Raw genomic sequence first — 57,671 nt, 5'->3', positions numbered from 1 at the left:
CCGAGCGGATTGCGGAAAGCATTGATCCCGAAGTGTACAGTGATTTTTTAAAAAACCCAAAAAAAGATCAAACGTATGAAAAGCTGCGTATTCAGCTCAATGACTATCGGGAAAAAATTGGTGCTATGTACGTATATACATTGCAGGCAGACGGGCAGGACTCACTTGGTATCATGGTAGATGGCATGGCAAAAGCGGAAGATGCCGTGGCGATCGGAGAACCGACGACCGCAACGGGCTATAAGGACGTAGCAGCTGTATTTGAAGGAGGAACAGCTGCCACAGAGATTGTGAGTGATCCAGACTACGGCGACTACATGTCTGCTTTTGCTCCTATTAAAGATGCCAGCGGCAATGTAGTCGGGGTGCTTGGTGTAGATCTAGAAGCCAATATTGTAAAAAACATTGTCCAAAACGTCATGAAGAATTCTATTCCGCTGCTTATAGCAGGACTTTTAGGAGCACTCGCTTTACTGCTGGGCATCCTGTTCTTTTTCCTGACGAAACGATTGAACCCGCTTGCAAGGCTAAATCGGGCAGCAGCGCTTGTTTCAAATGGAAACATTTATGAAGCCAAAAAGGAAACACAGGCGTTTCAGGCAGCTTCCAATGATGAGATTGGTGTTCTGAGCGGGTCGATTCAAACCATGATTAAGACGCTTGAAGGCATGCTTCAAGACATTCAGCTTCACTCTGTAGAGGTGAGGGGCCAAAGCGATTCGCTATATAAAATGTCTCACCATATGAAAGAATCGAGCAGCCAAATTGCGGTGACAATGGAGGAAATGGCAACCGCCACAGAGCAGCAGGCTGAAGCAGCAGCCGGCATCTCAGAAGGCATGAATCGCTTTTCTTCTCTTGTTTCAGAAACGGCAGAGCAGGGCAGCGCGATCTCGGGCTCATCTAATGAAGTTATGCAGAGAACGAGAGAAGGCGAGAAGCTGATGACATCAGCGATTGACCAAATGGACAAAACGCATATGACAGTACGCCAATCCGTTCAAAAAGTAACAGAGCTCGAAGCAAAAACAAATGAAGTCCAGGCACTCGTTTCTTTTATAAGCGGAGTCGCGGATCAAACAAACCTGCTGGCGCTGAATGCAGCAATCGAAGCGGCACGTGCCGGTGATGCAGGAAAAGGCTTTGCCGTAGTGGCGGAAGAGGTGCGAAAGCTTTCTGATCAAGTATCTACATCCGTTCAAGGAATTCAGCGTATCGTTCAAAGTGTAAATGAAATGACGAATGAAGTGGCTTTTTTCCTGGAGCAGGGACTTCAGCAGGTGGAAGAAAGTAAAAACGGATTGAATCAAACCGGAGCAGCATTTAAGGATATTACAGGGGAAATTCATTCTATGGATGATGCTATCAAAAAAATGCAAAGCCGTCTTCAAGAAGTGCTCACACGCCAAAGCGAGATGTCTAATGCCCTGACGGAAGTAGCCGCTATTTCCGAGCAGAATGCAGCGGGTATTGAGGAAGTAACAGCATCCGCCGAACAAATGAATCATCTGGCGGAAGTGACACAAAGCCAGGTGGATAAATTGCAGGTTATGTCGGGCGAGCTGGATGAATTAAACCGAAAATTTACTTTATAGCTATAATTAGCGAGCAGCCTTTTCAAAAGGCTGCTTTTTATTTTAAGAAAGATGAACATTTTTTTACAGTGTCTTTACAATCAGCTCCAAACCGTTGATATACAGCTTTTTTCGATTTTCCATTCGTTTACAAGAACTCAACATAACTTTTATTTTTGTTTTATTCTTCGTTCACAATGAACCGTTACAATAAATGACAAGAAAATGGAGTGAAAAGAAGCGGAGGAATTTTTATGCGTCATTATGTTTTGCCAGCTTTGGCACTAGCCGTACTTTCAGCAGGATGTTCCCAGGAGGCGCTGCAGCCAGGGGAAGCAGCGGGTGGTGAAAAAGAATCGGGTGTATCAGGCACACTCAGCTTTTATACATCACAGCCTGATGAAGATGCACAGGCACTTGTCACGGCATTTCAAGAAAAGTATCCGGAAGCGAAAGTGGAAACATTCCGGTCAGGAACAGAAGAAGTTATTTCCAAGCTGCAGGCAGAAAAGCAGGCAGGGAGTATACAGGCGGACGTGCTGCTTGTTGCCGATGCAGTCACATTTGAAAGCTTAAAAGAAGCAGACATGCTGATGAATTATGAGTCTTCAGAAGCGGAACACATCCCCGATGATTTTAAAGACCCGGATGGCACTTATACTGGAACAAAAGTTATGGCCACCGGACTTGTCGTAAACACAAACGAAGTGGCCGAAATGCCAACGGGCTGGAGCGTGCTGGACGGTAAGGAAGCAAAAGGAAAAAGTATTATGCCAAGCCCGTTTTATTCAGGCGCTGCTGCCTACAATTTAGGTGTGATCACACGGCAGGAGGAATTAGGCTGGGACTTCTATAAGGGCTTGAAAAACAATGAAATGAGCATTACGAAAGGAAACGGCGGTGTGCTTGAAGCCGTTGCATCTGGTGAGAAAACATATGGTATGGTTGTTGATTTTGTAGCGGCACGTGCAAAGCAGGATGGGTCGCCGGTTGAATTTGTTTATCCAGAAGAAGGCGTGCCGGTTATCACCGAGCCGGTCGGCATTATGAAAAACACCGATAACGAAGAAGCCGCTAAAGCCTTCGTGGACTTTGTTTTATCTGAAGAAGGGCAGAAGCTTGCAGCGGAAATTGGCTATACGCCAATCCGGGAAGGGATCGAGGCACCGGAAGGGCTGCGGACTGTAGAGGAACTCAATGTGCTTACATCAGATACGTCAGAGCTTTTAAAAGCACGTGAAGAAGACAAGGAGCTGTTCGGCGGCATGTTTGGCCAGCAGTAAAGGTAAGCAGAATGATTTCACCTCAATCAGCCGCACCGGAAAGAAGAAGGGAAGCCCCTTCTTTCTCTTCTTTCTTTGGAACGAAAAAATGGCTCATGGTACTTGGATTACTGCTTGTTGTGTGTGTATTTGTTGTTCCCGTATTTCGTCTTCTCCTTCTTAGTGTGCTTGATAAGGGTGCGTGGTCCTCGGCTCATTATGAAAGTATATGGAAAGAAACAGCTACATGGACAGCTGTTAGAAATACCCTATATACGACAGCAGGCTCCACTATACTGTCGCTTGTACTCGGTGTGTCAATGGCCTGGATTATGGCCTATGTTCATTTGCGTGGAAAACGATGGATGCAGTTATTTATTTTTCTGCCGTTTATTATTCCATCGTATATTACGACGCTTGCTTGGATTCAATTTTTAGGAAAAAGCGGCCCTGTGTTTTCACTGTTTGGCTGGGCGCCCAATTTATACAGCATGGGCGGCATCATCTTCCTGCTGGGAGTGTCTCATTACCCGCTTGTATACTTGTTTACAGTAGATGTATTCCGCAAAATTCCGCGGGAGCTGGAAGACGCAGCGAGAACGTCTGGAGCTGGCAGAAAACATGTTCTGCTGAAAGTTGTGCTGCCACTTGCCCTGCCGGGTATTGCCGGCGGCGGCCTCCTTGCATTTTTAACCAATCTAGACAACTTTGGCATTCCCGCTTTTTTAGGGATCCCCGCCAATATTCGTGTGCTCAGCACTTATATTTATGAGCAGATCGCTGGATTTGGTCCATCATCATTTGCACGCGCTGCCGTTTTATCTGTTTTGCTTGGCGCCATTGCACTTGCCGGAACCTTTCTACAATGGCTGCTGCTGAAAAAAAGCCGGGTCACCGAAACCGTAGTGCGTGATACAAATCCGCGTATTTATTTGGCTCCGCGCCCGCAGCAGCTTCTTGAAGCGGGCATATGGCTGTTTTTGGGGGTGACAAGCCTGGTGCCGTTTCTTGCCATGGGGGCACTTTCACTTATTAAAGCATATGGGCTCCCCTTCCGCCCTGAAAATTTGTCGCTCGAAAACTATTATTATGTGTTTTTAGAAGATGCCAAAACTGGCTCTGCCTTGTGGAACAGTGTATGGCTGGCAGTCTTCACGATGGGCATCTGTCTTGTAGCGGGCACTGCTTTGGCTTATCTGCGCTACCGGGGAGATAGCTTTCTTGCAAAATGGATGGAGCTGTTTGTGACAGTTCCCTATGCATTGCCAGGCACGGTGCTGGCACTTTGCATGATCTTTGCATGGATGCAGCCAATCCCAGGCTGGAATCCGGGCCTTTACGGATCCGTTTGGATTTTGCTTATTGCGTACGTTACCCGTTTTTTTGTTTTACAGGTTAGAGGCAGCTATACGGCACTTTTGCAGGTGGATCCCTCTATGGAAGAAGCGGCGAAGGTATCTGGTGCATATGGCTGGGTTAAATGGCGGCGGATTTTGCTGCCGCTTCTATTTCCGGGACTTGCCGGCGGCGCGCTCCTTGTTTTTTTAATGGTGCTGACGGAATTAACCGTCTCAAGCCTGCTTTGGTCAACTGGATCGGAAACGATTGGTGTTGTGATTTTTAATTATGAACAAGCAGGCTATACAACGTATTCCACTGCTTTTGCAAGCGTGCTTGTGCTGGCCATTTTAGCGGGCGGCCTGCTTTTTACCGCTTTGAGCAGGCAGTGGGAGCGAAAGGTGATGAAAAAGCAATGATTGAAGTCAACAATGTAACAAAACAGTATGGCTCCTTTACTGCCTTGCATGAAATGGATTTGAGCATACGAAAAGGGGAATTTACCGCTATTCTTGGACCATCCGGCTGCGGGAAAACAACATTCTTAAAGCTTTTGGCTGGTTTTATGAAGCCTTCTTCAGGAGATATCCATATAGACGGCTTTCTGGCTGCTTCGAAAAAACGGCTTGTTCCGCCCGAGAAAAGAAACATTGGTATGGTTTTTCAGTCTTTTGCGCTTTGGCCGCATATGACGGTGTATGAACATGTGGCTTTTCCGCTCCGCCATCATCACCATACACGTGATGAGTGGAAGCAGGATATAGGGGCGCGAGCGCAGCAGGTATTAAAACTGGTGGGGCTTGAGCAGCTATTCGACCGCTACCCGGCTGAGCTGTCCGGCGGTCAAAAACAGCGGGTAGCATTGGCAAGGGCAATCGCACCGCTGCCAGATGTACTGCTGATGGACGAGCCGCTCAGCGCACTGGATATCGAACTGCGCGTGGAAATGCGTAATGAAATTCAGCGTATTCACCGTGAAACCCATGCATCCGTTGTATATGTGACCCATGATCAGGGGGAAGCATTGGCAATGGCCGATAAAATTGTGGTAATGAATCATGGCAAAATTGAACAGATAGGATCACCGGAAGCTGTGTACACAAGACCGGAAACCGCATTTGTCGCTTCCTTTGTTGGCAAGTGTAATATGGTAAAAGGAAAATGGGAGCAGGATTTTTTCATTCCAAATGAATTTCCCTGGGAAAGGTGGCCGGACATCGGAGTAACGGAGTCTTTAAAAGAAGAGGGACTATGCCCGGTTCGCCCTGAACAATGGAAGCTGGCTGGAGAAAAGGAAGAAGGTTTAAAAGGAACGGTTCTGACGGTTCAATATCAAGGCAAGGAAATACACTATACGGTTGAAGTAGAAAATGAAAACTGGACTGTCCACCAGTCTGTTTTTCAACCAAAGTACGGAATAGGAGACACGGTCAGTTTAAGCGTGAAAGCAGAACCATCGCAAAAAGCAGCTTCCCTTTAAAGGAGCTGCTTTTTTGAAGCATAAAAACCCGTTCCTGAGCCGGGAACGGGTTTTTACTATTATTTTGTTGCTGCAAAGCGTTCTTGTTCTACTTTCAACAAGTTGTTTACAGCACTGAACAGGGCTTTAATAGATGAGTTCATGATATCCGGGTCGATACCGCAGCCCCAGTAAACAGCACCATTGTCGGACGTAATGCTCACGTAAGAAACGGCATTGGCCTGTGAACCGGTTTCCTGGGCATGCTCTTTATACGTTAAATCTTTATAGGAAATGCCAAGCTCTTTTTGGATCGCATTGTTCACAGCGTCCAGGCGGCCATTTCCGCTGCCGTGCCATTCATTTGACTGGCCATTCATGTTTACTTCAATTGTAATATTCACGGTATCTTTTCCTTCAAATGTATAATCGATCAGCTTAGCCGGCTCGCTTACATTTACAAATTCCTCCATAAAGATGTCGTGAATTTCGTTTGTCATCAATTCCTTTTGGCTGCGGTCAGACACGTTTTTCACTTTATAGCCAAGTGTTTCACGCATTTTTGGCGGAAGTTCAAAGCCGTATGCCTGTTCAAGAAGATAGCCGATACCGCCTTTGCCTGACTGGCTGTTAATGCGGATAACTTCGCCTTCATACTCGCGGCCGATATCTTCTGGATCCACTGGCAAATACGGAACGGTCCAATGCTCGCGTTCTTCCTGTTCACGCCATTTCATGCCTTTCGCAATCGCATCCTGGTGTGAACCTGAGAAAGCGGTGAAAACAAGCTTGCCTGCATACGGCTGGCGGTCTGGAACCGTCATGCGAGTAACACGTTCATACACTTCCTGGATCGCCGGCAGGTTATCCAAATTCAATTTCGGATCTACGCCATGTGTATACATATTAAGCGCTAACGTGACGATATCTACATTTCCAGTTCGTTCACCGTTTCCAAACAGTGTGCCCTCTACGCGATCCGCCCCTGCGAGTACGCCAAGCTCTGCATCTGCAACGCCTGTGCCGCGGTCATTGTGTGGGTGAAGAGATAAAATCACATTTTCACGGTACTTCATGTTTTCGCTCATGAATTCAATCTGGCTCGCATACACGTGCGGCATAGACATAGAAACAGTAGCTGGAAGGTTGATAATCACTTTGTTATCAGCGGTTGGCTGCCACACGTCAAGGACGCTGTTGCACACATCAAGCGCGTACTCAATTTCCGTACCCGTAAAGCTTTCCGGCGAGTACTGGAACTTAAAGTTCCCTTCTACTTCAGCTGCATATTTTTTCAGCAGCTTTGCGCCACTGACTGCAATTTCTTTAATTTCTTCTTTAGAACGCTTAAACACCTGCTCACGCTGTGCAAGGGAAGTAGAGTTGTACAAGTGAACGACCGCGCTTTTTGCACCGCGAAGCGATTCAAATGTTTTTTGAATAATATGCTCACGTGACTGCGTTAACACTTGAATCGTCACATCATCCGGAATTAAATCTTGTTCAATTAATGTACGAAGAAATGTATATTCGGTTTCGGATGCAGCCGGGAAACCAACCTCGATTTCTTTAAAACCAACATCCACAAGCACTTGGAAATATTCTAGTTTTTCCTGCAGGTTCATTGGGATGATCAGTGCCTGGTTTCCATCACGCAAATCAACACTGCACCATGTTGGAGCTTCGGTGATGTACTCTTTTTGTGTCCATTTTAAGCTTGTTGTCGGCGGCATAAAGTAATTGCGCGTGTATTTGTTTACATTTTTCATTTTGTGTCATCCTTTCCTGTATCGGGCTCAATAAAAAACGCCCGTCATCTCTAATAAAGAGACGACAGGCGTTAACCTTCCGTGGTACCACTCTTATTGGTTTATGCAGATGCATAAACCCGCTTGTAGGCTGATTACGGGGCGTCCGTCAAAGCTTACTGCCGTTTCAGCTTTGCCGCTCATGGGCGAGTTGGGGATGCGATTGACTGCCTTTCACCAAAGCGGCAGCTCTCTTGACAACCACGATTCCTTAATGCTCCCAATCAAAGCGTTTTATCGTTTCATTTTTTACAATCGTATTATCGATTGGCTGATTTGTCAATGAGAATTGAAGAAATTGTGAGAAAATTGTCTGAAGACGGACTTTTTACCGTTGCCAAATCCATCGTCCCACCCAGATAAAGAGGGCTGCCCAGATAAGCAGCACCAAAACACCTGCTGTCCAGTTTTTTGGCTTTCCGTCCTTCATCAGCTTTTGTGCTTTTTCTTCGCAGTCCGCCATCACAGGCTTTGGGATCATTTTTAATGCGAAAAAAATACCGAGCGGTACGAGAAGAATATCATCGATATAACCTAAAACAGGAATAAAATCTGGAATTAAATCAATCGGGCTGAATGCATACGCAACAACGCAGGCAGTGAAGAGTTTTGCATACCAGGGCACCCGCGGATCGCGGCATGCGAAATACAGCATAAACAACTGGCGCTTTAACTGCCGTGCCCACTTCTTTAAACGGTTCATCGTACGTCCCCTTCTTTTTTTTACATCATAACACGATGAATAGGCTTGTGGATTTTTTGGAAACACTCCCCTTTAGATGGGAATGAATACAAGAAAGCGTGGGTATATTGAAAAGATGTTCTGCTGCGCAAAAAGTAAAGAAAAAAGGAGCGGTGTACATGTATTTTGTGGATGATCACCACGCCGTCAATTTTAAATTAACACAAATTCAATGGGAATTTGCCCAGTACGATTTAGAATATGCGGCTGCCTGCTATTTGCTGGCCGTGCCGATGGTATTTGAACATATAGTATCTGAATTAGATACGCATGAAACGCCGGTTGACTGGATCATCCAATGGGAAGAGGATGATTCGGTCTACGACCTCAGCGCCGGCGCGGTCCAGCTTGGACGGCTTGCGCTTCATTTATGGAATGGATCAGGGCCTTTTCACTTGCTGCAGTGTTTAGAGAGCCTGCAGGGGCATCATTATGAAGTCGTAAAGACGGCGCTGGATGTAAGGATGGGAAGGGCCGGATAAGAACGAGTTGAGCCTGGGCAGCAGGTTCTGCCCAATACATATATAATCTTATAAAAAATAATAGAAAAAGGTTTGAAAATAGATTTGTCCGGGTAAAAAAGAAGAACACGCGACATGTGTGTTCTTAGGCGGGATAGCGTGAGTGGCTGTCAGTATATTTGGCGCAGGCGGGGCCGGTATGAAAAGGAAATGTCAGGATAATGTCGAGCTTCTTTCATTTTTTCAGTAGGTTGCCTGATAGATCAAACTGAATTAAGAGGAGGAAATGAAAAATGGCTTCGTTACACGAATTTGATCCTGGTACAGCAGATATTCAGTCAATGCATGTTTTAACAAAACTAGCCGCAGAAGACGACGGAGTTTATATCTTAGCCCGTGAACGCGATGTAACGAGAGACGCAGCCGACAAATCCGATGAAGAAAAATTAAGAGACCAATATATTTTGTTTAGTAGTTTATTTTAACTGAATTTAAATAGTGAATAAGGGAAAAAGGACCTCCAAGCAGCATGTGGGGGTCTTTTTTGATGGATTTTTTTATTCAGGATTATAATGCCTGTTCACTACAAAACTCCTCTATACATATAAACCAATGCCATTTGATAAACTCTGGAAAGAATACCATGCTTTTTTAAGCGGACCATTTGGCAGACTGTGCACACCGCTTTTTCCAGAAAATGAAAGAAAACAAATTTTCCCGGTTTTTAACCATTATGAGAAAGAACCAATTGATGACTTCGTCATGCTTTATACGCTCTGTAACGGCAACGACGCTGATCAATGGACAGAAGATATTGAACAAGAGGGCGCGTCATATGCGCATATTGGCGGAAACCCGCTGATGAACTGGGACGAAATTGTCCGTGAAGTTGACTTTGCGGTCCGCAATGTAAAAGGACGGTATCTTATTCGGTCCATCCCGGCTGGTTATGTGAAAATTAATGAAATGCTGTCTAACAAATTCCTTTTCAGCATGATGGAGGCGGCAACTTTATTACTATCGACCTTGATCCATATATGAAGGGTCAGTACGGGCAGGTCGTCGAGGTGGATCATGAATATGATGAACGGGTTTTACTTGCATCCAGCTTAAAGAAATATATCATTATTTTGTATTATTTCGTGAAAGAGCTTGGTGTGATCGATAACAGTGAAGGATATGAAGGCGATAAACCATTATCCTTTTATATTATGCGTACAGAAAAAGCAGCAGATTGGTCCGCTGCTTTTTCTGTTACGCTTTTACGTCAATTGATTTTCCGAGCGTTGGATGAGGAGCCTGCAGCATTTGCACCATTTGGCTGGCATTTTGCTGGGCCATATCCATCGTTTTTTTCGTCAGCGCAATACTGACACTTTGGTTAAGGGAAGCCTGGCTTATGCCAGTCGATAAAGCAGCGATATCCATACGTCTCACCTCCCTTTTTATTATCGGCTTAATAGTTCGAAAGTATAAGAAGATTCGAAGAATATCTTCATTTAAACAGTAAACAGGTAATTTTTTAGAAATATGGACATAATGACTATTGGATATCAAAAATAACAATTAGATTACAATTAAAGTAAAATGATAGAAAAATAGAATTTAATATGTAAAATTAACCAATAGAGAGCTGGATTCTGTAACAAAAGAGAACTGGAGGAAAAGGTTTGAAAAAACAAGCAGTAATAATTGGTTTGGTACTCGTGCTTATTCTATCAATGGCTGGTTTTGGGCTGCCTGCTCAAGCAGCCGGGTTTGTTGATGTGCCAAGCCGTGCAGCAAAAGAAGTTAATTATTTAGCCGAAGGAAAGATTGCAAACGGATCGTCCACAACAGTATTTGGCGCCGATAAAACCGTTACACGTGCAGAGGCAGCGGCCTTTATTGGACGGGCCCTGCAGCTGGATGGAACAAAGAGAGCCACTAACTTTGTGGATGTAGGTTCAGGAAATTTTGCGTCCGGGTATATACAATCGGCGGTAGATAAAAAGATTTTCTCAGGCTATGACGGCGGCCGCTTTTTGCCGGATAAACCAGTGACGCGCGGCGAAATGGCTGTCATGATGGCGAAGGCGTTTGACTATTCGTTCGGCGGTACACTGTCAGGCGCGGCCAAAGCATTAACATCAAAGGGAATTGCTCAAGGTGTAGATGATGGCACGTTTGGTGCCGGTCAGCTGCTAAAGCGCACAGACTTTTCCGTTTTTCTTGCGCGTGCCATCAATCCAGGGTTTCGCCTTGTCAAAACGAACGATTTTGATAAGACAATGTGGGCGAATGTGGGCGACTTGAATATCCGCTCAGGCCCGTCAACCGCTTATGGTTCAAAAGGAAAACTAGCTGAAAATGCACAAGTTTCGGCAGCCCATAAAGTGGGTGACTGGATTTATATTCAGTCAGGAGAAGTCGTTGGTTTCGTTAATGCTTTTTATCTGCGTGATACAGAGACGAAGAGCGCAGCAAGTGATCCACGCCTGTCAAATCAAACGATTATTTTAGATCCGGGTCATGGCGGGCGGGATCCGGGAGCAATTGGTTTTGGACTTCAGGAAAAAGACGTTGTGCTGAAAACAGGTTTGAAAGTGAACGAGCTATTGAAACAAACACCGTTTAATGTGAAGATGACTCGTTCAACAGATACATTTATCACGATCAATAACCGTGCTGCATTTGCGAGCAAAAACAACGGTAATGTGTTTGTCAGTATCCATGCCAACGCTGCAGCAAGTTCAAGTGCAAACGGCACGGAAACACTATATTATAGCGCCGCGAATACCGCTAATTCAGCGGATAGCAAGCTGCTGGCTGAAAAACTTCAGAACCGTATGCTGCAGGCTTGGAATTTAAAAGACCGTGGTTTAGTAAGAAGAACAGATTTAGGTGTATTGAAATACAATACAGTGCCATCCGCGTTAGTGGAGCTAGGGTTTATTACGAATAAAGAGGAGAATGACAAGCTAAAGTCGGATTACTGGCAGACAGTGATGTCTAAAGCCCTTTACTACGGTATTTTGGATTACTATAAAGCAAAAGGCTATGATGTTGATTCATTATACGATCTAGCTAACTCATAAGGAAAGCCGGCTGGCTTTCCTTTTTTCTTTGGCAGACTTCTAAACAAGTAAGAAAGGAAAGCCGAAAAAAAGAGTAGGAGTGTGGATTTTTTTCCATTATAATGTATTAAAGTAATCATTTGAGAAAAAGAGCAGCTATGAGCTGTAAACGTACATACAAGATAAGCAGTGAGGGGAGTTTTGGAGAGAATGAAAAAAATAGGTTCATATGTGCTGGCGGCCAGCTTATTGTTTCCGCTTGTACCTTTATCCGAAAATAAGGTAGGGGCAGCCGGCGATTCGCTTGGCAGAGAACTGAGTGCCGTTATTGAAGCCGGTATTATGAGCGGCTATGAAGATGGCTCGTATAAGCCGGACAACAGCGTTACGCGGGAAGAATTTGCGACGTTCTTAGCTCGTGCCTTGCAGCTGCCGGAAGGACCAGAGCGATTTAAAGATGTCCCGGCTTCAGCTAAGCTGGCTCCTTATGTAAATGCCGCGGCTGCTGCCGGCATTATTAACGGCGGTTCAGACGGAAATTTCTCGCCAAAAGCAACGATTACCCGCCAGGATATGGCGCTTATGATCAGCAATGCGCTCAACTATTTAGGAAAAGATGCTGCGTATGTAAAGCCTTCATTCACAGATATTGACAATATCAGCTCGGCATATCGAGTGGCAATCGGCAAAAGTGTCAGCTTAGGCATCATTTCTGGGTATACAGATGGACGATTCGGCCCGCTGGATAACGCGCGCCGCGGACAAGCAGCTGCGTTTATTTACCGGATGCTTGAAGGAAACCTGCCGGAGCCGATTATTAAGCCGTTTGAAACAGCGATGATTGATGCAGCTGGTACGATCACACCTTCGGCTGTTACGTATGAATCCTTTGATGCTGCCAAACAAGCCATGGACAAAAATGGTGCTGAGCTTCTGCTTGAAAATGGGAAAATTATATATATGAAAGAATATGGAGGCATGGTTTTTGCCAAGCCGGAAAGCGGTAAAGCGACGGTTGATCTTTATTCCGACGAAACGCTGAAAACAGCCAAAACATATGTGACGGCCTCTGCAATTGGAAGCAGCGGCATTCCAGCCGAGCTGCAGTACATTACTTCGACCGATTCATACGTAAAGGTATACCTTGGCGGAAGCGAGTATTTTATGAAGCCGGAAGATACACGCCTTGTACCGTATGAAGGCGCAAAAGGGCGCGGTTATTATTCTGTATCAAATGGTTTGCTTGTCCATCACATTTACAACGTTGACACAAACAAGACAGTCGCGTATACAGCCGGACCGGCACCATCATTTATGCAGGCAGGCCCAAAGTATTACAGCTGGGATGGCTTCTCGTTTTACAATGAAGCAGGTCAGCAGGCAGGGCATGAATATCAATACTTCCAGTTCCTGTCCGGCCGCACGAAAACGAATTACACAGCAGCCGAGCTTGATGCCTATATTCAAAAAGTGCTGGCGGAAAGACAGGCGACGGGCCTTTCTAAATACGCAAATGCCACAGCGAAAAGCAAGCTGATTGGCCTTGGTACGATGGCCAAAAAAGCAGAAAGCCTATATAACGTTAACGCACTTATGATCGTTACACTGGCGGTTCACGAAAGTGATTACGGAATGAGTGATAAAGCACAGACGATCAATAATTTATTCGGCTTGAAAGTGTACGACTCTGATCCTACTGGAGGCTCTGTGTTTAAAACCGTAGAAGAAGGTGTAACGGCACTTGCAAAAGATTACTTAGGAGCGGGATATTTCACACCAACGCACTGGCGGTTTAATGGCTCCGTGCCTGGAAACAAAACAACAGGCGTAAACGTGAAATACGCATCCGATCCTTACTGGGGCGCAAAATTTGCCGGCCATATGTATACGGTTGACCAGGCAATGGGCGGGCAAGACTTTGGCCGCTATACGATCGGTTTCACGAACACCCCAGACTTAAACGTGCGCACAGGTCCAAGCACAAGTCAAAGCATCTTGTACACATATAAAGCGAGCGGCATGCCAGTTACCATTATCAAGGATGGAGAGTGGGCGGAGATCGTGTCAGATAGCCCGTCCCAGACAGGCTACGTGTACAGCACTTATGTGAATAAGCTGCCTATAGCGGAATAAGTAAAAGCATAAAATAAAAATCCGGCAGGCCTGCATGAAGGTCTGCCGGATTTTATATTTCTAGAAGTAACTAGCGGATCACACGCAAAACACGCCGGCCCAACGGATACAACGCGTATCCAAGGAACACGCCAGCGACATTTAAGATCAAGTCATCTATATCCAAGCTGCCCCGGTGAGTAACAAATTGCACCAACTCGATCAAGGTAATAACCAGAACGGGCACAAGCGTTTTTTGCAGAAGGGAAGGGGACGCTGTCAGCATCCAGAACATGCCGTATGGTACGAACAGCACGACATTTGCGGCTATATTGTAAAAGGCCACAAACGCATCTGCCTCTCCGCTTAAAAAAAGGCGGATCGTGTGAAATGGTATAAGATTCATATTCTCATAAGCCTGATTTGATGGCCGAAAAAACAGCAGAATAAGCAGAGCGGCTGTGTAAAGGGCCATTATCCATTTTAAAAACTTTGCCGATATATGAATTGTATCCTGGCGAAAGCCGTACACGATTAAGAAAACAAGCGTAGTCAGCGTCGCCCATACAACAACAATGACCACAGGGTGAAGATACGAAAAAAGCATAAACCAAACAGGGAGGAATGCGAGAAACAATCCTTGCGACAGCAAGGCAGAAAGGCCAAATGATGTTTTCACGTATGCCGCTCCGGCTTTGCTTTTTGCTTTTTTTTACATTGATCGATCATGCTAATGCCTCCTTTTCAATCAGTTTATCACAAGACTAAATGATCTTCTTTAAGATTCACAAGCTGGAAAACAATTCTGTAACTATTTCATGGGTTCATCCAAAGAATAGACTCTATTATTTTCATTAATAGCAAACAAAAAGCGGCGATGGCTTGTTTGGAGGAGGCGGCCAAACGCTGTATGTGATTGAATAAGGTAACATCTGTCTGGCTTTTTTTATAAAACCAATCCGCTGTATGCTCTTCCTGTTATATAATGGATAAAAATAACAAAAAGAAAGTGAGCAGGATGGGGAAAAACGCAAAACATTCGCTCAAGATATGGAAGATCCTTTTTTGAATTTAGCCTTTTTCTAACGCTGTTTTGCTGATAAAAAGGAGGAGAAAAAATGAGGAAAAAAATAGCCGGGCTGATGGCTGCAGGAATGACAATCTTGATTGCAGGATGCAGTGAGAGTGAGGAGTCAGATTTAACAAGAATTGACGTGGAGCGTTTTGAAGAAAACCAGCTTGTTGGAGAGACGGCAACCATTATAAAAAAAGAAGAGGTTAAGGCATTAGAGAAGGTATTCAAGCAGGCAAAATGGGAGCCGGGTACCCAGGCAGCAATGGCGACAATGGAGGATGTGAGAGTTGTGTTGTTTTTTGAACAGGACGCAGGCATGCCGGAGCGTCTGCAGACTTATAGAATTTGGCTGCATGAAAAGGGCACGGCAGAAATAATTGGTGAGAAAGAAGAGGAAGGGTATGGAACGATGTCGAAAGAGTCAGTGAACGAATTAAAAAAAGTCATTCAATAATAAAAAGGGGAACTGGAGATGTACGCATTCTTTTAGGCAGCAGGGTTCCTTCAAAGCCGGCTGTTTTTTCTAATTGATGGAAAAAGGAAGGGAAAGAGGTTTATTCTATCGAAACATGGGTATGAGGATGGCATACTTACTGGGCACACGCCCTGCATTCGGCGACTGTACATAGTGGATCGCTTCTTTTAATGAAAAAAGACAACGGGGATGGAAGGAACGATAGGATGGGCAGTCAAAATATCTGGTTTACACTGTTGTCGAGTGCGGTCATCATTATGCTGCTCGGCATCTGGACGTACAAAAAAACAAAAGGGGCTAATTCCACAACAGAAGGGTATTTTTTGGCCGGGCGCGGCTTGGGCGGCGGCTTTATTGCCGGGGCTTTGATCCTGACAAATTTATCTGCCGAGCAAATGGTCGGATTAAATGGACAGGCGTATGGGACGAACATGAGCAACATGGCGTGGGAAGTCACTGCCGTTTTGGCGATTGTCATCATGGCGCTGATTCTCCTGCCCCGCTATTTGGGTGGCGCGTTTACGACACTTCCGCAATTTCTGCGGGATCGGTATGACGAAGGAGTCCGGCGGCTTGCGGTTGTGCTATTTATGCTCGGTTATGTCTTTGTTACCATTCCCTCGACCTTGTATTCAGGGGCATTAGGGGTTATGAAGCTGTTTAATGCAGAAAGCTTACTTGGCATTTCTTACACACAGTCCATTTGGCTGATGGTGTGGGTGATCGGCATCATCGGCGCGTTTTTTGCCATTTTTGGCGGAATGAAGGCGATCGCTGTGTCGGATACCTTTATTGGAATCGGCTTGCTCGTCATTTGTGCGCTTATTCCAGTCATGGCGCTGTATCAACTAGGAAGCGGCAATATCGCAGAAGGTTTTCAAAAGATGGCCACAAACCATCCCGAAAAATTAAACGCGGTTGGGTCAAGTACCGATTCAGTTCCTTTTGCGACCATTTTTACTGGGATGATTTGGGCGAATCTTTTTTATTGGGGAACAAACCAGTATGCCATTCAGCGGACACTTGGAGCCCGAAACCTGGCGGAAGGACAAAAAGGCGTACTGTATACCGGCTTTTTTAAACTGCTTGTCCCGGTGTTTATGATGCTTCCGGGCGTTATGGCTTTTCATTTGTATGGTGGAAAGCTGGCGTCTATTGACCTGGCATATCCGACACTGGCGGCCAATATTCTGCCATGGTACCTGCAGGGACTTTTTTTAGTTGTACTGCTTGGTGCGGTATTCAGCACTTTTAATGCGCTGATCAATTCAGCTGCAACGATGTTTGCCCTCGATGTTGTTCAGCCTTGGAAGCCTCATTTATCGGATGCCAAGCTTCTCAGCTTAAGCAAATGGTTTACAGCGGGCCTTGCGGTTATCAGTTTTTGCGTATCCCCCTTGCTTATGTATGCACCAGACGGCTTATGGGAGTTAATTCGCCGCTTTACTGGTTTTTTTAATATCCCGATTATCACGATCGTTCTTATTGGCATTTTTGCCAGACGTGTACCGCCGGCTGCTGCTAAGGTGGTCATTGTTTTTCACGTGATTACCTACTATATGATGATTTGGGGAACAAACCACCTTTTTGGTTTTTCGCTCGAAATCAATTATATTCACGTGTATGGTATTTTATTTATAACAGAACTCATTATCATGCTCGTTATCGGGAAGCTATACCCGGCGAAAAAAGCATGGAGCTACACACCGCATCCAAAGATTGACATGAAACCATGGAAATATTCCCTGGCAGCGGCTGTCGTACTGATCGGACTGATGTTTGAATTCTATATCGTTTTTTCTCCAGTTGGCCTTGCATATGAAGGAGGGATCGTTTCTCCCTTGTTCTGGCCGGCATTAACAGGATCGGCCATTCTGACGGCTATTGTGGCCGTATGGGCCGTAAAAAGATGGAATGATAAATATAGCCGTTATATTGAAAAACAAAATACGGTCCAGGCAGCAGAAACATCGATCAATGAACAGCTTGAAGCAGCGGAAATCCACAAATAAGAGACGGCTAAAACCGTCTTTTTTTGCTTTTTATTTACCGAAGACAGGGTAAAGTGAAAAAGTAAAAAGCATGGCCGCAGGCTGTTTTTTTCGGCGGTCATGAGAAATACTTTGGCCTCAGCCTTAAATGATTGGAGGACAAGGGGAGAGAGAGCAAATTACTTATAATAAGAAAGCGGAAAGAGCTTATATGCATTTAACTAACGGATTTTAAAGCTGGCTCTGTGGCGGCAACAGTGGATTTGATGGAAAACCCGGAGAGTATAATCTGCTTTGGCCGGCAGGTACCAGTAATTGGCGTTGAGCTGGCAGGAAGAACGGCTCAAAAATAAAGTATCTAAATAGGACAGCAGCTGTTTTTGGCCGGGAAGTCACAGCCAAGAGGTTCAAGCATTCTTTTCGGTTAAGCAACAAAAAAGCAGCAGGTTCCGAAGTACACCCGGAAGCCCCGCATGTCTTTTTTTGTTTTCTGATGAGTCGTACAACGAATTTTGGGAAATCGACTTGTATGAAATAAGGGAACAAAACGGGTCTGGCGGTAAATCATATCTGTATGCCGCTGCTTTGCACGCTGAATTTGTCGGTCAGAAAAAGAAAAAAAAGAACTCTTTTCCTTTTAACAGGGAAGGGAGCTCCTATGCACCTCTCCTAGTTTCCATCCATAACTTCTTCGGGTACATCTTCTGTGTTAGCCAGGTCATCTCTGTCCGGAATAAACAAGGCGTCACGCACTTCAAGAATGCGTGCAGCGGCAGTATTCAGCTTTGTCTCTGCATCCGTCGTCTGGATAGTACCGCCGCCAAGCTGCTGGGCCAACGCATTTACTTTTTGTGAAGCGGTATTCGTTTGGTAAAGAAGAGAATTCAACCGGCTGAGTGAGCGGACACGGGTTTCTTCTGAAATCACTCGTTCTTTCGCCAAATCCGCATGAATATCTTCGAGCTTTTTATCTATGACTGTAATTTGACCTTGGACGGTTTTTAGCGATTGCGTTTCAGTATGGGTAGAAACAGAAGCACTGGCTGTTGCGGCTTGAGCGGAGAAAGCAAGACCGACCGCAAGAGCTGGTGTTGCCGCTTTAATAAATGAACGTTTCATTATGCTGCCTCCTTCAGTGATATCTTTATCTTTTTAGTACCTTGTTTTGGGCCGCTTAACCGGATTTTTAAACCTTTTAACCGAATTGAAATGACATTGTAAAGGCTGAGAAACAAAAAAGAAAAAGAGACAGTGGCAGAGGCAGCAGTGAGGTTTGGAAGCCTGGAATGCTTAAAGAATAGAAAAATCTACTAAAAAAGAACTAATGTTCCGTTTTCGTTATCTATATTTACCAGCTCTATGCTATAATAAAAGTGCGTTGGAATTGTGTCTCAAGGGTGGACAGCATTCTTTAATCGGCTTGCAGACAAAGAGCGCCGATTCCTGGGGCAATGTCTGCACTACCTGCCCTGCGCAGGCCCGGGGGGTGCTGCCTATGACGACTTTTCAATCGCTGATGCTGATGATTGCCTTCGCTAGTCTCGTTGTTTCAATCATCTCATTAACACAAAAAAAGTAATCCACCCTTGAGCCGACAAGCAGGGGAGTGGATTACCTTTCACTTTCATTTGCTGATCCCCCTTGAAGGGAATTCTGCGCAAGGCCGCTGGTGTTTGCCGCACCAGGGGTCTTTTTTTAATATGTTTCTTTACATACCAATTATACCCCAATCCAGCTCAAATGAAAATCAATTTAATGAAGGGCAGAACAAAGGAAGAAACAGCTGAGGATGGGACGGCCTGTCTGCTGTAATCTTGGCTTATTTCTTATTTAAAGCTGCCGCCTGCTGTATGGACATTTTTACTGAGAACAGAGTGGTTAGCGGGATATAGCCGGCATTGCGAATCATATAAAGAAGCAAAGCGAAGAGCGGAAAAAGGAGCGAAGCAGCTGGCCGCAGCTGAACATCGTTCAATTGCTCTTGTTGGTTTAAACAGCTGTTAGCCGGCGAGCTGAGGAGAAACGGGTGGAGGGGCCGCCGGAAAACCAATTCAAATCATTGGTGCTCGATCCTTTACATACTTGAGTAGCACTTTTTATGAGATAATGAAAGAGGCGGCTGGAAAGTCATATGCTGCTGCAAAGAGTAAGAGCCAGCTTGTCTCATATCCAGCCGTTTTTAAAAGAGGCCAATATCTCATTTAACTTAAAATGGCTGGAGCCTGTATAGTACAAAAAGGAGTCATAATATGCAAAACAAGTCTTTTTATCAAAAAATCAATTGGGTGATGATTACCCTATTTGCCATTGCAGCTGCCTGGTCTATTTTTTCAACTTTTACAGTACTTGCCCAGCCATCCCCAGCTGACGCAGATGTTCAACAGTCACGGCTGCTGCCTTTTTTCGGGCCGGACCAAGCAGCGGGGCTTGTCATACTAGGCGCTTTAGCCGCTTTGCTTATTTGGAAGTGGAGGCGCCTATTTCCGTTCAATGGGCCGCTTGCTTTAGTTTTAGGAGGCATCGTGTATGCTTGGATCTTTTTTACATTCACAATTGGTTGGATCCGAATGGTTGGAATTTACGGATTTATTCTGGCAGCAGGAATAGGATTTATTATGGTGTTGATTTATGCCATCCTATCTGTTTTTCAAAAAAAATAATGGACGAAAATGCGGACCTGACAGCATTTGTCGGGTTCTTTATTTTTTATCGAAAAAAATTACATTGAAAGTGTTTACAAATCAAAAAGAGTGTTGTACACTTTCAATATAAAGTTTTGAAGGTTCAGAAATAACTAAATGAAATCGATTTCAAATAGCGTTTTCATTTAGTAAGGATCGCTGGATTAGTTACTTAATAATCCTATCAAAACGTCAATAAGCTGTTTTCAGTGAAATCGACTGAAATCGATTTCAGTATCATGCTGCTTGATAAGGCAGTGTAAAGGATACTAAGATCATTAATAAGGCAGTAATGAAAACGCTATATTAAGTGGAGGAGTCTCTTAAAACAGCGTTCTTATTTTTGAAACATGATGAAATCGATTTCAGTCAAACGCTGCTTTTAAGCCGATGGCCAGCTTCTTGTTTATTTTAAAACCGACTTTTCAAGGAGGAATCAAACATGTCAGCAGTAAATTCAGAAGTGAAAACATTACAAAACTACATAAATGGAGAATGGGTGGATTCTCTGTCCAGCCAGACCGAAACGGTTGTAAATCCGGCAACAGGCGAAGAAATTGCCCAGGTGCCGCTTTCTACAAAAGAAGACGTAGACCGTGCGGTGCAGGCAGCAAGCGAAGCGTTTAAAACATGGTCGCAGACGGCTGTTCCAAAGCGTGCACGCGTTCTTTTCAAATATCAGCAGCTTCTTGTGGATAACTGGGAAGAGCTAGCGAAATTGATCACGATTGAAAACGGAAAAAGCTTGTCAGAAGCCATGGGTGAAGTGCAGCGCGGAATTGAATGCGTAGAATTCGCAGCCGGTGCACCGACACTGATGATGGGCAGCCAGCTTCCAGACATCGCTACAAATATCGAATCAGGCATGTACCGTTATCCAGTAGGCGTTGTTGGCGGTATCACACCATTTAACTTCCCAATGATGGTTCCATGCTGGATGTACCCGCTGGCAATCGCATGCGGTAACACATTTGTCCTGAAGCCGTCTGAACGTACGCCGCTTTTAGCAGCGAAATTAGTCGATCTATTCAAAGAAGCCGGCCTTCCAGACGGCGTACTGAACATCGTAAACGGAGCGCATGATGTCGTAAACGGCCTTCTTGAGCACCCGGAAGTAAAAGCCATTTCCTTTGTCGGTTCACAGCCAGTGGCAGAATACGTATACAAAACAGGCGCAGCGAACTTGAAACGTGTACAGGCGCTTGCAGGAGCGAAAAACCACTCCATCGTTTTGGCAGATGCAAATCTTGATCTTGCCGCAAAAGAAGTTACAGCCGCCGCTTTTGGTTCAGCGGGCGAGCGCTGCATGGCTGCAGCCGTTGTAGCAGTAGAAGAAAGCATTGCCGATGAGTTTATCGCAAAACTAAAAGAAGCAGCCGACAACATTCAAATTGGCAACGGTTTAGATGATGGCGTATTCCTTGGCCCAATCATCCGCGAAAATGCGAAACAGCGTACAATCGGTTATATTGAAGCGGGTATCGAGCAGGGTGCCACACTTGTGCGTGACGGCCGCGAAGATGAAGCCGCGAGCGGTGACGGCTACTTCCTTGGCGCTACGATCTTCGACAACGTGACACAGGAGATGACGATCTGGCAGGATGAAATCTTTGCGCCGGTTCTTTCCGTCGTCCGCGTAAAAGACCTGGCAGAAGGTGTGGAGACAGCGAACGCTTCTACACTTGCGAATGGTGCCTGCCTGTACACAGACAGTGCAGCAGCGGTACGCCAGTTCCGTGAAACGATTCACGCAGGCATGCTGGGCATTAACGTTGGAGTGCCGGCGCCGATGGCATTCTTCCCATTCTCAGGCTACAAAAATTCATTCTACGGCGATCTTCATGCGAATGGTAAAGACGGAGTTGAATTCTTTACACGCAAGAAAATGGTCACTGCACGCTACGTGAAGTAATATCTTGAATTTGTCCTGGCTGTCCGGCTCAACCCGGGCAGCAGGCTATTCAAGAAAAAATCAGGAGGTACATAACATGAGCCGCTTGCTTCAAAAACCAATGAAAAACGAACAGTCAGAAGGCGTCACACTCGTACATGACGTCACAAAAGAAAACTCCCCCCTCGAATATGTCGGATTTAAAGTCATTGATCTGGCTCCCGGCGCCACTTACACTGAATCATTAAATAAAACAGAATGCTGCATTGTCGCCCTGACAGGCAAGATTCACGTCACCGAAGGAAGCGAAGAATTCCGTAACCTTGGCACGCGTGAAAATGTCTTCGAAAAAGTGCCGACAGACAGTGTGTATGTTTCCAACGACAAAACATTCCACGTAGAAGGCGCAACGGCTGCCCGGGTAGCACTATGCTATTCCCCTTCCCAGGAGCAGCTGCCGACTGTACTCATTAAAGCCTCGGAGGTCGGCATTGAAAACCGAGGTATTTTAAGCAATAAACGGATGGTTCACAATATCCTGCCGGATTCCGACCCGCGCGCAAACAGTCTGCTTGTCGTAGAAGTGTATACAGAAAGCGGAAACTGGTCGAGCTACCCGCCGCACAAACATGACCAGGACAACCTGCCGGATGAGTCATTCCTAGAAGAATCCTACTATCATGAAATGAATCCGCCGCAGGGCTTTGTGTTCCAGCGTGTGTATACCGATGACCGGTCCATTGATGAAACGATGACCGTTGAAAACAGCGATGTTGTGCTGGTGCCAGCAGGCTATCATCCAGTCGGCGTACCGGATGGCTATGAGTCTTATTACTTAAATGTGATGGCCGGCCCGACACGTATTTGGAAATTTCATAATGATCCAGACCATGAGTGGATTTTAAAACGTTAACCCAATTAAAGGAGCGGTGAAACCGAATGAACTATACATTCAATAATGAAAAAGAACTTGATGTAATCGCCATTGGGCGTGCCTGCATCGACTTAAATGCAAACGAATACAACATGCCGATGGAAGAGACGATGACGTTTACGAAATACGTTGGCGGCTCACCGGCAAACGTGGCCATCGGCAGCGCGAAGCTTGGCTTGAAAGTCGGCTTTATCGGCAAGCTTGCCGATGACCAGCACGGTAGATTCATTGAAAAATACATGCGTGAAGTCGGCGTGGATACATCCAATATGGTGACAGACAAAGAAGGGCATAAAACAGGTCTTGCCTTCACTGAAATTTTAAGCCCGGATGAGTGCAGCATCTTGATGTACCGTGATGATGTAGCAGATTTATACCTTGAGCCATCTGAAGTAAGCGAAGACTACATTCAAAAAGCGAAGATCCTGCTTGTTTCCGGTACAGCGCTGGCAAAAAGCCCGTCACGCGAAGCCGTTTTGAAATCGGTCAGCCTGGCGAAAAAGCACAGCGTGAAAATTGTCTTTGAACTTGACTACCGTCCATATACATGGCAGTCGCCGGAAGAAACAGCCGTTTATTACTCGCTTGTTGCTGAACAGTCCGATATCGTCATCGGCACGCGAGATGAGTTTGATGTAATGGAAAACATCCAGGGCGGCGACAACAACGAAACGATTCAAAACCTATTCAAGCATTCAGCCGATCTTGTTGTGATCAAGCATGGAGTAGAAGGGTCATACGCGTATGCAAAATCGGGAGAAGTATTCCGCGCGCAGGCGTACAAAACAAACGTACTGAAAACATTCGGTGCAGGTGACTCCTACGCATCCGCCTTCCTTTACGCACTTGTCAGCGGGAAAGACATTGAAACGGCTTTGAAGTATGGCAGTGCTTCTGCATCGATTGTAGTCAGCAAGCACAGCTCGTCGGATGCGATGCCCATTGTTTCTGAGATTGAGCAGCTGATTGAATCTGCTGTATACGCATAAAAAATGATTCGTTAAGAGGTGAATAAGGGATGGGAACCATTCGATTAACAACCGCGCAAGCGTTAATTAAATTTTTAAATCAGCAGTACATTCACGTTGATGGCGAAGAAACGCCTTTCGTTGAAGGCATCTTCAACATTTTCGGTCACGGAAACGTACTTGGAATTGGCCAGGCGCTTGAAGAGGATGCAGGCCGTTTGAAAGTCTACCAGGGGAAGAATGAGCAGGGCATGGCGCAGGCGGCAATCGCCTACAGCCGCGAAATGCTCCGCCGCAAAATTTATGCGGTCACGACATCTGCCGGCCCGGGTTCGGCAAACTTGATCGCAGCAGCGGGAACCGCGTTTGCGAACAACATTCCGGTTCTTTTGCTGCCGGCGGATACCTTTGCGACGCGCCAGCCTGACCCGGTGCTTCAGCAGCTGGAGCATGAACACAGCACAGCGGTAACCACAAACGAAGCGTTTATGGCAGTTTCCCGCTACTGGGACCGCGTCACACGCCCGGAACAGTTAATGTCCGCACTGATCCGTGCATTTGAAGTGATGACCGACCCGGCCAAAGCGGGCCCGGCGACCATCTGCATCGCACAGGATGTGGAAGGGGAAGCGTTTGATTACGACGAGCGTTTCTTCGAAAAGCGTGTTCATTATTTGGATCGCAAGCCAGCGGTAGAACGCGAGATTCAAGGCGCGGCAGAGCGGATCAAAGCAAGCAAAAAGCCTGTCATTATTGTGGGCGGCGGTGCCCGTTATTCAGGTGCACGCGACATTTTAAAACAAATTTCCGAAAAGCATAATATTCCGCTTGTAGAAACACAGGCCGGAAAATCAACAGTGGAAGTTTCATTTCCAAATAACCTGGGCGGCGTAGGTATTCTTGGTACGTCGGCTGCAAACAAAGTGGCGCGCGATACAGACCTTGTAATCGGTGTCGGCACACGCTACACAGATTTTACAACATCATCCAAAACACAGTTTGATTTTGACAAAACGTCATTCTTAAATATCAATGTCAGCCGCCTTCAGGCTTACAAGATGGATGGATTCCAGGTTGTCGCGGATGCAAAAACGGCGCTTGAGCAGCTGGCACCTCTTTTGGGAGACTACGAAACCGCATTTGGCGGCCTGCTTTCAGCATGGAAAGAAGAATGGCTGACGGAACGTGACCGTCTGGCGAACGTAACATTTAACCGTGAAAACTTCACGCCGGAAATCAAGGATCAATTTTCTCAGGAAACACTGAATGAATATGCCGATGTACTGGAGACTGAATTCACACAAACAGCCGCTTTGGTCGCTGCCAATGAAGCAGTCGCACCAAACAGCATCGTTATCGGTTCAGCCGGATCCCTTCCAGGCGACCTGCAGCGCTTATGGCATTCTGATGTACCGAACACTTACCACCTGGAATACGGATATTCCTGTATGGGATATGAAGTGGCCGGCGCACTGGGTGCAAAACTCGCTCACCCGGACCGTGAAGTATACGCAGCCGTTGGAGATGGCAGCTTCCTTATGCTTCACACAGAACTTGTAACAGCGCTTCAGTACGATAAAAAAATCAATATTCTCTTGTTTGATAACTCTGGCTACGGATGTATTAATAACCTGCAAATGGATAATGGAAGCGGCTCATACTTCTGTGAGTTCCGTACACACGACAACAAGATTATGAACATCGATTACGCGAAATTGGCAGAAGCCTACGGAGCAAAATCATACAAAGCCAACACAGTAGAAGAATTGAAAGCTGCGCTTGAAGATGCGAAAAAGCAGTCCGTTTCCACTTTGATTGATATGAAAGTGCTTCCGAAAACAATGTCGGATGGCTATGATGGCTGGTGGAACGTGGGCGTCGCTGAAGTATCCGAGTCTGAAAGCGTTCAAAAAGCCTATGCCGCAAGAGCGGAAAAACTAGAAACGGCGAAGATGTATTAATAGGAGGTCCGCACATCATGCAGGATATTTTATGGGGCATTGCTCCAATTGGCTGGCGCAACGATGACATTCCAGAAATCGGCGCTGAAAATACACTATCTCATTTATTAAGCGACATCGTTGTAGCAGGATTTCAAGGGACAGAAGTCGGCGGCTTCTTCCCTGAACCTGCCGTTTTAAAAAAGGAACTGGCATTGCGTAACTTAAAAATTGCGGGCCAGTGGTTTTCAAGCTTTATCATTCGTGATGGCATTGAAAAAGCGTCACAGGAATTTCATGCCCACTGTGCGTATTTAAAAGAAGTGGAAGCAGCGGTTGCAGTGGTTTCCGAACAAACATACAGCATACAGGGTCTTGATAAAAATGTTTTTGCCGAAAAGCCTTACTTTAGCGATGAAGAATGGAACATCCTTTGCGACGGGCTGGATGAACTTGGAAAAATTGCTGACAGCTATGGTTTAAAGCTTGTCTTCCATCATCATATGGGAACCGGTGTGCAGACACTGGAAGAAGTTGACCGTTTAATGGAAGGAACAGACTCAAACCATGTCCACCTTCTATATGATACAGGCCATATTTTTGCTTCAGATGGCGATTATATGACACTTCTTGAAAAACATATGAATCGTATTAAACATGTTCACTTCAAAGATGTTAGAGAGTCGGTAATGGACGAATGCAAACAGCCAGGAAAATCATTTAGAGAATCGTTTTTAGCTGGAATGTTTACAGTGCCAGGAGACGGATGCATTGATTTTAGAAAGCCTTTCCGCTTTCTTGAAGAGCATGGATACAAAGGCTGGATCGTCATTGAAGCAGAACAGGACCCAGCGATTGCCCACCCGCTTGAGTATGCATTGATCGCCCGAAGGTATTTGGACGAATCATTGCTTGCACGCGTGGAGAAATAAAAAGAGGTGCATGAACAATGAACACAAACGCAGCCCCATCATCTTTCTTACGTAAGATTATCATTATTTCGACGCTGGGCGGACTTCTCTTCGGTTATGATACAGGTGTTATCAATGGAGCTCTTCCTTTTATGACAGAAGAGCTGGGCTTAACGCCTGCAACACAAGGGTTCGTAGCAAGTTCGCTTCTCTTCGGTGCCGCACTTGGTGCTTTGTTTGGCGGGCGGCTGTCAGACATTAACGGACGCAGAAAAAACATTTTAATGCTGGCCGTGGTTTTCTTCGTTGCCACTCTTGGATGTACACTTGCACCAAACGTCACCGTTATGATCATTTCTCGTTTCTTGCTTGGGCTGGCGGTAGGCGGAGCATCCGTTACCGTTCCTTCTTACCTGGCAGAAATGTCACCGGCATCACGCCGTGGTCGTATCGTAACGCAAAATGAATTGATGATCGTTAGTGGTCAGCTTTTAGCTTTTGTTTTGAATGCTATCCTTGGTACAACACTCGGCCACGTTGAAGGAATCTGGCGTGTGATGCTGCTGATTGCCGCTCTTCCAGCCATTTTCTTATTCATCGGTATGCTGAAAGTGCCGGAAAGCCCGCGCTGGCTTGTGTCTAAGAAAAGAGACAGTGAGGCACTTGCGGTTTTAAGCCGCATTCGTTCAGAGCAAGAAGCAAAAACTGAACTAGCTGAAATTAAAGCAACATTTACTGAAGAAGAACATACAAAGCAAGCCGGTTTCAAAGATCTTTCCACACCGTGGATTCGCCGCATTATGTTTATTGGTGTCGGTATCGCGGTTGTGCAGCAGATTACGGGTGTAAACTCGATCATGTACTATGGAACAGAGATTTTAAAAGATGCCGGCTTTACAACAGAAGCGGCACTTGTGGGTAATATTGCAAACGGAGCAATTTCCGTACTCGCTACATTCGTTGGTATTTGGCTGTTAGGCAAAATTGGCCGCCGTCCGATGCTGATGGCAGGACTTGCCGGTACAACTCTATGCCTTTTGTTGATTGCCATTTTCTCAAGTGTACTAGAAGGCTCACCAAACTTGCCATACGTTGTTCTTACCTTAACCGTTACATTCCTTGCATTCCAGCAGGGTGCCATTTCACCAGTCACCTGGCTGATGCTTTCTGAGATTTTCCCGCTGCAATTACGTGGTTTTGGAATGGGCTTAACCGTATTATTCTTATGGCTTGTCAACTTCTTAGTCGGCTTATCATTCCCGATCATGCTTTCAACAGTAGGACTATCCGGAACATTCTATATTTTTGTAGCACTTGGCGTCCTGGCAATTGGATTTGTAGCAAAATTCCTTCCAGAAACGAAAGGGCTTACGCTTGAACAATTAGAGCAAAAGTTCCGCAATCACGGTAAAAAACCAGCGGTAGCAAGCTATACAGAAAATAAACGCGCTTAATGATGTAAGCGTTATAAAAGTGAGAATATCAGGGAGGAAATCAATCATGACATTGAAATTTGGAGTAATTGGAACAGGGGCTATTGGCCGCGAACACATTAAACGCATTACAAACAGTTTAGCAGGCGGGAAAATCGTTGCGGTAACAGATATGAATCTTGAATCTGCAAAACTAGCTGTTGAGCAATACGGACTTGAGGCAGTTGTCCATGAAGACGATAAAGCTCTTTGCCAGGATCCGAACGTAGATGCCGTTTTGGTTACAAGCTGGGGTCCGGCGCACGAACAAAACGTATTAAACGCAATAGAAGCAGGCAAGTACGTATTTTGTGAAAAACCGCTTGCAACAACGGCGGAAGGCGCAATGAAAATCGTCCAGGCTGAAATGGCACACGGGAAAAAGCTAGTTCAAGTAGGCTTTATGCGCCGTTATGATCCAGGATATGTTCAATTAAAAGAAGCAATTGATGCGAATGAAATCGGTGATCCATTGATGGTCCGCTGTGTACACCGCAATCCGGAAGTACCAGAAACATACGGAACAGAAATGGCCATTGTTGATACACTCATTCACGAAATTGACGTGCTGCACTGGCTGATTAATGATGACTATAAATCAGTACAAGTATTATATCCGAAAAAAACAGCACGCGCTCATGCAGGCTTGAAAGATCCGCAAATCATTATTTTAGAAACAAAATCAGGCATCATTATTAACGCGGAAGTGTTCGTAAACTGCCACTATGGTTATGACATTCAATGTGAAGTCATCGGTGAGGACGGTGTAGCTTACCTGCCGGAGCCGGCAAGCATCGTGACACGCAAGAGCGCGAAGCTTTCTACGAGCATTATGACAGACTGGAAAGACCGCTTCATTGATGCCTACGACGTAGAGCTGCAGGACTTTATGGATTCAATCAAAGCAACAGGTGAGCCGAACGGACCGACTTCATGGGACGGCTACATCGCCGCTGTAACAGCGGATGCATGCGTGAAAGCACAGCAGTCCGGCCAGAAAGAAGACGTAGCGCTCGAAGAAAAACCAGCATTCTACCAAAAGCAGACAGCAGCTGTAAACTAACAATGGTGCCGGCTTGGCCGGCTCCGTAACGATGATAGATAAATAGGAGGAATTTGAAATGAAACTAGCACTTGATCCAACGATGTATGCCGATCTTTCTTTAAGAGAAATGGTAGATAAAACAGCGGAGCTTGGCTATGACTACATTGAGCTTTCACCGCGCGAGGATTTCTGCCCCTTCTACAAGTACCCTAAAGTAGACAGTGCAAAAATTAAAAACTTAAAACGCTACTGCCGTGATGCAGGCGTTCAGATTTCTTCTCTTCTTCCTCTTTACTACTGGGCAGGCCCAGACGAAGACCGCCGCCAGGCAGCCGTACGCAACTGGAAACGTGCCATCGAGGTAGCCGTTGAATTGGAAGTAGATTTAATGAACAGTGAATTCAATGGATCTAAATTCAATCCGGTTGTATGTGAAGAGCAGTTTATCCGTTCTATGGATGAATTGCTGCCAATCTTTGAACGCGAAGGCATTAAATTGAACCTTCAAGCGCATCCATATGATTTCATTGAAACACATGACGGTGCGATGGATATGATCCGTGCATTGGATAAAGACTGGATTAATCTTGTATACTCTACAGCTCACACGTTCTACTATGACAACGGTAAAGGCGATATCGCGCCAATGTTTGATTCAGCAGGCGACCGCCTGACGCACGTTTTATTTGCGGATACATTTAACCATATGGCATCAGACGGCCTTCGCTACATTGTGAACCCGCCGGCAGTAGAAGCAACGGTTCACCAGCATTTGAACATCGGTGAAGCAGAAGTAGATTTCGATACAATTTTCCGCAAGCTGAAAGAAATGAACTTTGATGGCATCGCAACAAACGCTGTATTTGCCTGGAAAGACAAAGCGGACTGGTCAAGTAGACTTATGCTTCAAAAAATGAAAGAAGGTCTTGGGTTAACGGAGAAAGTCGAGGGCTGATTGTATGTTAGTATCAATGAAAGACATGCTGCAAAAAGCAAAGCAGGGCGGCTACGCCGTCGGCCAGTACAATATTAACGGACTGGAATTTGCCCAGGCGTTTTTGCAGGCAGCAGAAGAAGAACGAGCGCCCATTATTTTGGCCTCATCCGACCGGCTTGTGGATTACCTGGGCGGCTTCACAACGATTGCTGCGATGGTCAAGGCACTGATGGAGGAATTAAATATTACCGTGCCAGTTGCGCTTCATTTAGATCACGGCATGAGCGTTGAGCGCTGTAAGAAGGCGATTGATGCAGGCTATACGTCTGTCATGATCGACGGCTCCCACAGCCCAATCGATGAAAATATTGCGATGACGAAGGAAGTCGTCGCGTATGCAAAGGAAAAAGGAGCCACAGTTGAAGCAGAAGTCGGTACAGTCGGCGGGCAGGAAGATGGCATGGTCGGTGGTATTCAATATGCGGATCTGGATGAATGCATTCGAATCGTTGAGGAAGCCGGCATTGATGCACTGGCCGCGGCACTTGGTTCGGTCCATGGCCCGTATCAGGGTGAGCCGCAGCTTGGCTTTGATGAAATGAAAGAAATTTCGGAGAAAACGGACGTGCCGCTTGTCCTGCACGGCGGCTCCGGCATTCCGCTTCACCAGCTTCAGCGTGCCATAGAGCTTGGCCACGCAAAAATTAATGTAAACACAGAAAGCATCCAGGCATGGACCGCCTCTGTCCGTGAAACATTAAGCCGAAATCCGGATGTATACGAGCCGCGTCTTGTTTTACTGCCTGCCATTGAAGCAGTAAAGGACGCTGTAAAAGGGAAAATGAGAGAATTTAACACGAGCGGCAAAGCCTAATACGCTTGTCTGGTATCAAGAGAGAGGAGCTGGTCCATTGCATAGGACGGCTCCTTTTTCTCAAAGAGCCGAAGAGCAGGATGTGAGCATGTGAACAAACGCAGTCAAAGATTGTTGTTACTGATTTCTTTTCTTTTTTGGTTTTCGCACTTTATTTATATTCCGATGCTCTCTCCTTACATCGAGCAGATAGGGGGCACATATACCTTTATCGGCATCGTTTTGGCAAGCTACGGACTTATGCAGTTTTTGTTTCGCCTTCCCATCGGTATCGGGTCAGACCTTTGGAACAAACGGAAAGGCTTTGTTGTGGCCGGTATGGCAGTCAGTATGTTCAGCTGCCTTGCTTTTGCGCTGACTGAAAGCCTTGGATGGGTGCTCCTGTCCCGTTCACTGGCGGGCATCGCTGCCGCCACCTGGGTGGCTTTTACCATTCTTTTTTCAAGCTACGCAGCGGAGCGGAATTTGCACCGGGCCATGGGCCGCCTGTCTTTTGCCGTTGTATTTGCCCAGCTGCTCGGGATGGCGCTCAGTGCGTGGATCGTGGAAGAATGGGGCTGGCATGCACCTTACTGGTTCGGAGCTGCTTTCGGAGCCGCGGGCCTGCTGCTTTCGCTGTTTGTAGCAGAAGGAAAAACAGAAACAAAACGGGAGCCGGTTCGGCTGAAGGAGCTCGGAACAGCGCTGAAGGAACCGATGCTCTTAAAAGTATCGCTGCTGTCCATATTAGCGCACAGCATCATGTTTACCACGATGTTCGGTTTTACGACTGATTATGCGCTGTCAGCCGGCATGCGGGCGGGTGACATCACAATTCTTGTATTTGCTTTTATGGTGCCGCATGCTGTCTCTACATTGTTAAGCGGCAGCTGGTTTGTCCCGAAGCTGGGTAAATGGGGCACGCTGCAGGTCGCTTTTTCTGCCGCGGCAATTTTTACTTTTCTTATGCCGTTCGCGGATGCAAAAGCAGCCTTGATTGGTTTGCAGCTCGTAAATGGATTTGCCCTTGGCCTTTTGTTTCCGCTTTTTCTTGGTATGGCTGTAGAAGACATTCCGCACGCCAAGCGGGCAACGGCGATGGGGGCCTACCAGGCTCTTTATGCTGTCGGCATGTTCGCCGGCCCTTTTTTAGCCGGTATTTTAAACACGTATTTTGGACTGGAAGCAAGCTTTTATTTCTCCGGTGCTGTTGGTGTATTAGGCGCTTTGTTTAGTTTTAAATGGCAAGGGGAAATGAAAACGGAATCAATATTTAAACATAATAATGAGAGTTCGTTATAATAGAGATAATAAGAACGGAACAGGGAAAAGGCAGGTGAACAATATGATGAAAATGAGAGATGTGGCCAAACGGGCGAATGTATCTCCGGCTACTGTGTCCCGGGTGCTTCGCCAGCCAGATTTGGTCAGCAAAGAAACGAAAGAAAAAGTAATGCGGGTAATTAACGAATTAAACTACAAACCGCATATGATCGCCAGCCAGTTCCGCACGCGTGAAACAAAAACGATTTTAGTGGTGGTGCCGGATATCACCCGTCCGTTTTTTTCCGAAGTGCTGCGCGGTATTGAGCATACAGCGCTTCAAAATGGTTATCAGGTTATTTTGGGTGACACAGAAAATCAGGTTGAGCGGGAAAGAGAATACATTGAGCTTCTATATAGAAAACAGGCAGACGGTGCCGTACTGCTAACCGCCCGTATGGATCGGGACAGCCTGGAAGAATTATCGTCCCAGTTTCCAATCGTTCTTGCTTGTGAATATATGGATGGCCTGGACATTCCGACGGTTTCGATTGACAACATCAGCAGTGCCCGCAAAATAACGGAGCATTTGATCCATGTCGGGCACCGGAAGATTGCGCATATCTGTGGCCCTATGGATATTATCTTAAGCCGGGACCGGCTGCGCGGTTACAAGCAGGCAATGATGGGCCATGACCTGCCGATTGATCCTGCCTGGGTGCAGGAAGGAGATGATGGGCTGGATTCAGGCTACAATCAAATGGTGAAACTGCTGGCGCTTGAAGATCGTCCGACAGCTGTGTTTGTGTTTAATGACGAAATGGCGCTTGGCTCAATTAAAGCAGTCAAAGATCACGGCCTCCGCGTACCGGAAGATATAGCTATCGTCGGATTTGATAACCTGCGGATGGCGTCTCTTTTCACTCCTTACATGACGACGATCGATCAGCCGAAATATGAGATTGGCCAAAAAGCAACGGATTTGCTTTTAACGCTTTTAAAAGGCGGCTCAATTGACCGGAAAAAATTCGTCATGAAAGACGAGCTGATTATTCGGGAATCATGCGGGTTTTATCAAAAAGAGCAATTGTTTGGAGCGGCCGAAGGGGTTTAGCCCCTTCTCATTCTGGCAATAGGAAAAGGGTGGAAAAAAGTAAAAGGAGATGTATACATAATGACAAAGCTTGTGCAGATCGGCAAAACAGACTTGCATGTAAACCCGATTGGCTTTGGTGCCAATGCGGTAGGGGGGCATAACTTATATCCAAACCTGGATGAAGAAGCCGGCCGTGATATGGTGCGTACAGCGCTTGACCATGATGTTAACTTTCTTGATACAGCTTTTATCTACGGACCGAAGCGTTCGGAAGAATTGATTGGGGAAGTGTTAAAAGAGCGGGGGAATCGATCAGAAGCTGTGATTGCCACAAAAGCAGCACATGTTTTAACCGATGACGGCGAAAAATTCGACAATTCCCCGGCTTTCTTAAAAAATGCCATAGACGAGGCCTTGAAACGCCTGCAAACGGATTATATTGACTTGTTTTATATTCATTTTCCAGATGAACAAACACCGAAGGATGAAGCGGTTGGAGCCTTAAAGGAATTGAAAGATGCGGGGAAAATCCGCCATATCGGTGTCTCTAATTTCTCTCTTGATCAGTTGAAGGAAGCGAACAAAGACGGTCATGTCGATGTTTTTCAGGGAGAATACAATCTGCTTGCACGCGGTGCGGAAAAAGAATTGTTCCCGTACCTTACTGAGAAAAACATTTCATTTGTGCCATATTTCCCGCTTGCATCCGGGCTTTTAACAGGCAAGTACGATAAAAATGCAACATTTGACGATCTTCGCAACGGCCTGCCATACTTCCAAAAAGGAGCATTTGAAGCGAATCTTGAAAAAGTCGATCAAATTCGTCCGATTGCAGAAAGCAAAGGGGTAGAACTGGCTCATTTAGTGCTGGCATGGTACTTAACACGCGATGCGATTGATGTCATCATTCCAGGTGCAAAACGTTCTGAACAAGTATTAAACAACTTAAAAACATTGGATGTTCAGCTTACACAAGAAGAAATCAGCAAAATTGACCAGGTGTTTCAATAATGATAAAAAAGCTGCCCCCGCATAAGGGCAGCTTTTTTATCGGCCGGCTTTTTCAGGAAAAAGCTTAAAAAAACGGCTTAACATTTTTCAAATAAGCCGAAAGAGGAAAAGCGCTGCCGTTATATTAAATGCAGCGCTTTTTTCGATGAGTCTATGATATATTGAACATCTGCTATTAGCTCATCGGCTGTTTCATAAGGCTGATCCAGCTGGAGCATTCGACGAATCACATACCTTGCTGGAGAAGAAAGCGTCAGTTCTTCTTCCCAGCTTTTTTCTTTTTTGGACGAAGGCTCAAATGTGGAATACAGCAAAAACAGGACAAAATGACCGAGTGCAAAAAAGTCGCTTCGAACAGACAGCTCCCGAAAAAGCGGGTGCTCTTTTTTTCGTCTGTGCCTGGAGGAAGGGCTGCTGCCAAGAATCCGTGCGAGGCCAAAGTCGATTACATGCACAGCCGTCCCATCCCACAAAATATTTGGAATGCGCAAGTCCCGATGAACAATTCCTTGGCGATGAAAGTATTGGACGACATAAAGGACCTCCAGTAGGATTTGAAATGCTTCTTTTTCAGTATACCGTTGATTTTGATGGAAAATTAACTCCTCAAAATTGGGAGCGTTTATCGAGTCCATCACAAAAAACGGCACGCCATTTCTTTTAAAAGCAGCAACAAACCGGGGGATGGCCGGGTGGCGAAGCTGCTGTAAAAAATGAGCTTCCTGCCAAAAGAAGTTTACCTCAGCCGGCTTGTGACGTTTACGGTTGCGCAGCTGTTTAACCACTACATCCCCGCCCGTTTGTAAATCTTTCGCTTTGTACGTGAGGCCATAGCTGCCCCTGCCAAGCAGGCCTGACAGCCGAAACCGGCCGCCAACGAGGATGCCTGGCTTTAACGGTCGTTCAATCAGCTTAGAAAACATCATATGCATACGCTTCAGCTGCTGTAAGAGCTGGAAGAAGAGCCGCGTTTTTTCTTATAGTAATGGTGTCCATGCTTTGAAGAGTGATGGGAATGCTTTCGAGATCGGTGATCACTGCTGGAATAACGGCGGCTGTGAGAAGATTTTTGATTCAGTACTTGTTGAAGAAGTTTCTTTAACATGAAATCCCTACTTTCCTGTTTTTCTTTTCTACGAAACAAATAAAAAAAGGTTTCATCTTTTGTTTCATTTTTTTATTTTCAGCCATAAGACGTCTCGCAGAAGATCAGTGTACATGTTCCACTATATTCATATGCTTAAACAGGTAAAAAAGAATAAGGATTCTTTTATTCTATCAGCAGAAAAGAATAAGTGGGAATGCTGGGCGAGCGGAACCAAATCCGCTATACTATTCATATTGTGAAACAAAATGGGCTTCTGGACGAGCGCTTTTTTGTTTTGTTGGAAAAGAGGGGGATAAATTGGAAAAAACACGTACCATTAAGCGGACGCAGATGGCGATTCTTCTCGGAACGCTCGGAGCGATGGGTCCATTTACGATTGATATGTACCTGCCGTCGTTTCCGACGATTGCCAATGACTACGGGACAACTGCGTCGCTTGTCCAAATCAGCTTAACGGCTTGTTTAATCGGCCTTGCTTTGGGGCAGCTTGTAATCGGGCCGATGAGTGATGTGCGCGGACGGAAAAAACCGCTGGCCTTCTTTTTATTTTTATATTTTGCGGCTTCTCTTTTCTGTGCCTTTGCACCGTCTATTTATTTGTTTATTGCCGGTCGTGTTGTTCAAGGATTTTCAGCAGCAGCCGGTCTTGTTGTTTCCCGGGCAGTTGTGCGGGATATGTACAGCGGGCGTGAACTGACCAAATTTTTTGCGATGCTTATGCTTGTCAACAATCTTGGGCCAATTTTAGCGCCAATTGTCGGAGGCGGCGTGCTCGCCTTTACAGACTGGTCCGGTGTATTTCTTGTCCTTAGCGCAATCGGCATTGGGTTAATGCTTGTCGTAACATGGAAAATGGATGAAACGCTTCCAGTCGAACGGCGCCAGCCAAGCAGCATTGCCCAAACGTTTAAAAGCTTCGGTTCTCTTGTGAAAAACCGGGAATTCATGGGCTACGCGCTTGCACAGGGCTTTATGGTCGGCGGGATCTTTGCTTATGTTTCAGGTACACCTTTCGTGTATCAAAATATTTATGGCGCATCTCCCCAGCTGTTCAGCCTGCTGTTTGGTATGAACGGCATTGGCATTATGATCGGCTCGCAAGTGGTCGGCCGGTTTTCAGATACCATTTCAGAAGCCAGATTTTTGCGGTTCGGCTTGTGGATGTCGGCAATATCAAGCATCGTGCTCGTTATCATGGTATTGATTCATGGGCCGCTTTATTCAATCGTTATTCCTATTTTCTTTTTTGTTTCTTCAATTGGTATCATTGGTACATCCGCTTTCTCTCTTGCGATGGAAACACAAGGGCATATTGCCGGCAGTGCGTCAGCGCTTCTTGGCCTGCTTCCATTTGCGCTTGGGTCACTGACGGCGCCGCTTGTCGGCATTGCTGGTGAAAATACGGCTGTTCCAATGGGGCTGACGATCTTCGGTGCCAGCATGCTGTCGATGATTGCGTATTTCGGGCTCGCCCGGGGCACTAAAAAAGCTTAGAAATGTAAGAGTTATATTAGGCTGTCGACTTTGTCGACAGCCTTTTCGCTTAAAAAATCCCTTGCGGTTTTGTTCATTTTATCTCTGTAAAAGAAATATTGAACAGAAATCGAATTGATGGTTTTCACTATAAAAAAAGTTTTTATGAATGCCAATTTTCGACAAACAATTTCCAGTTATTTTGTTACAATATGAAAACAATCGTAAAAAAGTTACAAGTATATAGAACAAAAGGTAAACTGATTGAAAGGTCAGGACACAAAGCTTCAGGTCTAAGGTCTTTGTTAAAAGATGATGATGGCTGGGCTGCTTCATAAAATGGAGGATGTTTAATGTTAGAACAGGAGAAAATCGAGACACAAACATTAGATTCTGAATGGATTGAGTTGATGCAGGCTGCCAAAGACTTAGGTCTATCTATTGAAGAAATAAGAGAATTTTTAACGGCGTTTAAAACCTCCAACCCTGCCCCTGCCTAATAAAAAATTTTAGAAAAGTAGTTTCTACAGTGTAAAATCTATTCTTTAAGTTAAATAAGCTTATGTGTGAAGTATTGACTTTATATACAATTTTATTCATATAATAAGGTTAATACGCGTATTAAGTGTAAAGCTGGCATAAACTCGCTGTAGATCATACTAGAAGGAAGCAATCTGACACGGTGAAAATAAGCTGAATTTTTTGTTTATTTTTAAGTGGCTTAAAAAAGGATCGAATTTGACCCAGGAAAATAGTCTTTATTTTAATTGCTATTTTTATGTTAACAGCTATCGGAGCGGCACTTTAGTCTTTTTCTATTAAATGCGCTGCCGGAAAACCAACTCAAACAGATCGATGCTTGTCTCCGAATTAATGCCTGGTGATATTGAGAAGTAATCAAACATTTTCATCAAAACAGCTCCACGCCATAAAGGTGTGGAGCTGTTTTAGTTTCCAATCTCAAAAGATGCTGCCAGCCAAAATTCCGTTCCATACACACTGCGTCCATTTTCATCAATAGAAAAAGAACGAAACGCTTTGACGATTCTGTACTTGCCCGCTTCAAGCGGTTTTTGGAGGCGGCCAAGGTCAACTGTTTCAATGGTTTGCTTGCGGGGTGGAGCCAACAGTGCAATTTCTTCGAAAGCATCCCTGTTTTTTTGGAATGGAACAGCATACCAGGCACCGTCCAGCTGCTGTTCAATTCGGAAGGCGCGTCCATATGTAAAATCAGTATTACGCCCATTTTGAATCATCAGTCTTAAGGCGCTGTCAGATACGTTCTGCACTGTAAGAGACAGCCCGCTTTTTTGTGCGGCCATTTCCTGCATGGGTACGGCTTTTTCGGCTGCCGGCCCGGGCTCAGGTTGGCCGGGCTGGCAGGCCGACAGCAGCATCACACAAGCCGCTATATGGACAAGCCGTTTGTTCATGCAGCCTTCACCAGCTGAAGATCCAGCACAATCTTTACGTCGTCCTCAATATGCACGCCTCCTGTTTCGAGCGTTAAACCATAATCGCTGCGTTTAATGACGGCTTTTGCCTGGAAACGGGCGGTTTCACCTGTTTCGGAATTCTGTTTCTCATGAAATGTAACAAAAAAGGATTCTGTCCGGGTTACGCCGTGCAGGGAAAGGTCGCCGACGAGTTCGTATTGCCCATTCTCCTGATCCAAAATATTGTTAGCGATAAACCGTACTTCTGCGTATTTTTCCACATCAAAAAACTTCTCTGATACCAAGTGGGCATCAAGTTCTTTATTGCCTGTTTGTATGGTGGACAGTTCCACATTAAACGAGATGTTCGCTGTTACGAAATGATCTGCCTCGGCTTCAACCGTCGCTTCATATGAAGGGAAGGAGCCTTTCACATGATTGACAGCGGCATAAACCTGGCTCTGGGATTTATCCACGACCCATGTTGGTTTGTCCATATCAAAGTCCCCCTTAATCTTTTCTTTTTTTCATTATTTCCCTGCATTGTCACGAATAAAACAAACAGCAAGCCAGGACATACTAAGTAAAGAGGAGGTGAGCAAGTGGACAAGAAAACGGATTATAAAGAATTGTACAATGTACGGGACCAGTTGACCTTGATTCCAGAAGAATTTCCAGAAGGAGCTTATGGACAGCCAATTGATAACGAAGAACCAGTGGAAGGAAAAAGTACGCCGTGGAAAAAAGACCAGCACGTGGCGAGCAACTTTACGTACGAATTTAAGCATCTGCATGAAAATCGCCCCAGAGAATATCCGGGGGCACATCCTACACACGATGAAAAATAATTTGATCAACGGCGCCTTTTCCTTAAAAGAAAGGTGCCGTTTTTAATGAAAGAGACTGAACTTTTCTTTTTTTTGCTGTACTATAAGTATTTGCTAATGGTTGATATAATTAAAACCGACTTGACTTGTAGGAATAATACGTCTACGATAAATGTATTATTATGGCGTTAAAAAGAATTTTCCTATAAATTTGTGAGGTGGATCGTGTTGCAACTTCAAGTAACGAACAGTCCGTTTAATGAGGAGCAGGCAGAGCTCCTGAATCGCCTTCTGCCAACACTTACAGAAGGGCAAAAGGTATGGCTGGGCGGATTTTTAGCCGCTTCTCCATCTGCAGCTGTTTCAGCGGCACCTGCTCCAGCTGCGGCTGAAACAGCGGCACCCGTTCAAGCGGCAGCTGCTCCAGCTGTGTCGAAAGATGTAACAATTTTATACGGTTCTCAAACGGGTAATGCACAGCGTTTAGCCCAAAAAGCCGGCCAAACACTCGAATCAAACGGATTTAACGTCACAGTTTCGGCAATGAGTGACTTTAAGCCAAATAATCTGAAAAAAGTACAAAATTTACTGATTGTAGCCAGCACACATGGAGAAGGCGATCCGCCGGATAATGCCATTACATTCCATGAGTTTCTTCATGGCAAGCGTGCGCCAAAACTGGAGGATCTTCAATTTTCTGTTCTGTCTCTTGGCGATAGCTCGTATGAATTTTTCTGCCAGACAGGAAAAGAGTTTGACCAGCGTTTAGAAGAACTCGGCGGCAAGCGTATCGCACCGCGCGTTGATTGCGATCTTGACTTCGATGAGCCGGCAGCAGAGTGGATTGACAGTGTCGTAAAAAGCTTGTCCGAGGCAGCGGCACCAGCAGCTCAAGCGGCACCGGCGGCAGGCACACAAGTGGCAGAATCTGAGTATTCAAGAACGAACCCGTTTCGTGCGGAGATCCTTGAAAGCATTAATTTGAATGGACGCGGTTCAAACAAAGAAACACGCCATATTGAGCTTTCACTTGAAGGATCAGGGCTTACGTACAAACCGGGTGATGCGCTTGGCATCTATCCAGAAAACGATCCAAAGCTGGTTGAGGAACTGATTGCGGCATTTGGCTGGAATCCAGATGAAACAGTGACGATTAATAAACAAGGCGATGTTCTTTCATTGCGTAATGCGCTTTTAACGCATTATGAAATAACAGTATTAACAAAGCCATTACTGGAAAAAATCGCCCAGTTAACGGGCGTAGATGAGCTTCATGAGCTAATTGGCAGCAGCGAGAAGCTAAAAGAGTATGTGCACGGCCGCGACCTGCTTGATGTAGTACAGCAGTTTGGACCATTTGGCGTTTCACCTCAGGATTTTGTGAATGTGCTGCGGAAAATGCCAGCCCGCCTTTACTCGATTGCGAGCAGCTTAGAAGCGAATCCAGATGAAGTACATTTAACAATTGGTGCGGTCCGCTACAATGCGAATGGCCGTGACCGGAACGGTGTTTGCTCGATTCTTTGTGCAGAGCGTTTAGAGCCAGGCGATACATTGCCGGTTTACATTCAGCATAACGACAATTTCAAGCTGCCGGAAAATCCGGAAACACCGGTTATTATGATCGGGCCAGGAACAGGCGTAGCTCCGTTCCGCGCGTTTATGCAGGAGCGTGAAGAGTCAGGTGCTGAAGGAAAAACATGGATGTTCTTTGGAGACCAGCATTTCGTCACCGACTTCCTGTACCAGACTGAATGGCAGAAGTGGCTGGCAGACGGCGTGCTGACAAAAATGGATGTCGCATTCTCACGCGATACAGCCGAAAAAGTATATGTACAGCACCGGATGCAGGAAAACAGCAAAGAATTGTTCGAATGGCTTCAACAGGGCGCTGCCGTTTACGTATGCGGCGACGAGAAAAATATGGCTCACGACGTACACCAGACATTGATTGATATTATAGAAAAAGAAGGCAGCATGAGCCGCGAGCAGGCAGAGAAGTATGTAGCCGATATGCAGCAGCAAAAACGCTACCAGCGCGACGTATATTAAGTTTTATGATCGAAAGGGGACAAGCACAATGAGCAAAACGGTAAATGACCTTCACCAGCTGCGCGCACCAGAAGGCCCGCCAAGTGATGTAGAAGGCATTAAAGAGAGAAGTAATTTATTGCGCGGCACACTTGCAGAAGTGATGCAGGACCGCATCTCAGCCGGTATTCCAGAAGATGATAACCGCTTGATGAAGCACCACGGCAGCTACTTGCAGGACGACCGTGACCTGCGCACAGAACGACAAAAACAAAAATTAGAGCCGGCCTATCAATTTATGCTGCGCGTGCGCCTTCCAGGCGGTGTCGCAACATCAGACCAGTGGCTGATGATGGACACCCTGGCGCATAAATACGGAAACGGCACCCTAAAACTGACAACACGTGAAACGTTCCAGATCCATGGAATTTTAAAATGGAACATGAAGCAGACGATTCAAGACATTCATTCAACGATGATGGATACGATTGCGGCATGCGGAGACGTAAACCGGAACGTAATGGCTACGTCGAATCCATACCAGTCGGAAGTTCACACCGAAGTTCACGCACTGGCAAAACAGCTGAGTGATGACCTGCTTCCGAAATCACGTGCTTATCATGAAATTTGGCTTGGGGAAGAAAAAGTAGCCGGCACACCGGAAACGGAAGAAGTAGAACCGATGTACGGTCCGCTTTACTTGCCGCGTAAGTTTAAAATCGGGATCGCGGTACCGCCTTCTAACGATATTGATGTATTTTCACAGGATCTTGGTTTTATTGCCATCGTTGAAAACAATAAGCTGACTGGCTTTAACGTAACAATCGGCGGCGGTATGGGGATGAGCCACGGTGATACACAAACATATCCGCAGCTCGGAAAAGTAATTGGCTTTGTAACACCTGATAAAGTTGTTGATCTTGCGGAAAAAGTGATTACGATTCAGCGCGACTACGGAAACCGTTCTGTTCGTAAATATGCCCGTTTTAAATATACAGTTGACCGTCTTGGCCTCGAAAACGTAAAAGCGGAGCTGGAGCGCCGCCTTGGCTGGACGCTTGAAGAAGCACGCGATTTCCACTTTGATCATAATGGTGACCGGTACGGCTGGCAAAAAGGCGTAAAAGGCAAATGGCATTTTACCATGTTTGTTGAAGGCGGCCGGATTGTGGATTACCCTGACTATCAATTGATGACGGGTATTCGGGAAATTGCAAAAATACACAAAGGCGATTTCCGTCTCACAGCCAACCAAAACTTGATCATTGGCAATGTGTCTGCCCAAAGCAAGAAAAAAATTGAGGCGCTCATTGACCAGTATGGATTAACAGAAGGGCGCCATCATTCAGCGATCCGCCGCAGCGCACTTGCCTGCGTTGCCCTGCCGACATGCGGCCTTGCGATGGCAGAAGCTGAGCGCTACCTGCCGGGCTTAATGGATAAAATTGATGAAATCATCGATGAAAACGGACTCCGCGACAAAGAAATTACGATTCGTATGACTGGCTGCCCGAATGGCTGTGCCCGCCACGCACTTGGCGAAATCGGCTTTATCGGAAAAGCAGTTGGCAAATACAACATGTACCTGGGCGCTGCGCATGACGGCAGCCGCTTAAGTAAAATGTACCGTGAAAACATTGGAGAAGAAGAAATTTTAAAAGAACTGCGCGTCCTTCTTTCCCGCTACGCAAATGAGCGCCAGGAAGGCGAGCACTTCGGTGACTTCGTCATTCGTGCTGGTATTGTCGAAGCGACCACTGATGGAACAAACTTCCACAAATAAAACCGCCCATACTATTGGGTATTTTGATAAAAAAGCAGGGATCCGTTCCGTTCGGAGCCCTGCTTTTTTGTGTCCAAATTAAGTGATACAGGCAGAAAAAATTATATCTAGAAAGCGGAAGTATACAGGTTAAGATATAATGTTCTTTATCTTGTTCTACCAAATAGGATGAGGAATCTCTCTGCTTATTTTGTTCTTTAAAAAGAACAACCCATACTTTATAATAGTTTATAGAATCATAAATCTGAAAAAAGTGAAAAGGATTAATAAAACTGGTTCTATTTAAAGAATTAGTTACTTTGTATCAAAGGAGCAGTTCATGACTAAAAAATTGTACATGGTCCCAAAGGTGATTAGTTACCAGCCTATTAAATTCGAAACGATTATAAGTACCAATAATTTTCTAGAAGAAGAGGAACTACTTTTGGAAGAACTTGAAGAAGACCTTCTCCTTGAGGAAGAACAGGGGGAAATTATTGGGGAAGAAGAAGTAATTCCAGGAGCAGATGTGCCAGTGCTGGGAGAAGAAACGGTTGTTGGAGAAAAAGAAACCGAGATAGCTGAGAAAGAAACAGAATTTGTTGAAACAGATATAGTGGTACCGGAGGAAGAAACCGAAATCATTGGGGATGCCGGAACATCTCCAGTGGGTGAAGGCCTGCTTGATCCTGTCATTGATCAAGAGAAACCAGAAGAAATTGTTGTGGTAAATCCAAATGAAGAAGCTGCAGCACCTCTACCTGAAGAAGAAGCAGAAACGGAGCCGGCGTCAGTACCTCCAGCAGAAGCACCAGTGACGAGTCCAGCGCCGGAAGAAGCACCAGAGACGAATCCAGTACCGGAAGAAGCACAAGTAGAAGAAGCACCGGTGACAACTCCAGCACCGGAGGAAGCATCAGTGGAAGCACCAGAGACGAATCCAGCGCCGGAAGAAGCACCAGTGGAAGCACCAGAGACGAATCCAGTACCGGAGGAAGCACCGGAGACGAATCCAGCACCGGAAGCACCAGTGGAAGCACCGGAGACGAATCCAGCACCGGAAGCACCAGTGGAAGTACCAGAGACGAATCCAGTACCGGAAGAAGCACCAGTAGAAGCACCAGTGGAAGCACCGGAGACGAATCCAGCGCCGGAAACACCAGCAGAAGCACCGGAGACGAATCCAGCACCGGAAGCACCAGTGGAAGCACCGGAGACAAATCCAGCACCAGAGACACCAGCAGAAGCACCGGAGACGAATCCAGCGCCGGAAGCACCAGTGGAAGCACCGGAGACAAATCCAGCGCCGGAAGCACTAGTGGAAGCACCAGAGACGAATCCAGCACCGGAAACACCAGTGGAAGCACCAGAGACGAATCCAGCACCGGAAGCACCAGTGGAAGCACCGGAGACAAATCCAGCGCCGGAAGCACCAGTGGAAGCACCAGAGACGAATCCAGCACCGGAAACACCAGTGGAAGCACCAGAGACGAATCCAGCACCGGAAGCACCAGTGGAAGCACCGGTGACAAATCCAGCGCCGGAAGCACCAGCAGAAGCACCGGTGACGAGTCCAGCGCCGGAAGAAGCACCAGTGGAAGCACCGGTGACAAATCCAGCGCCAGAAACATCATCGGAAGAACAGATAACTGGCCCAGCACCTGGTTCAGTCTCACCACCGGCGCAGAGAACTGAGTCAGAAGAAAAACCAGAATCGGCAGAAAATCATAACGACTCGGAAGGTAAAGCATCTTCTGAAGAAAATACAGATAAGAAAAATAAAAACAGTGAATCAGAAGCTCCAGCTAAAGGAGAAGATAATACCAGCCCATCGAGCAATAACAACAATGACAATAGCGGTACTAACAGTGAAAAAGAAAGCAGCAATCAAAGCGAAAAAGAAAACGGTAAACAAGATGAAAAAGAAACAAACAGCAGCACGGCGAAAGAAAGCGATAGCGGGCAGGAACGAGAATCTTCCGGTGGCGGCATGATCGCGAGAATGACAAGCTGGATTAGTGGATTGTTCAAATAAACATGCTGGACTGCGTGAGCTGATAGAAAGGGAGGTTATTTTTATCAGCTCGTTTTTTCTTGAAACCCTATAAGAAGAGACTCATCATAAATGGAAAAAAGTTATTATGCAGGACAATGGTAAAATGCCTTTGATTTAACGCAACATACTAGTGGCTGTTAAGAATAAGGGCTGTAAATAAAACGAGAAAGCAGGCAGTTGAAACGTTTTGGTCTTCCAGATTTAATACGTGATTTAAACTAAATAAAAAAATCCCCATCACTAGGACGGGGATTTTTGTCGTTCCTTCTTCTACGTTATTGAACTGCTTCATAATTGTTTAGTCAACAATTGATGAAACACTCCCTTTGAATTCTGAGATAACTCGACAAACCTTCCTTGCTGCCGGATCTTTCCTTGATCAAGTACGATGATCTGGTCGGCATGGCGAATTGTCGATAAACGATGGGCAATGACAATAACGGTTATTTCTCCTCTCATTCGCTCAATGGCTTTTTGAATTGCCGCCTCGTTATGAGTATCCAGAGCGCTTGTGGCTTCATCTAAAATAAGGATAGAGGGTTTCCTCAGTATAGCCCGTGCTAAAACCAATCGCTGCCGCTCACCGCCTGACAGCCGTACTCCTCTGTCGCCAATCTGCGTGTCTAATTTTTTTGGAAGCTTTTTAACAAAGCCATCAGCTGCCGCAAAATTCAAAGCTTCCCAGAGCTGTTCTTCAGAGGCATCAGGTTTCACTAGGAGCAAGTTTTTTCGAATACTTGTGTGAAACAAAAACGGCTCCTGCGAAACGTAACTGATGGTTTTCCGAAATGAAAGCAGATTGCTGTCTGTTAAGGGAACACCGTCTATAACCAAACTGCCGCTGTTCGGGCGGTTAAGCCCCATCAAAAGGTCGATCAGCGTACTTTTGCCCGCACCGGACTTTCCGACAATAGCTGTCATATACCTGGCCGGAATCGTTATATTTATTTCTTGAAGCGCATAAGAGTCAGGATTCGATCCATATTTGAAGCTTATATCGCGGCACTGTATACTGTGTTTCATACAAAGAGGTGCTGGTTGTTTGGCCTCTGTATAGATATCCTCTTTGTACTCAGCTGTCTGTTTCTGCAGGCTTAATAAAAGGGTAAAAGCGGGCAGCGAGGAAGCGAGCTGCTGGATATTCAGCTGTATATCAACAAAACGCGGCCACAGCCGGGAAAAAATAATAATCACAAGCAGGAGCTGGTCAGGCTTCGTATGAATAAAGTGAACGGATGAAAAGATAAATAAGGCGATAATGCAGGCCAAAGCCGTCTTATAGCTTAATTGAGAATTCGTCTGCATCCTGACAAAGTCCTCTTGCTCTGTAAGCACTCTTTTATTTAAAGAAACCAGCCACTTAAGCCGGGATGATTCAAGCGTATTTGTTTTAATATCCTTGATGCCATTCAAGTTGTCTGTAATGCCGGCAAGATACTCCCTCGAGAGCTGGGTTGTTTCTTTTCCTGTTATTTTAGCTTGTTTCACAAAACGCCAGGAAAAAAGAGCAAGAACAAGACCGCATACGAGCACAAGAGCAGTAACCTGGGGGGCCAGATAAAAAGCGATGCCAATTTGAAACAGCGTAAAAACCAGGTTGGTAATCAGCAGCATAAACATTTTAATGCCAATGCTCACTCGGTTAAGATCCTTTGTTAAAGAGTTAATAATATTAGATTTTCTTGTCTGCAAATAATAGGTCCACTTTACCTGGAGCAAGCTTTGGTAAAGTTCTTCTTTTAAATGGTTGATAAATCCATGGTGAATTTTCACATCCCGAATGGCAATGCTTTTAGCTAAAAGATTTTGCACGATAATCAAAAAAATATAAGCTCCGAGAATCACGGGAAGCCCGATATGGGACAGAGAGCCTGTCATAAAGTCTAATAGCCCCCACATTGTTGACATAACAGACGCATGCAGAATGCCGCTCACGTTTAACAATACAATCAAAAGCAAGATACTGATGCTGTCGAGAAAACTAACGGCAATCATGCCAAGCAAATTAACGTACAAAATCTTTCCGGAAAAAGCATACAGCCGTTTTATATAATGAATAAATGCAGTCATACCGTGCCTCCACCTTTAAATTCACTGTAGTAGATCATACTGTAATGTTCTTTATAACGAATGATAAAGGATATAAACAGGCTTTTCAAGATATTTATAGAATATCGCCGGAGCTTTGGTCTGCAAATCTGTCATTTGATTTTATGCACAAAAAATTTGTTGTTGACTTGTTCTTTATAAGGAACTAAAATAAAGAGAGAAATTGGAAAGATGAATGCCATTTAGGGAGATATACCTTAGTAATAGCTTAATCGCAAATTTTTTTGTCCGCTTTGTTCGCTATAAAGAATAACTAGTGCATAGTCCATTTGATAAATAGATCATTGAACAAAAGAAAAAATCGAATTGTTTTAAAGAAAGCGCAAGCTGAAGGATTTTTTATGTTTAAAATGTTCTTTAAAAAGAACAATGTTGTTCGCTTCAAAGCTTAGTCAAAAATAAGGAAAGCAAGGGTGATACATGTGGCAGAGACGAGACAAGCACTACCAAAACCTTCCGCCAATAAAAAAGAAATTGATTTAAAAGAATACTATGAGCTGATCAGACGGCGAATATGGATTGTTGTTGCTGTAACGGTTCTTGTTACCATCGCCGGTCTTATTATAAACGGCAAAAACGATACTCCCGCCACGGGAGATACGGTTTATGAATCTTCTACCAGAATGATTGTAGATGCAGGCAAAGATAACATGAATACACTCCTGGTGATGATCAAAGACCCGTTTATGCTAGAGAAAGTCAATGAACAATTAAACTTAAACAAGTCAGTAGAAAGCCTGGCAGCCCAGATTACGGTAGCCACAATTGATGAATCCCAAGTTGTTAAAATTTCTGTTGTGGACCCAGAAGCAAAAACAGCTGCTGACATAGCGAATACAACGGTGAAAGTGTTTAAGAGTGAAATATCTGAGTTAATGGGTTTTGAAAATATAAAATTATTAACACCGGCAAAAGAAAGTATTACGCCTGTAAGCGCTGGAACGGCTCAGGGACTAAGTGCTAAAGTTTTCCTGGTCGCAGGTGTTGTACTCGGAATCGGTCTTGTGTTTCTGCTTGATTCATTAGACGGAACGGTTAAAAAAGAAGAAGAAATAGAAGAATTGCTCGGTGTGCCTGCTTTAGGGGGGATTTCAAACATGACCAAGAAAAAATGGTCATTCAAGAAAAACAAAAAACAAAAGTCGTCAGTGAGGGGTGAGGCATTTGATCTGGAATAAAAGTCGTCAAACAGCAGCTGATAAAAAAGCACTTGTTACGCTATTCAATCCGGAATCTGCTATTTCCGACCAATTCCGGATTGTCCGCGCCAATCTTCAATTTTTAGCTGAAGAAAACAAACAAGGAGCAATTATCATTACCTCACCAGGATCTGGAGAGGGAAAGTCAACCACGGCAGCCAATTTAGCCATTTCTATGGCCCAGCAAAAAGACAGAGTACTTTTAATTGATGCAAATATCAAAGAACCAAGCATTCATTCTATGTTTGAGGTTTCAAATGAAGCAGGTTTAACCAATATTCTGATGTATGACGTGAAATTAGAAGAAGTCGCCTGCCAGACAGAGCTGGAAAACCTGGAGATCCTGCCAAGCGGTTCAACTTCATTTAGTCCGGCCGAATTACTGGGGGGCCAGGAGATGAAAAGCTTTTTAAATGAAGTTAAAAGCCTGTACGACGTGGTAGTAATTGATGCACCTTCTGTTTTGGATTTTTCCGAAACAAGAGTACTGGCCCATCAATGTGACGGCGTTTTGCTCGTGATGAACCGCTATAAAACAGAAGTCAAACATGTACAGGAAGCAAAACGGGTTTTGGAACTTGCCGATGCACACTTAATAGGCGGGATTATGAATGAAGCATGAAAAAGGATTTTTTTTAATTTGATCGTTCTTTATTAAGAACGGAGTTAGGTGATGTCTCCTTACCTGTATCAATGGGGGCACTCGGTCATGCTGTGGGTTGAAAAACCTTAGACGCCAGTCGTCGAAAGTGTGGTGTGAGGGAGGGTTAGATGCCCGTTTTTTAATAAAGTTTTTATGCGTCAGGCTTTCCAACATCCTGCTGCATAAAAACTTTATTAAAAGAAAGGAGCTGTGAAATAAGATGGACAAGCTCGATTATTATCCTAAGTCGATAAAAAAAGCAGTAAGGTATATGAAGCAGGATGCATCGAGAGAAGAATTACTTGAAATCAGGGATCTCATAAATAATGCGATCATAAACAGAATAAACAGAATCGATAAGGAAACAAGAACGCAAAAGGAGAACGCATATGAGTTATAAACAGCGAATTCCTTTATTCCTTTTTATTGATTCCTGTATTGTTCTAACAGCCATTTTTATTAGCCAGTTTCTTGTCGGTGCGACCGTTTACGTTGTTACAGGGCCAATCCTGATCAGTTCCATTTCTATTTTACTGTGTCACCATACGCTGGCCATTCAATTTAAGCTGTATAAAAAAGTGTGGGCCTATGCCAGTACGAGAGAATTAGTCATTATTTTAAAAGTCGTCACGTATTCTACTTTTTTCGCTGCCCTTACCCAGCAGTTGATTGTACAAAATATTCATTTCCGGCTGCTGGCGGTAACATGGCTGCTTCACTTATTATTCATTGGCGGCTCCCGGTTAGCCTGGAGAATGTATCACGATGCCAAGTTCCAGACAAATGAGAATAAAAAGAACACGCTTATTATTGGAGCGGGAGCAGCGGGTACGATGGTAGCCAGGCAGCTTTTGAACAACCACGAAACAGACCTCGTACCGGTTGCTTTTATTGATGATGATATGAGAAAGCACAGCCTGGATATCCTGGGCCTTCCGGTTGCCGGTAATGTAACAGAAATCGGAAAAGTGGTGCAAAAGCGAGCCATTGAAAATATTATTATTGCCATTCCTTCTTTAAGCAAAAAAGAACTGAACATTATTTATCAGGAGTGTGCGAAAACAAAGGTGAAAACACAAATTCTCCCTATGCTGGAGGATTTGGTTACCGGAAAAGTATCAGTTAATCAATTTCGTGATGTGCAGGTAGAAGATCTGCTGGGCCGTGATCCGGTTGAAATGGATATCGACAGCGTGGCTGACTTTCTAACAGACAAAGTGGTTCTTGTAACGGGAGCAGGAGGATCGATCGGTTCTGAACTATGCAGGCAGATTTCTGCTTACAATCCGAAGCAGCTTATTTTACTTGGACGCGGAGAAAACAGTATTTACTCCATTGAAATGGATTTAAAAGAACGTTTTAAAACATCAGCGATCGATATTGTCACAGAAATTGCTGATTTGCAGGACAGGGAAAAAATCGTCGCAGTCATCCAGACATATCGACCAGATGTTGTGTATCACGCAGCCGCGCATAAGCATGTGCCGCTGATGGAGCGGAATCCGGAAGAAGCGGTGAAAAACAATATTATCGGTACATTGAATGTGGCACAAGCGGCAAGCGAGTACAACGTCGACACATTTGTCATGATTTCCACCGACAAGGCCGTGAATCCAACAAGTGTGATGGGAGCAACCAAGCGCCTGGCGGAAATGATCATCCAGGGCATGGACCAGCAAAGCAGTACCCGCTTCGTTGCTGTCCGATTCGGCAATGTGCTTGGAAGCCGTGGAAGTGTCATTCCGTTATTTAAAAAACAAATTGAAAAAGGCGGCCCGGTTACAGTGACCCACCCGGATATGATTCGCTATTTTATGACCATACCGGAAGCGTCAAGGCTGGTCATTCAAGCGGGCGCCCTGGCAAAAGGCGGAGAAATCTTTGTGCTCGATATGGGGGAGCCGGTTAAAATTGTCGATCTTGCAAAAAATCTTATTACACTGTCAGGATATTCTGTCGAGGATATAGGACTGGCCTTTACAGGAGTAAGGCCGGGTGAAAAGCTGTTCGAGGAACTGCTGCAAAAAGATGAAGTGAGTGAGCAGCAGGTTTATCCAAAAATTTATATCGGCAAAACAGCAAAAATGTACTTAAGTGAAATCGAGCATATTACATCTGTTTTCTCTTCTTTAAGCAAAGAAGAATTAAGAGACACATTATTAAATGTAGCGAATAATAGGCCAGTGTTTACAACGAAAGAGGAACAAGCAGGGCGTGAGCCTGTTTTATCGGTTCATGCTCCTACGATCCCTCAGCCAGAGCCTATTATGACGATTCAAAGATCAAAGGAGTGGGTGAGATGAAAGTAAAAAAAGCCATTATCCCGGCTGCAGGACTTGGAACAAGATTTCTTCCAGCTACTAAAGCAATGCCAAAAGAAATGCTGCCGATTGTGGACAAGCCGACCATTCAATACATCGTCGAGGAAGCGATTGAGTCTGGCATTGAAGATATCATCATCGTAACAGGCAAAGGAAAACGGGCCATTGAAGACCACTTTGACCATTCATTTGAACTCGAACAGAACTTATTAAGCAAAGGCAAGTTCGAGTTGTTAAGTGAAGTTCAAAAATCATCTAAGCTTGTAGACATTCATTACATTCGCCAAAAAGAGCCGAAAGGATTGGGGCATGCCATCTGGTGTGCGCGAAAGTTTATTGGAGACGAGCCGTTTGCCGTGCTGCTGGGTGATGATATTGTCAAAGCGGATACCCCGTGCTTAAAACAAATGATTGATCAATATAACCGCTACAATGCTTCCATTTTAGGCGTTCAGACGGTTCAAGAAGAAGCCGTATCACGATATGGGATTGTGGATGGGAGCATGATTGATAACCGGCTCTACTCCGTTCGCGGTTTAGTAGAAAAGCCAGCCAGGGAAGAAGCGCCATCCAATCTGGCCATTCTGGGACGTTACATATTAAGTCCGAAAATTTTCGAGCTATTAAACAGCCAAAAGCCCGGCGCAGGCGGAGAAATTCAATTAACGGATGCCATCGCCCAGCTGAATGAGCATGAAGCGGTTTATGCGTATGACTTCGAAGGGACGCGTTACGATGTTGGAGAAAAGATGGGCTTTATCCAGACAAACATTGAGTTTGCCCTGCAGCATAAAGAGCTTCGAAGTGAATTAATGGCCTATCTTTCCTCTATTGTATCGCAGGAAGTGGCAAGGTAACCGGCATAAAGAAAAAACGAGGAGAATGACGCATATGGCAAACAAGGTGCTTTTTTGTGCAACGGTTGATTATCACTTTAAAGCCTTCCACCTTCCTTATTTAAAATGGTTTAAAGAGCAGGGCTGGGAAGTTCATGTGGCCGCCAGTGGCGAAATGGAACTTCCTTATGTCGATCAAAAGTGGAACATCCCCATTCAGCGTTCACCCTTTAATAGAAAGAATATAAAAGCCTATAAAGAATTAAAGAAGATCATGGGTCAAAACCAATACCAGATGATCCACTGCCATACACCGATGGGCGGGGTGCTGGCACGGCTGGCCGCCAGACAAACGAGAAAGCTGGGCACAAAAGTGATTTACACGGCTCACGGATTCCACTTTTGCAGAGGCGGCCCCCTGCTGCCCTGGCTCGTTTATTATCCGATCGAAAAAAGCTTGTCCCGCTATACGGACTGTTTGATTACGATTAATAAAGAAGACTACGAGCTGGCCAGCCGGCACTTCAGCGCCAAACAGACTCGGTACGTAAACGGTGTAGGCGTCAATACAGAACAATTTAAGCCGCTGAAAGAGCAGGAGAAAAAAGAGCGTAAAAAGTCATTTGGCTACAAGCCGGATGATTTTTTGCTGTTTTACGCAGCAGAGTTTAATAAAAACAAAAACCAGGAGCTTCTCCTCGAAGCACTGGCACTGATCAAACAGGATGTGCCGCATGCAAGGCTTCTTTTAGCCGGTGAAGGCACACTGCTTGAACATTGCCGAAACCGGGCGGAAGAACTTGAACTCAGCCATATGGTTGACTTTCTTGGCTACCGAAAGGATCTTCAAGAAATTGTTCCGATGTGTGACGCAGCCGTTGCCTCCAGCCTCAGGGAAGGGCTCCCCGTCAATATTATGGAAGCGATGGCAAGCGGGCTGCCTGTTGTAGCACTTACGAACAGAGGCCACCGGGAGCTCGTTCAAAACGACCGGAACGGCTGGATTATTGATCAAAACGATCCAGCAGCGTTTGCCAAAAAATTAAAAGCACTGGCTGGCATGAGCGATGTAAGTCAAAAATTCGGAAACAACGGCCGAAGCATCATCCGGAACAAATTCAGCGTGGAAAAAGTGCTGAATCAAAAAAGTGACATTTATCAATCTTATATGGAAGAAACGGGGGACAAGCAGTGGGCAGCCCATTAAGGATATTGCACGTTGTGGTAAACATGAATCGGGGCGGTGCAGAAACCCTTATTATGAATTTATACCGAAACATTGACCGTGCAAAGGTTCAGTTTGACTTTTTAACGTGCAAGGAAGGCGTATTTGACGCCGAAATACGAAAACTGGGCGGACGGGTACATCGAATTCCATATGTAACAGAAGTGGGCCACAGAGGCTATATCAAGGAGCTTTATCAATTCTTTAAAAAGAATCCGGGGTATTTAATTGTTCATTCCCATATGGATAAAATGAGCGGTCTTGTTCTCCGAGAAGCAAAGAGAGCAAGGATTCCTATCAGAATAGCACACAGCCATAATACAAGAAGTGAAGGCAGTTTCGTATCAAGAGCTTATAAGTGGTATGTAGGAGAAGGAATTAATACCGCAGCTACTCATTCGTTTGCTTGTTCGTCTGAAGCAGCGGAATGGTTATTTAAAAATAAATATAGCAAAGCCTACATGTTAAGAAATGGGATCGAAACAGATAAGTTTCAGTTTTCCGCAGAACTTCGAAGTGATACTCGGAAAGAATTAGGGCTATCCTCCAAGTCTCTTGTTATAGGCCACGTTGGCAGATTTAACCACCAAAAAAATCATGCTTTTTTGCTGGAGATATTTGCAGACTTCATTAAAATTCATCCAGATGCCCGGCTTGTACTCGTTGGCGATGGCGTGTTAAGGCCTAAAATTGAAGCGAAAATAAAAGAGCTGCGCTTAGAAAAAAAAGTACGGCTTCTGGGCATTAGGGAAGACATTCACCGGCTGCTGCAAGCATTTGATGTTTTTGTTTTTCCTTCCTTTCATGAAGGGCTGCCAGTCACTCTCGTAGAAGCACAGGCATCAGGGCTGCCATGTATTATCTCTGACACGATTACAAAAGAAGTACAGATGGAGGAGAACTTGGTAGAATACTTGCCGCTCGCTAACAAAGAGGTATGGATAACTAAAATCCAGGATGTTAATGAGAAGAATACCCCAAGAAATTCGTTGAAAGATGCTTTAAATAAAAAGGGGTATGACATACGTAAAACTGTCAGGGAACTACAGCATATGTATTTAACGTTAGGGGAGGAAAGCAGTGAAAACTTTAACCGTTTTTACTCCAACATTCAATAGAGCCTACTGCCTCAATCAATGCTATGAAAGTTTAAAAAGGCAGACCTGTAAAGATTTCGTCTGGTTAATTATCGATGATGGATCTACCGACGAAACGAAAGAATTGATAAAGGGCTGGCAGAGAGAAGGAACGCTGGACATTCAATACCACTGGCAGCAAAACCAGGGCATGCACGGAGCACATAATACAGCTTATGAATTGATAAAAACAGAACTGAATGTTTGTATCGACTCGGATGACTACATGCCAGATGAAGCGGTTGAAAAAATTGTTGATTTTTGGAGAAAACATGGAAGCAAAGAAGTAGCTGGAATCATCGGTTTAGATGCAGATTTTACAAATAAGGTCATTGGGACGAAGATACCGGATCATCTAAAAAGATCTACTTTATTTCATTTATATAACCAGCATGGAGTAACAGGAGATAAAAAACTTGTATATCGAACAGAATTAACAAAGAAGTTTCCTTATCCATTGTTTGAAAATGAAAGGTATGTAGGCTTAGCTTATAAGTACTACATGATCGACAAGCAATACGAAATGCTTTTATTGAACGAAGTGCTGTGTTGTGTGGAGTATCTTCCAGATGGTTCGTCCCGCAATATGCTGAAGCAGTACCGTAAGAATCCAAAAGGGTTTGCTTTCTACCGTAAAGAATTAATGAAACTCCCGTTTGTCAGTCCTTCTTTTAAATTCAGACAGGCCATTCATTATATATCGAGCAGTTTATTGAGTAAAAACCGGGATTTTTTAAACGAAGCACCTAACAAAGGTCTTACAGTTTTAGCAGCACCATTTGGGATTGTATTATATTTTTATATTACAGCAAAAACAAGGACAGCTTAACACCATTTGATAATAAGATCCTTGTTGCTGGCTTGAAAGGATCTATCATATGACTCCTCTATGGATAAACTTAGCCATTGTGTTTACACTGGCTTTTTTTTCACGTTATTTTTCCAACCCTGTCCTGGTGACGACATCTGCTGGAACAACATTTTTTATAAAGCATAATAAGCTGCTTGTTTTTGGATCATTAGTGTCCCTCGTTTTAATATCTGGTCTTAGATCGGGAATTGGCGATACTTTCTTCTATAAACATATTTACGAAATGAATGACTTTACATGGGAATATATTTCAAGCCAGAAAGACCAGGGGTTCGGTATTCTTCAAATGCTATTAAAAAAAGTGTCTGACGATCCCCAATTCCTCATTTTCACAACAGCACTTATTACAAATCTTTTAATTGTTTTGGTTTTATACAAATACTCAAGAATGCTTGAGTTAAGTTTATATGTGTATATAACAGGCGGCCTATTTTTAATTACCATGAATGGGATTAGACAGGTATTAGCAGCAGCTATTGTATTTGCAGCGATAAAATTCTTAGTCGAAGGAAACTGGATAAAGTATACACTGGTTGTACTGTTTGCTTCTACCTTTCACCAAAGCGCTCTCGTCTTAATTCCTATTTATTTTGTTGTAAGATGTAAAGCCTGGTCGAAAGCAACAGCTGGGCTCGTTTTTCTAGCTATACTAATCGTAATTGGGTTTGATCAATTTTCTGCAACTTTATTTTCTGCCATTAAGGATACGCAATATGGACACTATAACAGTTTCCAAGAAGGAGGAGCGAATCCATTACGTGTAGCTGTTGAATTAGTTCCTCTTTTGATTGCTTATCTTGGAAGGGATAAATTAAAAGAAATTTTTCCAAAGAGTGATGTTATTGTAAACATGGCTTTGATCGGTTTTGTTTTTATGCTCATCTCGACTCAGAACTGGATATTCGCCCGATTTTCTATTTATTTTAGTTTATATCAATTAGTTCTTATTTCATGGATTGTAAAATTATTTAAAGAAAAAGATCAAAAGCTTATTTACTATGGATTGATCATTTGTTACTTTGTCTACTACTATTACGAAAATGTTCTTTCACTGGGTATCATTTATAAGAGTGAATATTTTTAAACGAAAATCGAATGAATAAAAAACTAACGTTGGGCTTACAATGTTGGTTTTTTTTGTTTTTAAGAAAAGGGGGAAGAAGAAATGGCAATTCTCGTAACAGGTGGTGCAGGTTATATCGGCAGCCATACATGTGTGGAACTGTTGAATGCGGGGCATGACATTGTAGTGGTTGATAACTTTTCAAACAGCAAGCCGGAATCATTAAAAAGGGTAGAGGCTATTACGGGCAAGCAGTTTCCCATTCATGAAGTTGATCTGCTTGATAAAGAAGGGCTGAGCAGTGTCTTTGCGGCTTATTCAATTGATGCTGTTATTCATTTTGCTGGATTAAAGGCGGTGGGAGAATCGGTTTTGGTTCCGCTTACGTATTACCAGAACAATGTGACAGCCACCGTAATTCTTTGTGAAGTGATGAAAAAACACGGCGTGAAAAACCTGGTATTCAGTTCTTCTGCTACGGTATACGGGGTAACGGATCAAGTGCCGATCACGGAAACCTCTCTTCTTGGTGCAGTCAATCCATACGGCCGGACTAAACTGATGATCGAAGAGATTTTAAAAGATCTTTACGATTCAGACCAAACATGGAGAGTGGCTCTTTTAAGATACTTTAACCCAATCGGCGCACATAAAAGCGGCTTGATTGGAGAAGATCCAAATGGCATTCCGAATAATCTGATGCCGTACATCTCCCAGGTAGCGGTCGGAAAGCTTCCAAGCTTGAATGTATTTGGAAGCGATTATCCGACACAAGACGGAACGGGAGTAAGAGATTATATTCATGTTGTGGATTTAGCGATCGGGCACTTAAAATCATTGGACAAGCTGCAAAAGGCAACGGGTGTCCATACGTATAACCTTGGAACGGGAAATGGTTACAGCGTATTGGAAATGGTTACAGCTTTTCAGAAGGCATCCGGACGCGAAATCCCGTACCGCCTTGTCGAGCGCCGTCCGGGGGATGCAGCTGTTTGCTATGCAGACGTCATGAAGGCGAAAGTGGAGCTCGGCTGGGAGGCCGTAAGAGGCATGAAGGAAATGTGTGAAGACGCCTGGAGATGGCAGCAGCTTAATCCAGAGGGATACAGAAAAGAAGAACTGCCTGTCATTATAGGTGCCAACGGGACTGACCCCATGGAGTGAGACAAATAAAAACACCTTTAAGTTGAAAAATGGGTATGTAAGTACCTAAAAAGCCA

At 44.9% G+C, this 57,671-nt stretch carries 50 protein-coding genes, 1 riboswitch and 1 other annotated feature (1 of these 52 running past the window's edge); of the genes, 41 read left to right on the top strand and 9 right to left on the bottom strand.

All coding sequences use genetic code 11. The annotated features are described in order from the left end of the window. From L2D08_RS00245 to L2D08_RS00230, 4 genes are all read left to right on the top strand, one after another. Positions 1 to 1,595: the 3' portion of a methyl-accepting chemotaxis protein gene (locus L2D08_RS00245; protein ID WP_242231702.1), read on the top strand. The gene continues 154 nt to the left of window position 1, outside the view; the window shows 1,595 of its 1,749 coding nt (coding positions 155-1,749); its start codon lies off the left edge, out of view; the stop codon is at positions 1,593 to 1,595. A 233-nt stretch (positions 1,596 to 1,828) separates the two neighbouring features. Next, positions 1,829 to 2,857, top strand: coding sequence for an ABC transporter substrate-binding protein (locus tag L2D08_RS00240; RefSeq protein ID WP_242231701.1), 1,029 nt, complete (start codon positions 1,829 to 1,831; stop codon positions 2,855 to 2,857). Positions 2,858 to 2,868: 11 nt separating this feature from the next. Beyond that, positions 2,869 to 4,593, top strand: coding sequence for an ABC transporter permease (locus tag L2D08_RS00235; protein WP_242231700.1), 1,725 nt, complete (start codon positions 2,869 to 2,871; stop codon positions 4,591 to 4,593). After that, on the top strand, positions 4,563 to 5,654 hold the full coding sequence (locus tag L2D08_RS00230) for an ABC transporter ATP-binding protein (protein ID WP_309241317.1): 1,092 nt from the start codon (positions 4,563 to 4,565) through the stop codon (positions 5,652 to 5,654). The genes L2D08_RS00235 and L2D08_RS00230 overlap by 31 nt, the downstream gene beginning before the upstream one ends. A gap of 59 nt (positions 5,655 to 5,713) precedes the next feature. Here L2D08_RS00230 and L2D08_RS00225 read toward each other — a convergent pair whose 3' ends face one another. Continuing rightward, positions 5,714 to 7,402, bottom strand: a complete 1,689-nt coding sequence (locus L2D08_RS00225; RefSeq protein WP_242231698.1) for a 2-isopropylmalate synthase — start codon at positions 7,400 to 7,402, stop codon at positions 5,714 to 5,716. 54 nt (positions 7,403 to 7,456) lie between these two features. Then, positions 7,457 to 7,678, bottom strand: a binding site (T-box leader). A 91-nt stretch (positions 7,679 to 7,769) separates the two neighbouring features. Further along, positions 7,770 to 8,144 carry a YkvA family protein gene (locus L2D08_RS00220; protein ID WP_242231697.1) on the bottom strand — a complete coding sequence of 125 codons (375 nt, stop codon included), beginning with the start codon at positions 8,142 to 8,144 and terminating at the stop codon, positions 7,770 to 7,772. Between the two features lie 158 nt (positions 8,145 to 8,302). On the opposite strand from L2D08_RS00220, the gene L2D08_RS00215 reads away from it, so the two are divergent. From L2D08_RS00215 to L2D08_RS00205, 3 genes are all read left to right on the top strand, one after another. Further along, positions 8,303 to 8,665 (top strand): hypothetical protein, encoded by a 363-nt coding sequence (locus L2D08_RS00215; protein WP_242231695.1) that lies wholly within the window; start codon positions 8,303 to 8,305, stop codon positions 8,663 to 8,665. Positions 8,666 to 8,937: 272 nt separating this feature from the next. Beyond that, complete coding sequence (locus tag L2D08_RS00210; RefSeq protein ID WP_242231693.1) at positions 8,938 to 9,129, top strand: hypothetical protein; 192 nt, start codon at positions 8,938 to 8,940, stop codon at positions 9,127 to 9,129. A 127-nt stretch (positions 9,130 to 9,256) separates the two neighbouring features. Continuing rightward, entirely contained in the window at positions 9,257 to 9,685 is a 429-nt protein-coding gene (locus L2D08_RS00205) for a hypothetical protein (protein WP_242231690.1), read from the top strand. Between the two features lie 213 nt (positions 9,686 to 9,898). On the opposite strand, the gene L2D08_RS00200 is transcribed toward L2D08_RS00205, so the two are convergent. Then, the gene (locus tag L2D08_RS00200) at positions 9,899 to 10,072 is read right to left on the bottom strand and encodes a YjfB family protein (RefSeq protein ID WP_242231688.1); all 174 of its coding nucleotides are present in this window, start codon (positions 10,070 to 10,072) and stop codon (positions 9,899 to 9,901) included. A 242-nt stretch (positions 10,073 to 10,314) separates the two neighbouring features. On the opposite strand from L2D08_RS00200, the gene L2D08_RS00195 reads away from it, so the two are divergent. After that, positions 10,315 to 11,721: an N-acetylmuramoyl-L-alanine amidase gene (locus L2D08_RS00195; RefSeq protein ID WP_242231687.1), complete on the top strand. Its 1,407-nt coding sequence runs from the start codon at positions 10,315 to 10,317 to the stop codon at positions 11,719 to 11,721. A 189-nt stretch (positions 11,722 to 11,910) separates the two neighbouring features. Continuing rightward, positions 11,911 to 13,833 (top strand): S-layer homology domain-containing protein, encoded by a 1,923-nt coding sequence (locus L2D08_RS00190; protein ID WP_242231685.1) that lies wholly within the window; start codon positions 11,911 to 11,913, stop codon positions 13,831 to 13,833. 70 nt (positions 13,834 to 13,903) lie between these two features. Here L2D08_RS00190 and L2D08_RS00185 read toward each other — a convergent pair whose 3' ends face one another. Continuing rightward, a complete protein-coding gene (locus L2D08_RS00185; RefSeq protein ID WP_242231683.1) occupies positions 13,904 to 14,491 on the bottom strand; it encodes a VanZ family protein in 588 nt (195 codons plus the stop codon). Positions 14,492 to 14,930: 439 nt separating this feature from the next. Here L2D08_RS00185 and L2D08_RS00180 point away from each other — a divergent pair, with 439 nt between their 5' ends. Then, entirely contained in the window at positions 14,931 to 15,341 is a 411-nt protein-coding gene (locus L2D08_RS00180) for a hypothetical protein (protein WP_242231682.1), read from the top strand. Between the two features lie 227 nt (positions 15,342 to 15,568). Continuing rightward, complete coding sequence (locus L2D08_RS00175) at positions 15,569 to 17,374, top strand: solute:sodium symporter family transporter (protein WP_242231680.1); 1,806 nt, start codon at positions 15,569 to 15,571, stop codon at positions 17,372 to 17,374. Positions 17,375 to 18,022: 648 nt separating this feature from the next. Here L2D08_RS00175 and L2D08_RS00170 read toward each other — a convergent pair. After that, the gene (locus tag L2D08_RS00170; RefSeq protein WP_242231678.1) at positions 18,023 to 18,472 is read right to left on the bottom strand and encodes a hypothetical protein; all 450 of its coding nucleotides are present in this window, start codon (positions 18,470 to 18,472) and stop codon (positions 18,023 to 18,025) included. Between the two features lie 205 nt (positions 18,473 to 18,677). On the opposite strand from L2D08_RS00170, the gene L2D08_RS24410 reads away from it, so the two are divergent. From L2D08_RS24410 to L2D08_RS00105, 14 genes are all read left to right on the top strand, one after another. Then, positions 18,678 to 18,932 carry a putative holin-like toxin gene (locus tag L2D08_RS24410; protein WP_375337550.1) on the top strand — a complete coding sequence of 85 codons (255 nt, stop codon included), beginning with the start codon at positions 18,678 to 18,680 and terminating at the stop codon, positions 18,930 to 18,932. A 670-nt stretch (positions 18,933 to 19,602) separates the two neighbouring features. Further along, entirely contained in the window at positions 19,603 to 20,013 is a 411-nt protein-coding gene (locus L2D08_RS00165) for a hypothetical protein (protein WP_242231677.1), read from the top strand. A gap of 463 nt (positions 20,014 to 20,476) precedes the next feature. Beyond that, the gene (locus L2D08_RS00160) at positions 20,477 to 21,946 is read left to right on the top strand and encodes a CoA-acylating methylmalonate-semialdehyde dehydrogenase (protein WP_242231676.1); all 1,470 of its coding nucleotides are present in this window, start codon (positions 20,477 to 20,479) and stop codon (positions 21,944 to 21,946) included. Between the two features lie 76 nt (positions 21,947 to 22,022). Then, positions 22,023 to 22,838 (top strand): 5-deoxy-glucuronate isomerase, encoded by an 816-nt coding sequence (iolB, locus tag L2D08_RS00155; protein WP_242231675.1) that lies wholly within the window; start codon positions 22,023 to 22,025, stop codon positions 22,836 to 22,838. 26 nt (positions 22,839 to 22,864) lie between these two features. After that, the gene (gene iolC, locus L2D08_RS00150) at positions 22,865 to 23,848 is read left to right on the top strand and encodes a 5-dehydro-2-deoxygluconokinase (RefSeq protein ID WP_242231674.1); all 984 of its coding nucleotides are present in this window, start codon (positions 22,865 to 22,867) and stop codon (positions 23,846 to 23,848) included. 29 nt (positions 23,849 to 23,877) lie between these two features. After that, complete coding sequence (gene iolD / locus L2D08_RS00145; protein ID WP_242231673.1) at positions 23,878 to 25,788, top strand: 3D-(3,5/4)-trihydroxycyclohexane-1,2-dione acylhydrolase (decyclizing); 1,911 nt, start codon at positions 23,878 to 23,880, stop codon at positions 25,786 to 25,788. 17 nt (positions 25,789 to 25,805) lie between these two features. Beyond that, a complete protein-coding gene (gene iolE / locus L2D08_RS00140; protein WP_242231672.1) occupies positions 25,806 to 26,699 on the top strand; it encodes a myo-inosose-2 dehydratase in 894 nt (297 codons plus the stop codon). 17 nt (positions 26,700 to 26,716) lie between these two features. After that, entirely contained in the window at positions 26,717 to 28,132 is a 1,416-nt protein-coding gene (locus L2D08_RS00135; RefSeq protein WP_242231671.1) for a sugar porter family MFS transporter, read from the top strand. A gap of 46 nt (positions 28,133 to 28,178) precedes the next feature. Next, positions 28,179 to 29,213, top strand: coding sequence for a bifunctional inositol 2-dehydrogenase/D-chiro-inositol 1-dehydrogenase (gene iolG / locus L2D08_RS00130; RefSeq protein ID WP_242231670.1), 1,035 nt, complete (start codon positions 28,179 to 28,181; stop codon positions 29,211 to 29,213). Positions 29,214 to 29,271: 58 nt separating this feature from the next. After that, on the top strand, positions 29,272 to 30,150 hold the full coding sequence (locus L2D08_RS00125; protein WP_242231668.1) for a sugar phosphate isomerase/epimerase family protein: 879 nt from the start codon (positions 29,272 to 29,274) through the stop codon (positions 30,148 to 30,150). A gap of 4 nt (positions 30,151 to 30,154) precedes the next feature. Continuing rightward, the gene (gene fba, locus L2D08_RS00120) at positions 30,155 to 31,006 is read left to right on the top strand and encodes a class II fructose-1,6-bisphosphate aldolase (RefSeq protein ID WP_242231666.1); all 852 of its coding nucleotides are present in this window, start codon (positions 30,155 to 30,157) and stop codon (positions 31,004 to 31,006) included. Between the two features lie 90 nt (positions 31,007 to 31,096). Then, positions 31,097 to 32,287 (top strand): MFS transporter, encoded by a 1,191-nt coding sequence (locus L2D08_RS00115; protein WP_242231663.1) that lies wholly within the window; start codon positions 31,097 to 31,099, stop codon positions 32,285 to 32,287. A 43-nt stretch (positions 32,288 to 32,330) separates the two neighbouring features. After that, positions 32,331 to 33,362 carry a LacI family DNA-binding transcriptional regulator gene (locus L2D08_RS00110; RefSeq protein ID WP_242231662.1) on the top strand — a complete coding sequence of 344 codons (1,032 nt, stop codon included), beginning with the start codon at positions 32,331 to 32,333 and terminating at the stop codon, positions 33,360 to 33,362. Between the two features lie 60 nt (positions 33,363 to 33,422). Continuing rightward, complete coding sequence (locus L2D08_RS00105) at positions 33,423 to 34,355, top strand: aldo/keto reductase (RefSeq protein WP_242231660.1); 933 nt, start codon at positions 33,423 to 33,425, stop codon at positions 34,353 to 34,355. A 119-nt stretch (positions 34,356 to 34,474) separates the two neighbouring features. On the opposite strand, the gene L2D08_RS00100 is transcribed toward L2D08_RS00105, so the two are convergent. Then, on the bottom strand, positions 34,475 to 35,287 hold the full coding sequence (locus L2D08_RS00100; protein ID WP_242231658.1) for a serine/threonine protein kinase: 813 nt from the start codon (positions 35,285 to 35,287) through the stop codon (positions 34,475 to 34,477). 473 nt (positions 35,288 to 35,760) lie between these two features. Between L2D08_RS00100 and L2D08_RS00095 the strand changes: the two genes are divergently transcribed. Then, positions 35,761 to 36,957, top strand: a complete 1,197-nt coding sequence (locus tag L2D08_RS00095) for a Bcr/CflA family multidrug efflux MFS transporter (RefSeq protein WP_255821762.1) — start codon at positions 35,761 to 35,763, stop codon at positions 36,955 to 36,957. A 223-nt stretch (positions 36,958 to 37,180) separates the two neighbouring features. After that, a riboswitch (cyclic di-GMP riboswitch) is annotated at positions 37,181 to 37,271 on the top strand. 18 nt (positions 37,272 to 37,289) lie between these two features. Next, positions 37,290 to 37,436, top strand: coding sequence for an anti-repressor SinI family protein (locus L2D08_RS00090; protein ID WP_242231657.1), 147 nt, complete (start codon positions 37,290 to 37,292; stop codon positions 37,434 to 37,436). 447 nt (positions 37,437 to 37,883) lie between these two features. Here L2D08_RS00090 and L2D08_RS00085 read toward each other — a convergent pair whose 3' ends face one another. Further along, positions 37,884 to 38,369, bottom strand: coding sequence for an immunoglobulin-like domain-containing protein (locus L2D08_RS00085; protein WP_242231655.1), 486 nt, complete (start codon positions 38,367 to 38,369; stop codon positions 37,884 to 37,886). Continuing rightward, positions 38,366 to 38,869 carry a YceI family protein gene (locus tag L2D08_RS00080; RefSeq protein ID WP_242231653.1) on the bottom strand — a complete coding sequence of 168 codons (504 nt, stop codon included), beginning with the start codon at positions 38,867 to 38,869 and terminating at the stop codon, positions 38,366 to 38,368. Before L2D08_RS00080 ends, L2D08_RS00085 begins: the two co-directional genes overlap by 4 nt. 105 nt (positions 38,870 to 38,974) lie before the next feature. Between L2D08_RS00080 and L2D08_RS00075 the strand changes: the two genes are divergently transcribed. From L2D08_RS00075 to L2D08_RS24160, 4 genes are all read left to right on the top strand, one after another. Continuing rightward, on the top strand, positions 38,975 to 39,220 hold the full coding sequence (locus L2D08_RS00075; RefSeq protein WP_375337549.1) for a hypothetical protein: 246 nt from the start codon (positions 38,975 to 38,977) through the stop codon (positions 39,218 to 39,220). Between the two features lie 207 nt (positions 39,221 to 39,427). After that, entirely contained in the window at positions 39,428 to 41,251 is a 1,824-nt protein-coding gene (locus L2D08_RS00070) for an assimilatory sulfite reductase (NADPH) flavoprotein subunit (RefSeq protein WP_242232029.1), read from the top strand. A 28-nt stretch (positions 41,252 to 41,279) separates the two neighbouring features. Continuing rightward, positions 41,280 to 43,013 carry an assimilatory sulfite reductase (NADPH) hemoprotein subunit gene (gene cysI / locus L2D08_RS00065; RefSeq protein ID WP_242231651.1) on the top strand — a complete coding sequence of 578 codons (1,734 nt, stop codon included), beginning with the start codon at positions 41,280 to 41,282 and terminating at the stop codon, positions 43,011 to 43,013. A gap of 319 nt (positions 43,014 to 43,332) precedes the next feature. Next, on the top strand, positions 43,333 to 45,027 hold the full coding sequence (locus tag L2D08_RS24160) for a hypothetical protein (protein ID WP_304653918.1): 1,695 nt from the start codon (positions 43,333 to 43,335) through the stop codon (positions 45,025 to 45,027). A gap of 309 nt (positions 45,028 to 45,336) precedes the next feature. On the opposite strand, the gene L2D08_RS00055 is transcribed toward L2D08_RS24160, so the two are convergent. Next, positions 45,337 to 47,118, bottom strand: a complete 1,782-nt coding sequence (locus L2D08_RS00055; protein ID WP_242231649.1) for an ABC transporter ATP-binding protein — start codon at positions 47,116 to 47,118, stop codon at positions 45,337 to 45,339. A gap of 461 nt (positions 47,119 to 47,579) precedes the next feature. Between L2D08_RS00055 and L2D08_RS00050 the strand changes: the two genes are divergently transcribed. From L2D08_RS00050 to galE, 10 genes are all read left to right on the top strand, one after another. Then, positions 47,580 to 48,335 carry a YveK family protein gene (locus L2D08_RS00050; protein WP_242231647.1) on the top strand — a complete coding sequence of 252 codons (756 nt, stop codon included), beginning with the start codon at positions 47,580 to 47,582 and terminating at the stop codon, positions 48,333 to 48,335. Then, complete coding sequence (locus L2D08_RS00045; RefSeq protein ID WP_242231645.1) at positions 48,322 to 48,978, top strand: CpsD/CapB family tyrosine-protein kinase; 657 nt, start codon at positions 48,322 to 48,324, stop codon at positions 48,976 to 48,978. The genes L2D08_RS00050 and L2D08_RS00045 overlap by 14 nt, the downstream gene beginning before the upstream one ends. A gap of 241 nt (positions 48,979 to 49,219) precedes the next feature. Continuing rightward, a complete protein-coding gene (locus L2D08_RS00040; RefSeq protein ID WP_242231643.1) occupies positions 49,220 to 49,399 on the top strand; it encodes a hypothetical protein in 180 nt (59 codons plus the stop codon). Then, entirely contained in the window at positions 49,389 to 51,302 is a 1,914-nt protein-coding gene (locus L2D08_RS00035) for a polysaccharide biosynthesis protein (RefSeq protein ID WP_304653917.1), read from the top strand. The genes L2D08_RS00040 and L2D08_RS00035 overlap by 11 nt, the downstream gene beginning before the upstream one ends. After that, positions 51,299 to 52,177: a UTP--glucose-1-phosphate uridylyltransferase GalU gene (gene galU / locus L2D08_RS00030; RefSeq protein ID WP_242231641.1), complete on the top strand. Its 879-nt coding sequence runs from the start codon at positions 51,299 to 51,301 to the stop codon at positions 52,175 to 52,177. The genes L2D08_RS00035 and galU overlap by 4 nt, the downstream gene beginning before the upstream one ends. A gap of 34 nt (positions 52,178 to 52,211) precedes the next feature. After that, complete coding sequence (locus tag L2D08_RS00025) at positions 52,212 to 53,363, top strand: glycosyltransferase family 4 protein (protein WP_242231640.1); 1,152 nt, start codon at positions 52,212 to 52,214, stop codon at positions 53,361 to 53,363. Continuing rightward, positions 53,348 to 54,499: a glycosyltransferase family 1 protein gene (locus L2D08_RS00020; RefSeq protein ID WP_242231639.1), complete on the top strand. Its 1,152-nt coding sequence runs from the start codon at positions 53,348 to 53,350 to the stop codon at positions 54,497 to 54,499. Before L2D08_RS00025 ends, L2D08_RS00020 begins: the two co-directional genes overlap by 16 nt. Beyond that, a complete protein-coding gene (locus L2D08_RS00015; RefSeq protein WP_242231637.1) occupies positions 54,462 to 55,346 on the top strand; it encodes a glycosyltransferase family 2 protein in 885 nt (294 codons plus the stop codon). The genes L2D08_RS00020 and L2D08_RS00015 overlap by 38 nt, the downstream gene beginning before the upstream one ends. 49 nt (positions 55,347 to 55,395) lie before the next feature. Then, positions 55,396 to 56,472: an EpsG family protein gene (locus L2D08_RS00010; RefSeq protein WP_242231636.1), complete on the top strand. Its 1,077-nt coding sequence runs from the start codon at positions 55,396 to 55,398 to the stop codon at positions 56,470 to 56,472. An 81-nt stretch (positions 56,473 to 56,553) separates the two neighbouring features. Beyond that, complete coding sequence (gene galE / locus L2D08_RS00005; RefSeq protein ID WP_242231635.1) at positions 56,554 to 57,615, top strand: UDP-glucose 4-epimerase GalE; 1,062 nt, start codon at positions 56,554 to 56,556, stop codon at positions 57,613 to 57,615. Positions 57,616 to 57,671: the final 56 nt, after the last annotated feature.

The sequence above is a fragment of the Domibacillus sp. PGB-M46 genome (assembly GCF_022668875.1).
GTDB lineage: Bacteria > Bacillota > Bacilli > Bacillales > Domibacillaceae > Domibacillus.
This window is presented reverse-complemented; position numbering and strand designations above follow the sequence as displayed.

Bases quoted from the DNA above. Each gene is read 5' to 3' on its own strand.
- L2D08_RS00205 (WP_242231690.1), top strand. From the start codon at position 9,257: ATGCCATTTGATAAACTCTGGAAAGAATACCATGCTTTTTTAAGCGGA.
- L2D08_RS00135 (WP_242231671.1), top strand. From the start codon at position 26,717: ATGAACACAAACGCAGCCCCATCATCTTTCTTACGTAAGATTATCATT.
- L2D08_RS00165 (WP_242231677.1), top strand. From the start codon at position 19,603: ATGCAAAACAAGTCTTTTTATCAAAAAATCAATTGGGTGATGATTACC.
- iolC (WP_242231674.1), top strand. From the start codon at position 22,865: ATGAACTATACATTCAATAATGAAAAAGAACTTGATGTAATCGCCATT.
- L2D08_RS00040 (WP_242231643.1), top strand. From the start codon at position 49,220: ATGGACAAGCTCGATTATTATCCTAAGTCGATAAAAAAAGCAGTAAGG.
- L2D08_RS00225 (WP_242231698.1), bottom strand. From the start codon at position 7,402: ATGAAAAATGTAAACAAATACACGCGCAATTACTTTATGCCGCCGACA.
- iolB (WP_242231675.1), top strand. From the start codon at position 22,023: ATGAGCCGCTTGCTTCAAAAACCAATGAAAAACGAACAGTCAGAAGGC.
- fba (WP_242231666.1), top strand. From the start codon at position 30,155: ATGTTAGTATCAATGAAAGACATGCTGCAAAAAGCAAAGCAGGGCGGC.
- L2D08_RS00055 (WP_242231649.1), bottom strand. From the start codon at position 47,118: ATGACTGCATTTATTCATTATATAAAACGGCTGTATGCTTTTTCCGGA.
- L2D08_RS00100 (WP_242231658.1), bottom strand. From the start codon at position 35,287: ATGCATATGATGTTTTCTAAGCTGATTGAACGACCGTTAAAGCCAGGC.
- L2D08_RS00010 (WP_242231636.1), top strand. From the start codon at position 55,396: ATGACTCCTCTATGGATAAACTTAGCCATTGTGTTTACACTGGCTTTT.
- L2D08_RS00110 (WP_242231662.1), top strand. From the start codon at position 32,331: ATGATGAAAATGAGAGATGTGGCCAAACGGGCGAATGTATCTCCGGCT.
- L2D08_RS24160 (WP_304653918.1), top strand. From the start codon at position 43,333: ATGACTAAAAAATTGTACATGGTCCCAAAGGTGATTAGTTACCAGCCT.
- cysI (WP_242231651.1), top strand. From the start codon at position 41,280: ATGAGCAAAACGGTAAATGACCTTCACCAGCTGCGCGCACCAGAAGGC.
- L2D08_RS00190 (WP_242231685.1), top strand. From the start codon at position 11,911: ATGAAAAAAATAGGTTCATATGTGCTGGCGGCCAGCTTATTGTTTCCG.
- L2D08_RS00200 (WP_242231688.1), bottom strand. From the start codon at position 10,072: ATGGATATCGCTGCTTTATCGACTGGCATAAGCCAGGCTTCCCTTAAC.
- L2D08_RS00175 (WP_242231680.1), top strand. From the start codon at position 15,569: ATGGGCAGTCAAAATATCTGGTTTACACTGTTGTCGAGTGCGGTCATC.
- L2D08_RS00085 (WP_242231655.1), bottom strand. From the start codon at position 38,369: ATGAACAAACGGCTTGTCCATATAGCGGCTTGTGTGATGCTGCTGTCG.
- L2D08_RS00235 (WP_242231700.1), top strand. From the start codon at position 2,869: ATGATTTCACCTCAATCAGCCGCACCGGAAAGAAGAAGGGAAGCCCCT.
- L2D08_RS00180 (WP_242231682.1), top strand. From the start codon at position 14,931: ATGAGGAAAAAAATAGCCGGGCTGATGGCTGCAGGAATGACAATCTTG.
- L2D08_RS00220 (WP_242231697.1), bottom strand. From the start codon at position 8,144: ATGAACCGTTTAAAGAAGTGGGCACGGCAGTTAAAGCGCCAGTTGTTT.
- L2D08_RS00035 (WP_304653917.1), top strand. From the start codon at position 49,389: ATGAGTTATAAACAGCGAATTCCTTTATTCCTTTTTATTGATTCCTGT.
- L2D08_RS24410 (WP_375337550.1), top strand. From the start codon at position 18,678: ATGTTCCGTTTTCGTTATCTATATTTACCAGCTCTATGCTATAATAAA.
- L2D08_RS00170 (WP_242231678.1), bottom strand. From the start codon at position 18,472: ATGAAACGTTCATTTATTAAAGCGGCAACACCAGCTCTTGCGGTCGGT.
- galU (WP_242231641.1), top strand. From the start codon at position 51,299: ATGAAAGTAAAAAAAGCCATTATCCCGGCTGCAGGACTTGGAACAAGA.
- L2D08_RS00025 (WP_242231640.1), top strand. From the start codon at position 52,212: ATGGCAAACAAGGTGCTTTTTTGTGCAACGGTTGATTATCACTTTAAA.
- iolG (WP_242231670.1), top strand. From the start codon at position 28,179: ATGACATTGAAATTTGGAGTAATTGGAACAGGGGCTATTGGCCGCGAA.
- galE (WP_242231635.1), top strand. From the start codon at position 56,554: ATGGCAATTCTCGTAACAGGTGGTGCAGGTTATATCGGCAGCCATACA.
- L2D08_RS00215 (WP_242231695.1), top strand. From the start codon at position 8,303: ATGTATTTTGTGGATGATCACCACGCCGTCAATTTTAAATTAACACAA.
- iolE (WP_242231672.1), top strand. From the start codon at position 25,806: ATGCAGGATATTTTATGGGGCATTGCTCCAATTGGCTGGCGCAACGAT.
- L2D08_RS00080 (WP_242231653.1), bottom strand. From the start codon at position 38,869: ATGGACAAACCAACATGGGTCGTGGATAAATCCCAGAGCCAGGTTTAT.
- L2D08_RS00210 (WP_242231693.1), top strand. From the start codon at position 8,938: ATGGCTTCGTTACACGAATTTGATCCTGGTACAGCAGATATTCAGTCA.
- L2D08_RS00160 (WP_242231676.1), top strand. From the start codon at position 20,477: ATGTCAGCAGTAAATTCAGAAGTGAAAACATTACAAAACTACATAAAT.
- L2D08_RS00125 (WP_242231668.1), top strand. From the start codon at position 29,272: ATGAAACTAGCACTTGATCCAACGATGTATGCCGATCTTTCTTTAAGA.
- iolD (WP_242231673.1), top strand. From the start codon at position 23,878: ATGGGAACCATTCGATTAACAACCGCGCAAGCGTTAATTAAATTTTTA.
- L2D08_RS00240 (WP_242231701.1), top strand. From the start codon at position 1,829: ATGCGTCATTATGTTTTGCCAGCTTTGGCACTAGCCGTACTTTCAGCA.
- L2D08_RS00105 (WP_242231660.1), top strand. From the start codon at position 33,423: ATGACAAAGCTTGTGCAGATCGGCAAAACAGACTTGCATGTAAACCCG.
- L2D08_RS00090 (WP_242231657.1), top strand. From the start codon at position 37,290: ATGTTAGAACAGGAGAAAATCGAGACACAAACATTAGATTCTGAATGG.